The following is a 56,614-nucleotide window of genomic DNA, read 5'->3' as shown; positions in this document are numbered from 1 at the left end:
CGAGCGCGCGTTCGAGCTGATCGAGCCGCGAACGGTGCCGCAGGTCGAGCAGGCGCCGGACCAGGCTTTCATCCACACCGATGCGGCGGGCCAACGCGGACTTGCTGATATCCTGTGCCCGCATGGCGTCATGAAGGGCGAGTTTCGCCGCGACCAGCGGCGGCAGGTCCACCATCACCTGACCGGGCCGGGGTGCCGACGGCATGGGGATCGGGTCACCACGCCCGATCCAGACCTCGATCCCTGCCACCAGAGCATCCGCCACATTGCGGAGCGCGTCCGCCATGTCGTGCCCCCAGGTGGTGACACCGGGAACATCCGGCGCCTGGGCGGTGACGGCACTGCCGTCGGCTTCCGGGGTGAGATCGATGGGATAGGCGTAATGCATGGCGATGCTCCCCCGGATCAGATCATGTGAGGCGGAAACCAGGTGCCGGCAACCAAGAGCCGCAGATCGCCGCAGCCGGGTTCATCTTGCAGGCCCCGGGCGGCGGCACCATCCTCTCTCTGCCGGGCGGCTGAGGCGCCGACGCCCTCGGTAGGTCGCACGGTACGGGCGGGTCCGGTCGGCCGGATCCGCCCTCGCCCTTGCGTGTGCGGAAGAACCGGTGATGCGGGAGCGGAACGGTCAGGCTTCGCCACGGATCAGGGCCGTGATGTCGAGAGCTTCGCGGCGGACGGATGCGGTGGCGCGCATCGGGTCGCGATGTTCCACGGCCGCGGTAAGCGACAGGCGCTCCAGGGCCAGAATGTGGATGATCCGGACAGGGGTGGTGCCGGCCTCGATGTCGATGATGGTGCGGCGGCCCATGCCCAGGGCTTCCGCAAGCTGCGCCTGGGTGTAGCCCAATGCCTTACGAAGGGCTGAGAATTCTGAGGGGGTCATATTATGGGCACCTTCGGATCGTGAGATATTGCCGGGAGATAGAGCTTGAAGCTCATGGTGTCCCTCTTGGGCCTGAGTGTCAGACACCCCAAGAATGTCCGTAAATCGCATTTTATTAAATAATCAAAGTGCGGTTTCTGTATTTGCTTCTGGGCGGGTCTATCCCCGCCCGTGCGGGGGAACCCAAGTCCAAGACCGGGGGCTTCTTAGGCCGCAGGGTCTATCCCCGCCCACGCGGGGGAACCGATGAATTCCGCGACATCGCGGAAGATATCAAGGGTCTATCCCCGCCCACGCGGGGGAACCGGCGTCGACGGGCAAGGCATGGGCCGCCCGCTGGGTCTATCCCCGCCCACGCGGGGGAACCGCCATCGAGCCCGGCGCCTATGGAGACTGTTGGGGTCTATCCCCGCCCACGCGGGGGAACCAAACGGCGGGTCAGTGCCACTTCTCGCGATTTAGGTCTATCCCCGCCCACGCGGGGGAACCAAATCCTCGGCCGGGACGCCGGCCGTGCGATCGGGTCTATCCCCGCCCACGCGGGGGAACCACGCTGACCGCGCGCGTCCGTGCGCTCGCGCGGGGTCTATCCCCGCCCACGCGGGGGAACCGACATGCCGAGCGCCAGAGACTGCCCGATATCGGGTCTATCCCCGCCCACGCGGGGGAACCCTGATCCCATGAACACCACCAGCGCCCTGATCGGGTCTATCCCCGCCCACGCGGGGGAACCGAGTGAAAGATGGCTCAGGTCAAGAGCTTTAAGGGTCTATCCCCGCCCACGCGGGGGAACCGATAGCGCTACCGCGTCGACCTCGCGCCGGCCGGGTCTATCCCCGCCCACGCGGGGGAACCCGCCAAGCGCTGCGGGGCCGCTGCGTAGTACAGGGTCTATCCCCGCCCACGCGGGGGAACCAGGTACGCCACGCAGCTTGCCAGTCAAAATCGGGGTCTATCCCCGCCCACGCGGGGGAACCGAGGTGCCTTCCGAGGCGCTCGACGGCCATCAGGGTCTATCCCCGCCCACGCGGGGGAACCGCCGTGGCCTGCGCGCATCGAGACGGCTCATGGGGTCTATCCCCGCCCACGCGGGGGAACCGAGGCTGATGGCGATGCTGTAAAACGGGACGCGGGTCTATCCCCGCCCACGCGGGGGAACCGCCTTGTCGTCGCGGGCTGCCGCTTCGCCCGCGGGTCTATCCCCGCCCACGCGGGGGAACCCCTTACCTTCAACTCATTGAAATTACTTGAACTCACCCCAAAGAACAAGCTGGTCCCTGCAGTGCATGCATCTCATGGTATTCGATCAGAACCTTGACGGCCTCAGTCTACCAGAATTCATCCGATCGACACCGGCCCTTCGGACGGAGATTTTAAGACAGGTCGCGCTCCCATGCCCGTCACTATCCTTCCGCCCATCATATGGCTGCGCAACAGCCTGCCCCGCCCCCGATGCCGTCGCCTGCTGCGCATGGAGATAGTCGATCGCCCGTGCCGCAAAACGCGCGGCCTGGAAGATCGCAGGCTTGTCTGCCCTGAGCACATCGAGCCAGCGGGCGAGATAGGCGGCATGGTCCTCGCGCGGCGTGAGTGCAACGCCCGGATCCGCGCACAGGAAGGCCGCGCCAGGCTCGGCAACCGGCTCTTCACGGGCGTAAGCCTGATCGGCGAAGCGCCGGCCGGGTCTCTGCGTCCTCGCCCGTCTCCGGATCGACATCGGTACGGGTGAGGGCAGAGCTGTAGACGACCGTGGTCCCGCTCTCCCCCCCCTCGACGAACCGTGCCGCCTTCCGCCCCATATCCATTAAGAATCCGGCCCGCCGGAAGGTGATCCAGGTCGGCGCATGATAGCCGCGCATGAGGCTCGGCTCCCACAGAATGGGGGTGTTGATCCCACGATAGGACGCATCCAGGGCCGCACACCCGTCTCAAGCTGCGCCACGATCCGGGCGGTCACCTCGGCGTGAAGATCCTGCTTCATGGTCTCCTCCGTCTTGATGTGTCGGTCGATTTCATCGACCGACACCGACCAGGTGGCGAACGAAGGAGGGGAAGCGGCGCTTGCCCCTTGCGCCGCGGGGAACCTGGGTTCCTCTATCTTATAAGTAGATCGATACACTCACAGTATATGATTACACTATATCCTTGATATTCCCAAAATAATCATGATATAATATATTAATGAAGTACGTTTGCCTTGATCTATTGCTGATAAATAAAATCTAGAGATAGACTTTAACATGGAATGTTCGGAAAATTTATCTGTTCTTCTTTTTAATCCGAAGGCTGCGAACAGCTTTCGTGTACCAAACAGCCTTCTGCATCTCGCTGCAGCCATCGAGAACATCGCAGATGTCGTGTTTGTGGACGGCAACCGGGAAACCGACCCGTGGTCTGTCATTCACGAATTCCTGGCGACCGGCCGATTCCAGATCTTCGGCTGCACTGTTATGCCCGGCCCGCAATTGCAGCAGGCCGTACCGATCACCCGCAAGGTGCGGGAGACGTTTCCGGATGTTGCCACGGTGTGGGGCGGATATTTTCCGTCCAATCAGCCAGCCGTCGTGATCCGTTCCCCCTGGGTGGATTACGTGATCGACGGCCCGGGAGAGGTGGCGATGCCCGCCCTGCTGCAGGCGCTGACCCGGGGAACACCAATCGACGAGGTTCCCGGGCTGATCTTCGAGCGGGACGGCAGCATGGTTCGCACGCCCAAGGCGCCGATCCCCGACCAGGATACCCGTGCCCCCCTGCCCCTGCGCCGTCTGGCAGAGCGCTATCCCATCGCCGGCTACCTGCCCCGCACCTTCCTGGGCCGGCGCACCCATGCCATGCACACCAGCATGGGCTGCCCGTTTACCTGTTCCTTCTGCGCAGTTGTGCCGATCTACCAGGGCCGCTGGAAGGCACGTTCGGCAGATCTCGTCGCCGACGAGGTTCTGGCGATGCGCGATGCCCATGGCATCGATGCCGTGGAGTTCACCGACAACAATTTCTTCGTCGCCGAGAAACGGGTCGCAGCCTTCGCCCGCCGGATGGTGGGACAGGGCATCACCTGGTGGGGCGAAGGGCGTATCGACACCATCGACCAGTATGCCGATGCAACCCTGGCCCTGATGCGGGATGCCGGCTGCCGGATGATCTTCTTCGGGGCCGAGAGCGGTGATGACGAGATGCTCGCCAGCATGGACAAGGGCGGCCGCCAGTCCGGCGCCCAGATCCTGCAGTTTGCACAACGTCTGCTGTCGTTTGGCATCATCCCGGAATATTCTTTCGTACTGGGCTTCCCCCGCCCGACGGAGGCAGAGGTATGGGCACAGATCCATCGTGATATCGCCTTCATCCGACAGCTGAAAGAGCAGAGCCCCGAGACCGAGGTCATCCTCTATATCTACAGCCCGGTGCCGACCGAAGGCAGCGACCTGCATGACAGGATTCTGGCGGCAGGTTTCACCTTTCCAGAGACGCTGGAAGACTGGCTGAGCCCGGCCTGGGAGAATTTCGACCTGCACCGCAATCCGCTCACGCCCTGGCTGACACCGGAGATGATCCGGCACATCCATGATTTCGAGACGGTGCTGAATGCCCGTTATCCGACCCGTACCGATTTCACCATCGGCAACTGGGGACGGCGGATGATGCAGATGGCCGCAGCGCCACGCTATCGTGCCGGCCTCTACCGCTTGCCGCTGGAACTGAAGCTGCTGCAGCGGCTGCGCCGCTATACGCGGCCCGAGGTGGAGGGGTTCCGTGCCGAGGCCAACTGATATCCGGCGGACAATCCCCCTCACCACCATGCGCCGGCTTGATCGTTATCTGGGCGCGCCGCTCTGCGCGATCGTCAGCCTGTTGCGCCCGCTGCTGGATCTGGCGGCGCGAGGCCGGCACGGGGCGCAGCCACGGCGGATCCTGTTCATCGAACTCTCGGAAATGGGCAGCACCGTGCTCGCCGACCCGGCGATCCGTCTGGCGCAAGCGCGCCATGACGCCGAAGCATGGTTCGTGATTTTCGCCAGCAACGCTGCAAGCCTGGATCTGACCGGCACGATCCCGCCGGAACGGGTGTTCACCATCCGTACAGGCAATCTGATTGAGCTGGCGGGCGACACCCTGCGTTTCCTGGTCTGGGCACGACGCAACAGCATCGACACGGTGATCGATCTGGAGTTGTTCTCGCGCTTTACCGCCCTGCTCACGGGCCTGTCGGGGGCACGACACCGGGTAGGTTTCCACCGGTTCACCGGCGAAGGCCTCTATCGCGGCAACTTCCTGACCCATCGCGTGGCTTATAACCCGCATCTACATGTCGCCAAAAGCTTCGTCGCCCTGGTTGATGCGCTGAGCCGGCCGGCCGGAGAGCAGCCGATGACCAAACGGATGATCGCCGATGATGAGGTCCGGCTGGTCCCTCGTGCGGAAGATCCGGCAGCCATGGCGACACTTCGCAGCCATATCGACGGGCTGTTGCCCGCCAGCCTGCCGGCCGGGGCGCCTCTGCTGCTGATCAATCCCCATGCGTCGGACCTGCTGCCCCAGCGCCGCTGGCCACTCGACCATTTCGACCGGCTGATCCGGCAGGTGCTGGAGCTGCGGCCGGAGCTGGCCGTTCTGATCACCGGTGCCGCCGCGGATGCCGCCATTGCCGGCCGGCTCTGCCGGATGATCGAGGATCCGCGGGTGATCGACCTTTCAGGGCGAATAGAGATCACCGGGCTGCCAACGCTCTATCGTCTGGCCTGCGCCATGGTCACCAATGATTCCGGCCCGGCTCATTTCGCGGCCGTCGCCGGGCTGCCGACGGTGGTGCTCTACGGCCCTGAAACTCCCGTGCTCTATGCACCACTCGGACCAGGCATCTCACTCACCGCCGGCCTTGCCTGCAGTCCGTGCGTGTCGGCCGCCAACCACCGCAACACCCCCTGCACGGACCCTGTCTGCATGCGCGAGATCGCACCCGCCCGCGTCCTCAAGGCCCTGATGCAGCTGCTCGACGGCGCCGGATCGAGGGGCAGATCGCATCATCCGGACAGAGAGGTGGAGGCATGAGGGACGGCATCATCACCGGTGATGTCCGGACGATCGCCCCGACAGCGACCGAATCTGCCGTGCTCCGGACACTGGCCTATCACCAGGTCTTCGGGCACCCGCTGGCAGCGGGCGAGGTCTGGGATGCGCTGGACAGCGCCGGGATTTCCTTCGAGGCGACGGTCGCGGCCCTCACGGCCCTGGTCGGCCGTGGCATCGTCGAAACCCGCCCCGGCCTGGACCGGTATTGGATCGCCGGGCTGAACGCCGGCACCGACCTTCCTGCGCGCCGCATGGCAGCCAATAGCCGGGCAGCAGATCATCTGCCACGGGCACAGGCCATCGGGCGACGGTTGATGCGCTTCCCCTTCATCGACGCCGTGGCGATCTCAGGATCGCTGTCGAAAGGGGTTCTGGCGGAAGACGGAGATTACGACTTCTTTGTGGTCACCCGCACCGGGCGGCTATGGATCGCACGCAGCCTGATGATGGTCTATGCCCGGTGCCTGCCCAGTCGGGAATGGCTGTGCACCAATTACGTGGTGGACCGATCGGCGCTGGTCTTTGCACGCCAGGATCTGTTCACGGCAACCGAGCTGGCGACACTTGTCCCGGTGGGCGGCCATCACATTCTGGCTGAGATGCAGCAGGCCAACGGCTGGGCTGCCGATCATCGCCCGAACATGACGCTGCTGCCTGCGGTCGACGGCCCGCCGCGATCGCCGTTGCGCCGCCTGGGTGAAGCCCTTTTTGCCGGACCGGCGGGCAACCTGGCAGACAGGGCCCTGCTGGCGCTGACCCGATTGCACCTGCGTCGCCGCATCCCTGATGCGAGGGCGATCGAAGCCAATGGCAGTCTCGTCCTCGATCGCCATGTGTTCAAAGGCCACACGACCGAGTGGAAATACCGGACGCTGCAGCTCCATCAGGCCGGGCTGGATGCGGTGGAAGCACGGATCGGCGCCCCGATCGACCGCCGGACCGACCCTGATCACGTGTTGTTCGCCTCCGCCTATTTCTATCGCTTCGACCCCAAGCAGTGGCAGACCGGCCAACCCTATCCGCCGCTCGGCACGCTCTATGCCGCCGCGGTTGCACGTGAGGCCGGCTTCGCCGTATCGCTCTTCGATGCCGGCCTTGCCCTGAGCGAATACGATCTGCTCACCCGGCTGGAGGTCGACCGGCCGGCCGTGGTCGTGATCCACGAAGATGGCTTCAACTATCTGACCAAGATGTGCCTCACCCGGATGCGCGAGGCAGCCTTGCGCATGGCAGGCCTGGCCCGCGCCTTCGGCGCCCGGGTGGCCGTGGCGAGTTCCGATGCCACCGACAATGCCGCCCTCTATCTGGATGCCGGCGCCGATGCGGTGATCCGCGGCGAAAGCGAAGCCACGCTGCGCGAGGTGCTGGAGGCGTGGCGGGCAGAGCGCCCGCTCGATGGTATCGCAGGCGTCACCCACCGTCCCCGGACCGGAAACAGCGAACCCGTGATCGAGCCGCCGCGCAGGGTAACCCGCGACCTGGACGAACTGCCCGACCCGGCCTGGGATCTGGTCGATCTGGCCCCTTACCGCGAGATCTGGATGGGCCGCCACGGGCGGTTCTCGCTCAACCTCGCAACCACACGCGGCTGCCCCTATTCGTGCAACTGGTGCGCCAAGCCGATCTATGGCAACCGGTACAATTCCCGCTCGCCTGAACGGGTGGTCGACGAGATCGCCCGGCTGATCCGGTCGGCCGGTGTCGACCATTTCTGGATCACCGACGACATTTTCGGGCTGAAGCCCGGCTGGGTGCAGCGCTTTGACGAACTGATCAAGGCGCAGGGCCTGCGGTTCCGCTACACGATCCAATCGCGCGCCGATCTGCTGCTGCGTGACGGCACCACCCTTGATGCACTGGCTTCCTCGGGGCTTGAAACCGCCTGGATCGGTGCCGAGAGCGGGTCGCAGACCATTCTCGATGCCATGGACAAGGGGATCACCCGCGGGCAGATCGACCGGGTGGTGCCAGCGCTGCGCGCCCGCGGCATCCGCAGTGCCCTGTTTCTGCAATTCGGCTATCTGGGTGAAACCCGAGAGGATATCGGCCGGACCATCGCCATGGTCGAAGAACTTCTGCCCGATCAGATCGGAATCTCGGTGTCCTACCCCCTGCCGGGGACGGTATTCCATGACCGCGTGCGTGCGGCCCTCGGCCCCAAGACCAACTGGACCGACAGCGACGATCTCGACCTGATGTTTCCCGGGACCTATTCCCCGGAATATTATCGGCAGCTGCATCGCTACCTGCATCACCGCTACGGTACCGCCCGCGCACGGGCAGTGCTGCAGGGCCGCCTGGCGGAGCCCCGACGGGGCGGCCGGCTGCGCGGACTGGGCGGGCTTGCCCGCAATCTGCCGCGGATGGTGATCGACGGGATCCGGCTGAGGCGGCTGGAACGGCCGCGGACCGATGCGCCATCGGCGCCACATCCGGCCGAGGAGGGCGGAACATGACGGCTGCCGCCTTCGATCCGGCCGCAGCGGATTATGACCGGGACTTCACCCAAAGCCTGACGGGCGCCGCCCAACGCCGTCTGGTCCGGGACCATCTGGACCGCCGGCTGGCGGAACCCGGACGGCCATTGCAGGTGCTGGAGCTGACCTGCGGCACGGGTGAGGATGCCATCCACATGGCCGGCCTTGGCCATCAGGTGCTGGCGACGGACCTGTCCGGCGCCATGCTGGCCCGAATCAAGGCAAAACTGGCCGACGCAAAACTGGCCGGGACCGTGCGCACGGGCGCTGTGCGGACGCAGCAGCTGGCCGTCGAGGCCCTGGCTGCAGGCGAGCCGCTCGATGCGGTGAACGAGGCCGAGGGTTTCGATCTGGTCTTCTCGGATTTCGGCGGGCTGAACTGTATCGGCCCCGAGGTAATGGCTACCCTGGCGCGCCGGCTGGCCGGGCTGGTCCGCCCGGGAGGCCGGGTGATCCTGGTGGTGATGCCGCATCTCTGCCTGTGGGAAGCGGGATGGAATCTCGTCCGTCTGCGGCCCCGGGCCGCCTTCCGTCGGCTGAGCCGCGGACCGGTCCCGGCCCGGATCGGCGATCAGCCGCTCAGCATCTGGTATCATGGCGCCGCGGCACTCAGGCAGGCCTTCGCGGGAAATTTTGCCTGCGACACCATCCGTCCGATCGGGCTGGCCGTGCCGCCCTCGGCGCTGGAACCGGTCTTCGCACGCCGGCCGGGCCTGATTGCCAGGCTTGAGGCGGTGGATCGCCGGCTTGCTCGATGCGGCTGGCTTGCAGGCTGCGCCGATCATCTGCTGATCGATCTCCGGAGGGTCGCATGAACCTGCCTCCTGCACATGCCGGCGGCCCCCTGGTCCTGACCCATGGATATTTCCTGGCCGATGATCCGGTGGAACAGCGGATCATGCGGCCCTATCCACCGCTCGGTCTGCTGTCCATCTCGGCCTGGCTCGACCGCCGGGGCCTCGATCATGACGTGATTGATACCACCTTCCGCACCGTCGACGACGTCGTTGCAGAACTGACGCGACTCCGCCCGCGGATGATCGCCTTCTATGTGACGCTGATGACCCGGCGCACCATTCTCGGCCTCGTCCGGCGGCTGCGCGCCGATCCGAAGCATGCCGGGCTGACCGTGGTGCTGGGCGGCCCGGATGCCCGTTACAATGCCGGCGATTACCTGGATCACGGCATCGACATCCTGGTGGTTGGCGAGGGCGAGGAGACCATGGCGGCCCTGGCGGAACTGGATCCGGCCGCCTGCCGTGATCCCGCGGTTCTGGCGGGGATCGCAGGGCTCGTGCATCGTGGTGCCGATGGCCGGCCGGCAACCACGCCGGCCCGGGCCCATCTGCCGCGGCTCGACGATCTGCCGCGTCCGGCCCGCCATCGCATCGATCTTGCCCCCTATTTCAACGCCTGGCGTCGGGCCCATGGCGAGACCTCGCTCAATGTCAGCACCCAGCGCGGTTGCCCCTATACCTGCAACTGGTGCAGCCGGGCGGTTTACGGCAAGAGCTATCGCCGTCGTTCGGCGGAGCTTGTGGTGGCGGAACTGGCAGAACTGTCGGCACGCTATGCGCCCGACATGTACTGGTTCGTCGACGACGTGTTCACGGTCAATCATCGCTGGCTGACGGATTTCGCGACCGCCCTGGATACAGCAGGACTTTCCATCCGCTATGAGTGCATCACGCGCGCCGACCGGATGACCGACGAGGTGGTGGCTTTGCTTGCCCGCACCGGCTGCAAACGGGTCTGGATCGGTGCTGAGAGCGGATCCCAGCGCATCCTGGATGCCATGGACCGGCGGGTCACCGTGGAACAGGTAACCGCGATGATCCGGGCAGCGGCCGCCGCCGGCATCGAGACCGGCACCTTCCTGATGCTGGGCTATCCCGGCGAAACCGAAGCCGACATCCTTGCCACGCGGCGCTATCTCCGGGCGGCCAGGCCCGACAGGTTCACGGTCACCCTCGCCTATCCGATCCGGGGCACCGAGTTTCACGACGCGGTGGCGGACCATGTGACAGGCCCTGCCTTCGATGACGGCAGCGACCGCGACAACCGGTTTCCGCGCAGCTATGGCGATCGCTATTACACCCAGGCCCTGCGCTACCTGAACCATGCAGCCGCCGTCGATCAGGCAGGGGCCATCTGGCATCCACGGGCCTTGCGCCACCATCTCGCCGCCGGACTCGCCCGGACGGGGATGTGGTGGCATCGCAGGTTCAGCCCACCCGGTCGGGTGTCGCCTGAGGGAACGGCTGAACATGGCTGAAGGCGGCGTCGGTTTCCGTCATCTTCTGCCGGCGATGCTGCTGCCACTGGCGGTCCTGGCTGCAATGCGCTGGATCTGGGGGTTCGACGGCCTCTATGGCCAGGACGCTCATGAATATGCCCGCTTCGCCACTGCCCTTCAGGGTTGGATGACACAGGGTATTTCGCCGGGATGGCACGCCTGGCCGGTAGGGTTCACGCTGCTGGGGGCGCTTGGTGGCTGGATCACCGGTGACGTGATCCTGGCGCTGCAGCTGATCGCAGCCCTGTCCCTGGCGGCCACAGTGCCCGCCATCTCGCGGATCATCGACGGGCTCCGCAGCCCATCGGAGCTGCCGGATGACCGGCCCGCATTGCGGGGCCTGTGGCTGTTCCTCGCCATCGCAGCCAGCCCCGCCCTGCTTCAGGCCGGGGTTCTGGTGATGTCGGACATGACCGCCATGGCCTTCGGCTGCTGGGCGATCGTCTTTCAGGCCGGTTTCACCCGCCGTCCATCGACATCGGCACTGATCGGATTCGCGGCCACAGCAGTTGCCGCCGTCGGCACGCGCTACGGCATGGCGGTGCTTCTGCTGCTGCCCGGGCTGCAGGTCGCAGCCGTGGCGATCCGCCATCGGGCCTGGGCGGGGCTTGGCGGTGCGGTGACGATCCTGGCAGCAGGCGTGGCCCTGCACACAGCCGTGAAGCAGGCGGAGGCCGGCGACCTGTTTCAGCACTATTCCCTGACCCTGTGGTCGGTGTCGAACTGGTTCACACGCGACGTCTCCACCGCCGACGGCATTCAGCACTATCCGCTGCCGACCCTGGTCTATGTGGTCACGGCGCTGGCGCGGCCATCGCATCTGCCGCTGCTGCTGGTGCTGCCCTTCCTGCGCCTGCGTGACCTGTGTGGCCGTCAGGCGTTGTTGCTGTCGGCTGCGGGGGGGCTCTATGCATTGTTCCTGGCCGGCATCCCCTTTCAGAATCCGCGCTTTCAGCTGCCGCTGCATCCGCTTGCCGCTTCCCTGCTCTATCCGGCCTGGTTAAGGGCCGCAGGATGGATACATCGCCGCCTTCGACCTCTTGTTCTGACGGTTCCCGTTCTCATGCTGGCGGTGCAGATGGCCCAGTCCGGCCGCGGGCTCACGCCACTGATCGACCGCAATCGGTTCGAACGCCATCTCGCGGGCCTGCTGCGCCCCCTGGGGCCGGGGCTGCTCTACACTTTCGACGTCGATCCCGCCCTCGGCAATCGCAGCATCCCGCAGCACATGATCAATCTCTGGTCCCGGCGGATTGAAGATTTTGAGCCCGGTGCCCTGATCCTGTTTGCCCCCGATGCCATGGCCACGCAATGGGCCGGCCGCAATCCGATGCTCAACTGGCAGCGGGCCGAGCGGACGCACGTGCTGGAACCTGTTGCCGACGCCGGCCGTGGCTGGCGGCTGGTCCGGGTCGGCCCCCCACGGCCGGATACCGCGGGGGACGGCGGATGAGCCTGAACCATCTTGCCATCCTGACCCCCGGTTTTGCCGATGGTGAAGACGACACGACCTGCATCCCCGTGCTGCAAGATTTCATTCTGGGGCTGCGGCGCCGACGGCCGGGGCTTCGGATCAGCATCTTCGCCCAGCGCTATCCCGGCCATCGCCGCCCCTATCTCTGGCACGACATGTGGGTCCACCCTGCCGGCGGCGGTACGGCCCGTCTGCCAGCCAGCCTGGCCGGGGGGCTGCGCACACTTGCCGCCATGCATCGGGCTGCGGGTCGCCACGGGCCGATCGACGTGGTTCATGCTTTCTGGCTTGGCGAATGCGCAGCACTAGCCCGGCTTTACGGTCGACTGACCGGTGCTCGCCAGGTGGTGACCCTGATGGGCCAGGAGGTGCGGCACCGCGATCGCTATCGCCGCCTGCTCGGCCGCCCCGGGATGGTCTCGGTTGCAGTCAGCCCCTGGCAGCGGGCCCGGCTCCGCGAGACCGGCGGGCCGGATGCCGATCTGGTCATTCCCTGGGGCGTCACCCCCTGGGTGGCACCGGCCACAGCCGCAGTGCGGGATGTCGATCTTCTGTCCGTCGGCAGCCTGACTGCGGTCAAGGATCCGCTTGCCTTCGTCCGGGTGGTGGCCGGGGTCGCCCGCCATCGGCCGGGGCTGAAAGCCCGCATGATCGGCGATGGCCCACTGCTGGCGGAGGTTCGGGCCGCGGCCGCGGCGGCCGGCATCAGCGACCGGCTGGACCTGCCGGGTGCTTTGCCGCGGCCGCTGGCGCTCGATGCCATGACCCGGGCCCGCATCCTGCTCCACACGGCCGATTTCGAAAGCTTTTGCATGGCGATGGTCGAAGCGCGGGCCCGCGGCGCCACGGTATTGTCCCGCCCGGTCGGGATCGCCGCCGATCTGTCGGATCCGGGCTTCGTCACCGGCACAGATGAGACGGAGCTGATCGCGGCTGCCTGCAGGATTCTGGAAGAGCCACCATCCGCCCCCTCTCTGCCATGCCCCTTGGAACGAACGCTCGATGACCATCTCCGGCTCTATGATGTCTGAGCGGCAGCCTCTGCGTTTCCGACACCGGCTCCGCCGTCTGGCAGGCGCAGGCGGGCTGCAACTGCTGACACCGGTTCTGGGGGTTGCAAGTTCGATCATCGTCACCCGGGGGATTGGTGGTGCCGGCTGGGGGAGCGTGGTGCACGAGATGCTGGTGATCGGCCTCGCTGCCCATCTGGTCGGGTGGGGGGCGCGAGATTTCGTGCTGCGCGAAACAGCCGCCAGCCCCATGAATGCCCGGCTGATCTGGCGACGCAATACGTTGAGCCGGCTGACCTTTCTATTGCCGCCGGCACTGGCGGCCGTAGCTCTGGCGGCCCCCGATCCGGCCGCGGGGCCTGCCGGCCGGCTTTTGCCGATGCTCTGGTGTGTCGCCATGGTGTGGTGCCGCAGCTTCGATGCGCCGATGGTGCAGGATGGCCGCTATGGGCAGGTGCTGGCCGTCGATCTCCTTGCCGCAGGGCTGTCGGCGGCAGGGCTGGTCACCGTGATCCGCTCAGGGACAGCCGACAGCACGACGGCACCGCTGGTGGGCGTGCTGGCGGGGGCTGAGATACTGCGTGCCCTGGGGCGGACCGTGATCTTTCGCCACCTGTTCACAGCCCCCGGCGATGGCTGGCGCCCCATGCTCTCGGACCTTCGGGCGGGGCGGGGATTCTTCCTGCTCGGGTTTTCAGGGCTCCTTGCCAGCCGGGCGGATTCCTATGCCGTCGGCCTGACCCTCCCGCCGGAAACACTGGGCCACTATCAGATCGTCACGACTTTCGTCATTCATCTCCAGACGCTGGGGGCCGTCTGGCTGATGACGGCAACGCCGGATCTGCTGCGCCTGCCACGCCCGGCGGTGCTGCGCTTCACCGGCCGCAATTTCATGGCCGGGATCGCCCTTATGGCGACAGCCGCCATGGTCCTGCCGGTTCTGGTTCCAGCCCTGTTCGGCTTTACGCCGGCCACGGCACTCGTGCTGGCCGCCGCGGCGGGCGGAACGCTGACCTTCCTTTACGGCCCTCTGTTGCTGCTGGCCCAACGCCAGGGCCGGGAACTTCAAGTCGCCGCGTCCGGCTTTGCCGCTGGCGGCCTTACCTTCACCGGTGGGCTGCTGCTCGCCCCGTCTTACGGCCCGGCCGGTGTCCAGACGGCACTCGCCACCGGGCATCTGTTGCAACTCGCCATCGCCTGGCAGGGCGGAAGGAGGGCCTTGTGATGACTGCCCGAAACGATCTGTGGGATCTGCCGCGCCATGGCCGGCTTGTCCGGTTCCTGCGCGGCCCCGTGCGCCGCCGGCTCTCACCCGTCCTGCAGCGGCGTTTTCACCGCCGCTACGCCGTCGTCCAGCGCTGGCGCTGGCGCGGACTCGACATCGTCATCCAGCCCGGCATCTTTCCACCCGGGCCGACGATCAGCACCACCGTCCTGCTCGATCATCTGTCGGCCCGTGGAGATGCCCTTCGGGGGGTGCAGGCTTTTGATCTCGGGAGCGGGACAGGCATCGTTGCCCTCGCCCTTGCCCAGGCCGGGGCGATTGTCACAGCTTCCGACATAAATCCGCGGGCAGCGGCAAATGTCATCGAGAATGCCGCTCTCAATCGCCTGCAGATCAGCGTGGTGGTGGCCGATCAACTGAAGGGCATCGACGGGTCAGGTCTGGACCTGATCACCATCACCCCGCCCTATTACCCCGCCGATCCTGCCACGGCGGCTGAACGCGCCTGGTTCTGCGGGCGGGATTTCGACTATTTCCGCCGGCTTTTCCCGCAGCTCGCCGCCCTCGATCTTCATCGGACCGAGGTGCTGATGATGCTGTCGGAGGATTGTGCCCTGGAGCATATCGCGGCCATCGCCGGCGGGCACGGTCTCGGCCTCGACCTCGTCCATGCCCGCCGGCGCTGGCTGGAATGGACGTTTCTGTTCAGGGTGGTGGCGCGGGAGGGGGCCACATGACCATTCGCGCGCTCCTGCGTACCGCCAATGAGCGGTTCCGGCCTGGGCATCTGCGCTTCGCCCCGGAATGGATCATCCTCGGCGTCAACAATTTCTGCAATCTTCGCTGCCGGATGTGCGATGTCCGCACGGGCGACGGCCAGACCAATTTCGGCGGCAATCTCACCGGTGCCGCCAGCCGGTCGATGCCTCCCGACCTTTTTGCCCTGATCCTGAACCAGATGGCGGCGCATGCGCCAGACGCGCGTCTGGGTTTCGCCTATACCGAGCCGCTGGCCTGGCCGCATCTGGGGGCAGCGCTCGATCTTGCCCGCGGCCACGGCGTGACCACCACGGTCACCACCAACGGGCTGTTGCTGCCCAGGCAGGCTGACATGCTTGCCCGAATCAGGGATCTCGATCCTGCATGTCTCCATCGACGGCCCCCGCGACGTTCATGACCGGATTCGGGGCCGTGCAGGCAGTCATGACCGGGCCATGGAAGGGATCGCCGCAGTGACGGCCGTCCCCGGGGCGCCACCGGTCGGGGTGGTTTGCACCATCACTGAGTGGAATGTCGGGCATCTGACGGATTTCGCGGAAGGCCTCGCCCATCGGCATCGCGCCAGCGCCCGGATCGCCAGCCTGGTGATCACCCATAACAACTTCATCGACGAGGCCACGGCAGTTCGCCATAACGCCCGTCATCGTGCTCCGTTGACGGCCACCGCCTCCAACGTCTTCGCCGCCGATCCTGCGAAGATCGACCTCGACCACCTCTCCCGCGACCTCACCCGTCTGGCCAGGCTCGACCTGCCATTCACCCTGCATCTCCAGCCACGCATCGTGGATCCGGTCGGACTTGCCACCTATTATCGCAACCCGGCACGGCCGGTCGGCCGGCGCTGTCGCGATGTTTTCCGCATCCTGATGATCGACGCCGATGGCGCTGCGATCCCGGCACATGGCCGCTGTTTCCGCATGGATCTCGGCAATATCCGCGAGACCAGCCTCGACCGGCTCTGGCGCGCACCGGCACTCGACGGGCTGCGCCGGAACCTGGTCGCGGCCGGCGGGCTGATGCCGGCCTGTACCCGCTGCTGCAGCGCAATGTCCTGATCGACCCTGGCTTCAGGCCGTATCAGACGAAGATCCGCTCCACCTCATCCAGCGTCACCTCATCCGGCCGCCGGTCATAAAGCCGGGTAGTGCGGGTAGAGGCATGGTTGGCCATGGTCGCCGCCTTTTCCAGCGTGCCACCGTTCTTGAGATAGGCGGTGATCCCCGTGGCCCGGAAGCTGTGATTGCCGATCGGCGTCTCGATCCCGGCCGCCGCGGCCCGGCGCCGGATCATCGCATAGGCATCGGCCTGCTGCATCGCCCGGTGGCTCAGCCGGCCGGTGCCGCGGGCGATGGTCCGGAACAGGGCACGCCGCCGGTCACCTGCCAAAGCGCCCCCCGCCAGAGCACAGCCCTCCATATAGTCGTGCAGCCAGGCATCGAGATTGTGGTGACGGGGCATGTCGTGACGCTTGCCCCCCTTCTCGTGCAGCCGCACCCAGAGGCGCCGGTTCTGGACATAGACGTCCTCCACCCGCATGGCCAGGGCCGCACCGATCCGGGCGAAGCTGTAGACCATCAGCCCGATCAGGGCGCGGTCGCGCAGCCCGATCGGGGTTGAGACGTCGATCGCCTCCAGGATCCGCCGCGCCTCGGCCGCCTCCAGAACCGGGGTCTTGCCCCGTTTGACCCGATGCACCGGGCCGCGCACCGCCGCAGCCGGGTTGGCGGGCAGGATCTGGCCGGTCACCAGCCAGTCGAACAGATGCTTCAGCCCGGCCAGGCGCTGCTTGACGGTCGGCGCGGCGAAGTGCCGCCCCTGAAGCTCGACCCAGGCCGCGACATGCAGCGGCTGAACCTGACCGATCGCGGTCAGCCCGACGCCGCTGCACCAGGTGAGGAAGTCTTCGGCCGCCCGGCCATAGGCACGCCGGGTGTGCGGGTTGCGGATCCGGGCGACGAAGAATTCGAGGAAGCGCAGTTGGGCCGGATCGCCGGCGGCGGCGATGAGGGGTGGAGTGGTGGGCAGAGCTGGGGTGACGGGCAGGCCGGGTGGTGTGGCGGGGATCAGGCTTGCGCTCGCCATGCCCGGCGCCGGTCAACGTCGCCACCTCCAACTCCATCAGCCGCTCGGTGGCAAAACCGATCATCTCGCGCAGCAGATCGGCATCAGCGCTCTTTATCCAGCAGGCCACGAAGGCTGATCATTTCATCGGTCATCGTCTTGATCCTTGGTTCGGTTGGGGGTCGCAACCAAACCCTACCGAAGATCGACGATCACCACCCCGATTTCGGGGACGCCATCATCCCCAGGCAAACGCTGTTACACCACTCGGCGGGACGTGACCCAGATCGGCGGGACGTGACCCAGAGACCTATATGCGAGTTTCAATCCACGCACCCGCAAGGGTGCGACTTGACGACATCAAGGAGGGGGAGCTGTCCACGACCGTTTCAATCCACGCACCCGCAAGGGTGCGACCCGAGACCTGGTCGCATTCGTCGATCACGAGGGCGTTTCAATCCACGCACCCGCAAGGGTGCGACAGCCCGCAGACCTTCTCGAAATGCTCAAGGCCCCGTTTCAATCCACGCACCCGCAAGGGTGCGACTACCTATGCCAAGATCGCCTCTGAGGCGCGGGCGGTTTCAATCCACGCACCCGCAAGGGTGCGACACGCGCGCGTGGTGTCGTCGCCCGCGCCGACCACGTTTCAATCCACGCACCCGCAAGGGTGCGACCAGCGGCGCCACTTACGTGGCGGAGCTGCTCGCGGTTTCAATCCACGCACCCGCAAGGGTGCGACTTCGCGCTCTATGCGGCGCGGAGCCAGCGCGAGGTTTCAATCCACGCACCCGCAAGGGTGCGACGATAGTGCGCTAGTTAAACTTAACCGTGCTATTGTTTCAATCCACGCACCCGCAAGGGTGCGACAACCGACGGCGCAGGCCTGGCGGCCTGGCGCCAGTTTCAATCCACGCACCCGCAAGGGTGCGACTATTTTTCTCTTATCTGATTTTTCGGATTATCGGAGTTTCAATCCACGCACCCGCAAGGGTGCGACGCGCCGATCGGCGCGTGCCGCCGACCGCGCGGAGGTTTCAATCCACGCACCCGCAAGGGTGCGACCCACCCTCTCTTAATACCCTGAATCCGGTCCGTAAAAAAGGCAGGTCGCGCGAACCTCCGGTGAGATCATGCGTGGGTATGGGTGTCGTGTCGCTGAAAAATGCAGGTGCTTGAAAAATAAGGCGGAGTCCGGCCGCGAACCTCCCGGGGTTTTTACGGGAGCTTGAGGTTCGCGGCAGGCGGTGTGGTGTCGGTGAGGCGGTCGGCGAACCAGGTTTTCAGGCGCGGGACGGCGAAATCGATGAAGGCGCGGACCTTGGGGACCGGCAGGCGGCCGTCCGGGGTGAGCAGGTGGACGGGGAGCGGTGGCGGGGTAAAGTCGGGCAGCAGGAGGGTGAGGCGGCCGGCGCGGATCTCGTCGGCGACGTGGTAGGAGAAGACGCGCGCGATACCGTGGCCCGCCACGGCCGAGGCCACCGCCGCGCGGACGCTGTTGACCGTCAGCCGCGGCGTGATGCCGATGGCGCGGGAGGTGGCGGCGCCCGGCCCGGCGGGGAAGCTCCAGGCCTCCTCGCCGGATCGGGCGAGGGCAATGATGCGGTGGCCGGCCAGATCGGCCGGCAGTTCGGGCACACCACGGGTCGCCAGATAGGCGGGTGCGGCCACCACCACCCGCCGGACCTCGCCGAGCCTGAGCGCAATCAGGGTGGAATCGGGCAGATGCGCGATGCGCAGCGCCACGTCGATGCCCTCGTCGATCAGGCTGACCGGCCGGTCGAGCAGATGCAGCCGCGCCGACACCGCCGGGTATTCATCCAGAAAGGCATCGAGCACCGGGCGAAGAGCCGCCTCCCCGCTCGGCACCGGGGCGGTGAGGGTCAGCAGGCCGCGCGGAGCCGCGCTTTCACCCGCGGCGGCCAGATCGGCCTCTTCCAGATCGGCCAGCACGCGGCGGCAGGCGGCTGCATAGCCTTCGCCCACCTCACTCAACCGCAGGCTGCGGGTGGTGCGGTGGAGCAGCTGGGCGCCGATATGGGCCTCCAGAAAGGCGATCGCCCGGCTGACGGCGGCGGGAGAACGACCCAGCCGCCGGCCCGCCCCGGCCAGGCTGCCTTCATCGAGGGCGGCGATGAAAATCTTCATCGCGTCGATCCGGTCCATCAGTCTTCCGTTTTCTGAAAGAGTGCCTGCCGATCTTCGGGCATTCCGCCGAAAGCTGCAACGGCATAGAACCAGGGCATCGCAGGTGGAATGCCTGCTCCATAACCCGGAAGGCCCCGTACATGACCGCCAGCACGCATGCCATCACCCATCGCAGCATCGATCTCGGCCCGGTGACGGTGTTCTACCGCGAGGCCGGCGACCCGGGGAACCCGACCCTGCTGCTGCTGCACGGCTTCCCGACGTCGTCGCACATGTTTCGCGATCTGATCCCGCTGCTCGCCGACCGCTTCCATCTGGTCGCCCCGGACCTGCCCGGTTTCGGCTTCACCACCGCCCCCGACCGCGGCGCCTTCGACTACGGTTTCGACGGCCTGGCCCGGGTGATGACTGCCTTCACCGAGGCGCTGGGGCTCGCACGTTTCGCGCTTTACGTGTTCGATTACGGCGCGCCGGTCGGCTTCCGCCTGGCCCTGGCACAGCCTGAACGGGTCACGGCGCTGATCTCGCAGAACGGCAATGCCTATGAGGCGGGGCTGGGGGAGGACTGGGCGGCCACCCGCCGCTACTGGCAGGAACCGACCGCGGAAAACCGTGCGGCCCTGCGCCCCATGCTCAGCCTCGACGGGATCCGCCGGCAGTACACCCACGGCGTCGCCGACCAGAGCCGGCTGGCCCCCGAGGCCTGGTGGCTGGATTACGCCCTGGTGCAGCGCCCGGGCAATGACGAGATCCAGCTGGACCTGTTCGGCGACTATGCCAGCAACATCCGGCGCTATCTGGACTTCCAGGCCTGGCTGCGCCACGCCCGGCCCCCGGTGCTGCTGACCTGGGGCCGCCACGACCCCTTCTTCATCCCCGCCGGCGCCGAAGCCTTCCGCGCAGACGTTCCGGATGTCGAAATTCATATGCTCGACACCGGCCATTTCGCGCTGGAAACCCATGCGGAGGACATCGCCGGGCTGATCGCGGATTTCATGACCCGGCGGGTGGTGGGGTAAGGCAGGCTCCGTCGGCGCCGGGTATGACATGCCCGGCGCCGGCCAGGGAGATTACCGCCCTGACAGGGATGCGACGGACCGACCGGTATCGGGGGATGGTGATGGGGCCGTTTCAATCCACGCACCCGCAAGGGGTGCGACCTGCCGGCGTACGAAGGGTATGCGTCGACAGATGTTTCAATCCACGCACCCGCAAGGGGTGCGACGGTCTGCGCGGTGTAGGTATTGTGCGCCGACAGGTTTCAATCCACGCACCCGCAAGGGGTGCGACGCGTCGTGGCTACCAAGCAGGCGGCCGGTACCGTGTTTCAATCCACGCACCCGCAAGGGGTGCGACGAAAGTTTGCCCGGAATCGTTTGTCGCTGATGGTGTTTCAATCCACGCACCCGCAAGGGGTGCGACAAATCGGCCAGTCGTCGCCCGGGTCGTCGGCCAGGTTTCAATCCACGCACCCGCAAGGGGTGCGACCCCTCAGCGACCACGCGGCGGATCCGGCCAAGATGTTTCAATCCACGCACCCGCAAGGGGTGCGACGCCTTAATGCGTGTCTGGAGATCGCGCAGATCCTGTTTCAATCCACGCACCCGCAAGGGGTGCGACGCTGTTCCAGGTAGGATACCAGCGCCTCAATAACCGTTTCAATCCACGCACCCGCAAGGGGTGCGACCCACCCCCATTTACTACCCTGATTCGGCACTGGAAAAAAGCCGATTTGCGCGAACCTCCAGGGCCACCATGCCAATGCATGTGTGCAGCGTCATGGAAAATTCTTATCTGTATGGAAAATAAAGGGAAAGCTTCTGCGCGAACCTCCCGGGAATTTTACGGGAGCTTGGGGTTCGCGTAAAGGGCCGGTTTGGGACGAGTCAGTCTGGCATTTGATGACAAACTGATCATCCTGGATGGCGGATTATCGATCTGGTGAGACAGGATCATCCTACCGGCCGAGATGTCCTTCCGCTCCGGAGTTCGCTATGCCTCCCGCCTTGTTTGCGCTAACGATTGCAGCTTATGCGATCGGGACCACTGAATTCGTCATCGTTGGGTTGTTGTCGACGGTGGCGCAGGATCTGGGGATCAGCCTGCCGACCGCCGGGTTGATCGTCAGTGTTTATGCCCTGGGCGTCACCTTCGGCGCGCCGGTTCTGACCGCGCTCACCGGCCGGGCGGCGCGCAAGCCCCTGATGTTGGGGTTGATGGCACTGTTCATCGCCGGCAATGGGCTGGCCGCGCTGGCGCCGGGATATGAGGTGCTGCTGGTTGCGCGCGTGCTCTCGGCTTTTGCCCATGGCGTGTTCTTTTCGGTCGGCGCCACCATCGCCGCCGATCTGGTGCCGGAAAACCGGCGGGCCTCGGCGATTGCGATGATGTTTGCCGGGCTGACGGTGGCGATCGTCACCGGCGTGCCGCTCGGCACCTGGATCGGGCAGCATTTCGGCTGGCGCGCGACCTTCCAGGCCGTGGCGTTGATCGGTGCGGTGGCGCTGATCGGCATCGCCGCCCTGCTGCCGCGCGATCTGCCGCGCGGTGAACCCGCCCGGCTGGCCGATCAGGCGCGCGTGCTGGGTTCCGGCCGGCTGCTGCTGGTCTTTGCGATGACGGCGGCCGGCTATGGCGGCACCTTCGTCACCTTCACCTTCCTGGCGCCGGTTCTGGAGCAGCTGACCGGCCTGGCCGAGGCCGCGGTCAGCCTGGTGCTGGTGCTCTATGGCGTGGCGATCGCCATCGGCAACATCGCCGGCGGCCGGCTGGCCGACCGCAACCCGGTCAAGGCGCTGGCCTGGCTGTTCGCCGCCCAGGCGGTGGTTCTGTTCGCCTTCAGCTTCACGCTGCTGTCTGCGATACCGGCGTTGATCACGCTGGCGGCGCTGGGGTTCCTGCAATTCGCCAATGTGCCGGGGCTGCAGCTCTACGTGGTGCAGCTGGCCCGCATCCATCGGCCGGCGGGGGTGGAGGTCGCCTCGGCGCTGAACATCGCCGCCTTCAATCTGGGCATCGCGGCGGGCGCCTGGGTCGGCGGTCGGGTGGTCGCCTCGGGCCTGGGCCTTGCCGCCACCCCCTGGGTCGGGGCGCTGATCACCCTCGTCGCCCTGGCCCTGACGCTCTGGAGCGGCGCACTGGACCGGCGCGCCGGCTACCCCGCCAGCTCCACCAGCAAGGCCGCCAGAACCCGGGCGCCGGCGTGAAGGTGCCCGGGTTCCGCCCGCTCGGTCGGGTGGTGGCTGATGCCCTGGTGGCAGGGGATGAAGATCATCGCCGCGGGTGCGATCGCGTGCAGGTGCCGCGCGTCGTGCCCTGCCGCCGAGGGCAGGTCCATGGCCGGATGGCCCAGCACCGCGGCGATGTCGCAGATCCGCTCGCGCAGCGCTTCGGGGAACACCAGCGAGGGCGCGTCGACCAGCGGTTCAACCACCACCGTGCAGCCGCCGGCCAGTTCGGCACAAAGATCGGGAATCGCCGCGCCGAAGCCCTGCATCAGCCCGGTGTCGAAATGGCGCAGATCGATCGAGAACACCACCTTGGCCGGCACCACCGAGGGTGCGTTGGGCGAAACGGTGAAGCGGCCGAAGGTCAGCATCAGATCCTCGGCCGTGCTGCGCGCGATGGCATGAAGCCGCTGCACCATGGCACTGGCCGCGATCAGCGCATCCCGCCGCTCGGCCATCGGCTTCGTGCCGGCATGGGCCTCTTCCCCCGTCACCGTCACGCGAAAGGTCTGCTTGCCCTGAATGCCGGTCACGGCGCCGACCACCCTGCCCTCGGCCTCCAGCACCGGGCCCTGTTCGATATGCGCCTCGACATAGGCCTCGATCGGCTGGCCCAGCTCGCGCAGCGGCACATCGGGAAAGGCGGCGTTGACGGTGGCCAGCGCTGCTGCGACGGTGACACCATCGGCATCGCGCACGCCCAGAATCTCGTCCAGCGGCCGCACGCCCGCGAAGGCTTCAGACCCCATCATGCCCGGCGCGAAGCGCGAGCCTTCCTCGTTCATCCAGGCCACGGCCTCGATGCTGCGCCGGGGCACATGTCCCGCGTCGCGGATCGCTTCCAGCACCTCGACGGCAGCCAGCACGCCATAGATGCCGTCGAAACGGCCGCCGGTCGGCTGGCTGTCCATATGCGAGCCCGACAGCACCGGCGGCAGATGCGGCTCCCGGCCCTGCAACCGAAAGAAAAGATTACCGGCCGGATCGGTTGCAACACCGAAGCCGCGGGCGCGGGCGATGCCGATCAGATGGGCGCGGGCCGCGATCTCTTCGGCCGACAGCGCCTGGCGGTTCACCCCGCCATCGCTGCGGGCCCCGAACCGGGCCAGCTCCATATGCCGTTGCCACAACCGGTCGCGGTTTACATACCCCACGATGCGTTCTGCCTCGGGCGTGATCTCGCGACCGCTCGGCATGTATCCCTCTCCCGTTTCCTTGCGCCAGTCGGTGCGGCGGCGCCAGCTTTCCGCCGGTGCCGCCCCGCCCGCCCCCATCAATCCGCCCGTCTCCGTCAATCCGCCGCCATCACCGGACATGGGCTTACGAGGTCTTCATGATCTGCGCCGGCTCGGCGCGCGGATCGCGGACCGTCCAGCGCCCGGCCTCGACCATGGCGATGAACTCGGCCAGCAGCTGGTTGAACAGCGCCGGCTCTTCCAGGTTCAGGGTGTGGCCGGTCTTGGGCAGCACCGCCAGCCCGGCGGCCGGCAGGGTCTTCTTCATGAAAATGCCCGGCTGCAGGCAGTGGTCGTCTTCGTCGCCGACCACGATCAGCGCCGGCACGGTGCAGGCGCGGATCCGGTCTTCCAGATCGTAGATCGAGGGCCGGCGCGCCTGAACGCCGCTCATGGTGTTGGCGGCGCCGGTGTCGGAATGCTCGGCCAGGCGGTCGGCGAATGCCTGCCAGCCGCGCGGATCCTTGTTCTGGAACTGCACCCGGCTGGCGCCCAGCGCATAGGTCTTTGCGAATTCTTTGGCCCCCAGCGTCCGGAAGCGCTCGGCCACTTCCAGCGACACGCCGCGGAAATAGTCCTCGAACTGCTTCTCCGCGCCATAGCCGGCCCCGGCGATGGTCAGCGACAGGGCGCGTTCGGGGGCCATCAGGCCGAAATGCAGGGTCGCGAACCCGCCCATCGACAGGCCGACGATATGCGCGCGGTCAATGCCCAGATGGTCGAGCACGGCCAGCGCATCGGTGACGGCAATCTCCTGCGAATAGGCCGCCACATCCGCCGGAATATCCGAAGGCGCATAGCCGCGGGCGGAATAGGTGATGCAGCGATGGCGGCGCGCGAAGAACTGCATCTGCGGTTCCCAGGCGCGATAATCGCCGCCGAATTCATGGATGAACAGGATCGGGGTGCCGGTCCCCGCCTCTTCATAATAAAGGCGGGTGCCATCGGCGGCTGTGGCATAAGGCATCGGTCTGGCCCTTCCGGTCAGAACAGCGGCGGAATCTCGGTCCGGGTCTTCGCCCGTTCCGCCATCTCGGGCAGCAGGGCGCAGAAGGCGTCGACCCAGGCGGTCGGCACGGTGGTCGACACCTTGATGAAGCGGTCGCCGAAGCGGGGCGTGTGATAGGTGCCCTGGCGGATCATGATGCCCGCGGTCTGGAACTCGGCCACCAGCGCCTCGGGCCGCACCCCGGCCTCGATGCACTCCACCACCACGAAATTGCCGTGCGAGGGGTAGACCGGCATGGCGAAGCCCGGCAGAGCGTCGACCGCCTGTTTGATCAGGGCCTGGTTGTGGCGCTGGATCTGCTGCACCCCGGCCATCCATTCGTCCTTGACCCCAAGCCCGGCCAGCGCCGCCGCCTGGGCGATCACGCTGGCGCCGAGCGGCGCGGTCGAAAACGGCGCGATCCTGTCCATCAGCGCGGGGTAGGCGACCAGCGCCCCCACGCGCATGCCCGCCAGCCCCAGCCATTTGGAGAAGCTGACCACCGTCACCGCCCCTTCGGGGTAGATCATGCTGGCGGGCGTGTGGCCTTCGGCGAAGTCGCGATAGGTGCTGTCATGGATCAGGATCGCACCCACCTCACGCGCGATCGCGGCGAAGGCGCCGATTTCCTCGGCGGTATAGGTGATGCCCAGCGGGTTGTTCGGGTCGACCAGATAGATGATCGCGGTCCGCTCATCCACCACCTCCGCCAGCCGTTCGGGGCTGAGGCGGAACGTCCATTCGGGGCCGTAGATCGGGATTTCGATCACCTCGGCGCCGTTCTGGGCGGCGAATTGCAGGGGCCATTTCCAGCCCGGATCGGTGGTGACGAAGGTCGTGCCCGGCCTGGCGAAGGCCCGGCAGATCAGCGCCAGCGCCGCCACCGCACCATCGGTCACCAGCGCCTGGGCGCCGGGCAGGCGCAGATCGGCGACGATGGCCGCCCGCAGCGCCTCCATGCCGGCGGGCGGCGCATAGGCGTGGAAATTCTCGGCATCCACGGCGGCATGCATGGCGGCGGCAACCGCCGGATGCTGGGGCACGTGATTGGTGTTCTGGCCCAGCCATTTCAGGTCGGGGTCGGAAAACAGCCGGTCGAAATAGGCGTTCTTGGTATCGAGCAGGCTCACGCATCGATCTCCTGAAAAGCGGGCTCCTGAAAGGCGGGGGCCTGAAAGGCGGGGGCCGCGACCGACTTCCGGCCGCCATCCTTGATGATCGACCCGCGCGAGGCGATGCCGCCATCGATGGTCACGATCGTGCCGCTGACATAGCCGGCGCGCGGCGAGGACAGGAACACCATCAGATCGGCCACCTCTTCGGCCGTGGCCGGGCGGCCGCCGGGATAGCGGTCGAACAGCTCGCGCCAGCGGGTTTCGTCGCCGAACATGTCGACCGCGCGCCGCTTCATCAGCCGCACCATGCGGTCGGTTTCCACCGGCCCCGGGTTCACGCCCAGCACCCGCACGCCGTAATCCATGCTCACCCCGCCGAGTGCGCGGGTGAAGGCCATCAGCGCCGCATTGCCGGTGGAGCCGGCGATGTAATTGGCGTCCCAGTTCTCGCCCGAATTGCCGATATCGTTGACGATCACGCCCATACCCCGCGCCTGCATGCGGGCATATACCGCCCGGGTCAGCGAGATATAGCCGAAGACCTTCAGGTCGAACCCCCGGCGCCACGAGGCATCGTCCACCGCATCGATCGGGCCCGAGGGGATGTTGCCGGCATTGTTGACCAGAATGTCGACATCGCCCGCGGCATCGGCCAGCGCCACCATCTGCGCATCGTTCGACAGATCCATGGCATGGATCGTCACCGCCACACCGCATTCCGCCTCGATCGCGGCCTTCGCCGCGACCAGGGCCTCTTCCGAGCGGGCGGCCAGGTGCAGATCGGCACCCTCGCGGGCAAAGCTCCAGGCGGCGGCCAGGCCGATACCCTTCGATGCGCCGGTGATCAGAACCTTCTTGCCTTCAAGACCCAGCTTCACCGCTCAAGATCCTCGTTTTGGTACGCATGATATGCGTTTGTGAATGCAATAATGCCATTATTGTATACGAACACCTGCGAGTCAAGAACCGTCGACCCACCCCATGCACCGCCCGTCCCCCGCAAGCCCCAGCCGTGGCAAAGGAAGGTGGATCCCCGCGAAGGCGGGGATCCAGGTCCGTTCCCCCACAAAGAACGCCGCCCACCCGGGTCCGCCATCGATGGCCGACATGACCGTCCACACCTCCGACCGCCCGTTCATTCTCGCGGAAACCAACCTGGATCCCCGCCTTCGCGGGGATGACGGTGGTGGGGGCAGGGTGGACCTGGGCGAGGGTGGCGCCTGACATGACCGGCCGACGGTGGTGGGGTCGGGGCGAAAACCGCGAGGCCTGCGCCTGACATGACCGCCCGATGGCGGTGGAAGCGGGGGAAAACCGCGGGGCCCGCGCCCCTGACATGACCGCCCGATGGTGGTGGAAGCGGGGGAAAACCGCGGGGCCGGCACCTGCCATGACCGCCCGATCGCACACGCCGCCCCTGTCCGGTCCCCCCTCCGCCCACCTCCGCACACCCTCTCTACCGTCATCCCCGCGAAGGCGGGGATCCAGGTCCGCCCCCCCCACAAAGAACGCCGCATACCCGGGTCCGCGGTCGATGGCCGACATGACGTCCACACCTCCGGCCGCCCGTTCATTCTCGCGGAAACCAACCTGGATCCCCGCCTTCGCGGGGATGACGGTGGTGGGGGCAGGGTGGACCTGGGCGAGGGTGGCGCCTGACATGACCGGCCGACGGTGGTGGGGTCGGGGCGAAAACCGCGGGGCCCGCGCCTGACATGACCACCCGATCGCACCCGGCGCCCCTGTCCGATCCCCCCTTCGCCCACCTCCGCACACCCTCTCTACCGTCATCCCCGCGAAGGCGGGGATCCAGGTCCGTCCCCCCACAAAGAACGCCGCATACCCGGGTCCGCGGTCGATGGCCGACATGACGTCCACACCTCCGGCCGCCCGTTCATTCTCGCGGAAACCAACCTGGATCCCCGCCTTCGCGGGGATGACGGTGGTGGGGGCAGGGTGGACCTGGGCGAGGGTGGCGCCTGACATGACCGGCCGACGGTGGTGGGGTCGGGGCGAAAACCGCGGGGCCTGCGCCTGACATGACCGCCCGATCGCACCCGGCGCCCCTGTCCGATCCCCCCTTCGCCCACCTCCGCACACCCTCTCTACCGTCATCCCCGCGAAGGCGGGGATCCAGGTCCGTTCCCCCACAAAGAACGCCGCCCACCCGGGTCCGCCATCGATGGCCAACATGACCGTCCACACCTCCGACCGCCCGTTCATTCTCGCGGAAACCAACCTGGATCCCCGCCTTCGCGGGGATGACGGTGGTGGGGGCAGGGTGGACCTGGGCGAGGGTGGCGCCTGACATGACCGGCCGACGGTGGTGGGGTCGGGGCGAAAACCGCGGGGCCCGCGCCCCTGACATGACCGCCCGATCGCACCCGGCGCCCCTGTCCGATCCCCCCTTCGCCCACCTCCGCACACCCTCTCTACCGTCATCCCCGCGAAGGCGGGGATCCAGGTTCATCTCCGCGTGAAGATCGCCGCCCGCCGGCCCCGCTGCCGGCAACCGCGGGGCGGCCCGACCAGGTGTTTCAACCTCGTCGGGCCGCGGTGCATACAAGCCTCCGCCTCAGAGCATTTTGTCCGCAGCCGGCACCTTGTCCCAGAAGCTCTCGTCGAAGGCGGCTTTCAGGTCGACCGGCTCTTTCAGGGCGCCGAAGCCGACCAGATCGGTCTGCACCTTCTCGATCGAGGCCATGTCGAGCGCGCCGAGGCCCTCACCGGCCGCCCGGCCGGCGACCATCAGCCGTTCGATCTCGTCCAGCATGGCCTCCTGATGCTTGCGATCCAGGCCCTCCGCCGCGGCCATGACGATGTCGATCGCCTCTGACTTGTGCTCAAAGGCATATTTCCAACCTTTGAGAGTAGCGTTCAGGAAGCCCTGAACCAGTTCGGGCTTCTCGGTCGCGATCTTTTCCGAGGTGATGAAGCTGTCCTGCTGGGTGGTCACGCCGTAATCATCGGGGGTGAAGACCGTCAGATCGGTGATCCCCTGCTCTTTCAGCGTGTTCAACTCGTTGTAAAAGGTGACGGTGGCGACGTCGAACTCACCCTCGACGAAGGGCGCCATGGAGACCGGCTGCGGAATGATGGTCAGTTCCGACTGCTTGATCTTGGCCGCCGCCAGCACCGAATACAGCGTGTATTGCGGACCGGTGAACCAGGTCGCCACCTTCTTGCCCTTGAAATCCTCGATCGTCTTGATGCCGCTCTTCTCCCGCGCCACGAAGGCGAAGGGGGTCTTCTGCTGCGACATGCCGATGCAGATCAGCGGCAGGCCCTTGGCGCGGGCATGCAGCACCGCCTCCGTCCCGCTGCCCAGACCGAAAGTGTCGGCGCCCGAAGCCACCAGCGCCTCGGCATTCAGGTTCGGGCCGCCCGGGTTGATGGTCATGTCCAGACCCTCGGCTTCATAGAAGCCCTTGGCCTTGGCGACGTAGAAGCCGGCGAACTGGGCCTGGGGCAGCCATTTCAGCCGCACCGACACCGCCTCTGCCGCATCGGCCGTGGCGGCGCCCCCCACGGGGCCGAACACCGCGGCGGCCGCCAGAGCAAGGGCCACCGCCCCCCGTTTCGCAATGCGCATATACATGGATCGAAGCCTTCCGGAGCAGTTTTTTATGGGCAAGGCGGGGGCTGTACGCACATGCCGGTCATTGGCCGTGCACGCATACCCACGCAATATGCATGCCACCTGTCTCTGCACCGGAATTCCGCATATCCCGCATGCCTCATCGGCACTCATCCGCCCATTTTATGAGCAGTGACGATTTTTGAGCACGAAACAGGCATTCTTGTATAATGATGACATGCCCGCGCCCACAGATCCCATCAGAGGAGCCGCACCGGAATGTCGTCGACCCTGCACAGATTGAGCCTGGTCCGCCTGGCGGAAGAGATCCGCCGCGGTGCGGTATCGCCGGTGGATGCGGTCCGCTGCATGATGGACCGGATCGCCGCCCATGACGGCGCGCTGCATGCCTTCGCCCATCGGAACGATGCGGCGCTGGATCAGGCCCGGCGCGCCGCGGCGGAAATCGCCGCCGGACTGGTGCGCGGCCCCCTGCACGGCGTGCCGCTGGCGGCCAAGGATCTGTTCGACACGGCCGACATGCCGACGGAATTCGGCAGCCCGGTGCTGCGCGGCCGGCGGCCCGGGCGGGATGCGACCGTCATCGCCCGGCTGCGGGCCGCAGGCGCGATCATCCTGGGCAAGACCACGCTCACCGAAGGCGCCTATGCCGACCATCACCCCGAGGTGGTGCCGCCGGTCAACCCCTGGGGGGCTGCGCACTGGACCGGCACCTCGTCCAGCGGATCGGGCGTGGCGGTGGCGGCCGGGCTGATCTGGGGGGCGCTGGGGACCGATACCGGCGGCTCGATCCGCCTGCCCTCCTCCTGCTGCGGCGTGACCGGGATCAAGCCGACATGGGGGCGGGTCAGCCGGGCCGGCGCGCTCGCCCTCGCCCCCTCGCTCGACCATATGGGGCCGATGGCGCGCAGCGTCGCCGATGCGGTTACCATGCTGGGGGTCATGGCCGGCCCCGACCCGCGCGACCCCACCGCATCACAACTTCCCGTACCTGACTATATGGCAGAACTCGCCAAACCGGTGCGGGGCCTGACCATCGGCATCGACCGCGGGCTGTTGAAGGCGCGGGCCGATGATCAGGTTCTGGCCTCGATCGAGCATGTGATCGAGGTGATGACCGGGCTCGGCGCCCGCTTCGTCGACGTCACCCTGCCGCCGATCGAACCGGCGCTGACCGGCTGGGCGGTGCAATGTGCGGTCGAGGCCGCCATCGTTCATCGCGACCACTGGTCGACGCGTTCGGCCGAATACGGCCCGCGCCTCGCCGCGCTGATCGACCGCGGCCACCGCCACACCGCCTTCGAGCTGGCCAAAGCGCAGGAACACCGCCGCGATTTCGCGGGCGCGATGGAGGCGATCTACGCCGCCTGCGACGTGCTGCTGATCCCCGGCCTGCCGGTCGCGGGCCCCACACTCGATTACATGTCCGGCCTGGGTGAAGACCCGGCGGCGATCCTGGCGATCGGCCCGTTCACGGCCCCCTTCGACGTCTCGGGCCAGCCGACGATCACGGTGCCCTGCGGCATCAGCGAGAAGACCCGTGACGGCGGGGGCATCCCCCTCGGCTGCCAGTTCGCCGGCCCCCGCTTCGCCGAGGCCCTGATCGCCCGCGCCGCCCACGCCTTCCAGACGGCGACCGACTGGCATACACACCGGCCGGAAGGGTATGCATAACCGACTTCTTCTTCCGGCCTCCTGGTCCCTGTGACGCAGAGCCATGCATCTCTGACCAAAGCTTGCCACTTTGCAGGCGAACTGGAATCGGAAATACTATCGATCTGCGTTCATGCCGGGGGTGAGGAGCAGACGAGATGGCTTCGGGCAGGGGCCCCAAAAAAACTGATCCGCTGAACCGCGGCAGCAATATCCGCTGGATGATCGAAAACCGGGACCCCGCAGACCTTCCTCCCCGGATCCCCAAGGACGCCGCCGGGATGGCCAGGCTGGTCGGTTGCCACAAATCGACCATCTCCCGCAGCATTCGCCGGCAATCCGTTCTGGCCGACGATTATGTCCTCGCCTTCATCGAAAGCGCACGCCTGCGGGAGATCATTCCCGGCATCGCGCCGGTCTGGTTCGACGCGGAGCCGGCGGAGTTCGCCCAATATCTCAAGGATGCCGGCTTCGGCCGGTGGGGACAGGGGGCGCCCACCATCGACTGGGTCGGCAGGCTGCCGCCACTGGCAACAGCACGCTTCATGTCAGAAAGCTGGTTGCGCCCCCTGCTGCGCCCGACCACCTATCGCAGTGATTTCGGCGCACCGGCAGAAGATGCGGAATTTGTGGATGCCGCTGCGACTATCGGCGAACGCTTCGGTATCGTAATCGATCCCTTCCCCGATATGTTGCGTGCCGGCCTGCAAAGCGACGCTCTGAAGCTCGTCATCCTGCACCGCACCATCGGCCACGCGGTTTTTGACGTTCTGGAGCCAGACCCGGCGACGACCCTCCATGTTATCCCCGGCGCGGGCGCCGCAGGACGCGATCTGCTGGTTCTTGCAAAGACCGTCAAGGGACCGGTTTCCATTGCCTATGGATTTGAGGTCGGCGGCATCACAGGCCGTCGCGAACTCGCGGTGATCATCTTCGGTACGGCGACAGATCTCCCGAGAGGCTGGCGCGGCACACCGCCGGAGGCCCAGCTCGCCCCCTGGCGTCTGGCGCCTCTGGCCGAGGCAGCAGAGGTGGCCGGGCGTCGCGGCGACCTGCTGCACGGCTGCCTGATCTTCGATGCCCTGCCACCCGGCGCGCTGTCATAAGGGGAAAATGCCATGACGGCCATAGAGCATGCGCTCAAAGCCCTTGATGATGCCGAACGTGCCCTGCAAACCCGGAATGGCGGCGCATTGGAAGACGCCGTCCGGCGCGTGCTCACGGCAACCGCCTCAGCGCCTGACGACACGGCACGGATCCTGCGGGCACGAGGCTTCGAGTATGCGGCCATTCTGGCGCAGGTGAGGGGCGCCCCCGAGGCCATGGCAGCCGCGATCGACCAGATCCGGATGCTGACGGCGGTGCTGGATAACGACGAGGTCCGGCAACTGCTTCACCATACGATGGCAAACCTGCAGGCAGACCTCGCCCGATTGCGCGGCAAGGCGGGCGAGGCAGGGCAGATCGGCCTGAAGATGCTGGAAGACATCGCGGGCGGAGCCGCCATCGCCGGACTGCCGCCGGAGGCACGGCCGGCCCATATCCGCGGCCACCTGCCCCCGGCCGCAAATCTTGCGCCGGAACTGCAGGTCCGCATCGCCCATATCCTGATCGAACGCCTGGCGCAGGATGCTTTCAAGCGGGGGCGTTCAGGCGAGACCATGGCCTGGCTGGACCTTGCGGAACCCTATCTGCACGGCCTGCCGGCGGATATGGGCCTGGCCCTGATTTCCATCTGGGGAGCGACCCGGCGCGCAGAAGCCTTGCGCTGCAACGCCACGGATGAAATCAAGGCCACCCAGCCACGCGTACTGGCCCTGTTCGACAGTCTGGACCTGCCGCCGGCGGCCCGAAACAATCTCAAAGAAGCTTACGGTCTCGCGGCTGAGATAGATCTTGCACTTGCCTCCCGGGATCGGGACAGGATCGAGGCCGCCTTCCGTAACATGAATGCCTGGCGCCAGACCGAGGGTCCGGCCCTCGATATGCGCGGCGCCATGCGCTATCATCCCGGCTGGACCGATGGGCCGACGCTGCGGCGTGACAATCCGGCCTTCAATGTACAGCGTCTGCATCGGGCCGTGATGATCATGAAAGGGGATGATCCTGAAGAAGCGATCTCCGCCCAGCTGGCCCTGATGGCGGATGAAGACTTCATCTATGACCAGGATCTCGCCTTCAATGTTCCGATGATGCTGGGTGATATGCTGGCGGCGCTCCATGACCCCGGTCGCTTTCCCACCCTGCATGCTGCCACGCTGCTGCTCAAGGCCGCTGTCCGGGCCCATGAGGGCCTGCGGCTTGACGTCGCCGGAGCAGCCGCGGGTCTTCTGCACCCGATGGAGGGCACCTTCTTCCCAAAGCCCTACCAGCGTCTGCAGGACCTGCTGTTGAGCCAAGGCCGGATCGGGGAAGCGATCCGCATCGATATCCTGCGGGAACAAGATGATATGCGGCTGCCCAGGCCGGCTGCCGCCACGGCAGCGGCTGCTGCGGCCGCGCGGGTGCCGTTCACTGCGCGCGAATCACAGGTCTGGCCACAGCTTGTCGAAGGTGCACGTCTGGTGCAGGCCGGACGCACCAGGGTCGGTCCGCTGCAATGGGCCGCCGGGATCGAAAGTCTGCTTGCCGATCGGCCCGAGGACCCGGGGGATGCGGCTCTTCCAGACGAACGGCGCTGGACCTCACGTCCCGATGTCGCGATCCTGGGTTATATGCTGCGGGGCACAGAGCTGACCATCCGCTGCCGGCACGGGGATCACGCCAGCATCCGCACCGGAAGGCTCGGCACCGCCAGAGAGCTGACCGATCTGGTCTTCAATCTGGAACGTGCCCTGCGCGACCCACGCCGAGATCCGCTGCCGCCTTTGCATGCCGCGTGGCGGATGCTGATCGCGCCGGTGGCCGACCAGCTGTCGGACCCGCGGATTGCCACCCTTCTGGTGGACGCCGCCGGCCCAATCGGCCGCATCCCCTTCGCCGCCCTCCACGACGGCCGCGATTTTCTGGTGCGCCGGGCGGCGGTGGTGGTCGACGGCACCACAGACCGCCCATCTGCGACCGATGGTCGACGAGCTGCGGGCCTTGCGGTTCCGCGGACGCCGGGCATGGCCGATCTGCCCCAGGCAGCCGCAGATCTCGCGACATTCCGCAACGTCATGACAAGGCATGGCATTCCGGTGGATTGTCCCGGCACGACGGCAACCGCTGCAGATCTGGATCGGTTGCTGAGTCAACCGCCCCAGGTTCTACAGATATCGTGTCACTTCGATGCAGATCCGGCCGAGCCTGGCCGTTCGGCCTTCCTTCTGGGGGATGGCAGCCGGTTCAGTCTTGACGATTTCGCCCGCCATGATCTGTCCGGCATCGATCTGATGCTGCTGATGGGCTGCGAGACCCTCTCCCGGGCAGACGCCCCGGCCAGCCGGCGCGGTGGCCTGGACCAGACCATGCGCCGGCTGGGTGTCGGGGCGGTACTGGGCGCCCTCTGGCCGATCGACGACGAGGTGGCGGGATTCGTCCTGGACCGCATTCTCGAGAATCGCTTCGCACGGGGGCTGGATCTGGCAGCATCCCTGCGTGATGCCCAGCTCGCGATACTCGATGCCGGGGATGACAGGCTGTCGCATCCCCATTTCTGGGCCCCATATTCCCTGTCGGGAAGCTGGAGCTGATCAGATCGGCCCGGCTTCGCGTGCCTCCAGGCCAAGATGAACGACACAGAAGGCCAAGCCTACAGGATCACCAAGAAGGACTGCGGCCGCACCGGCCACCAGCGCCGCCGCCGGGATGCCGATGTCATCGGCGATGCGCGACGCTGTGGCGACATCACGGCCGGCGGCCGTGCAGACCAGCAGCCCAACCCGGCGCACGATACCAAGAGCGAGGAAGGTCATCAGGAAGGATTCACCCGGCATCATCCGCCAGCCCTCCCCCTGCCCTCGGTGACGTCCACAGCCGGTGCGTTTACGCGTCCGTGGTCGTGGACCACCAGACCGCGCGCGCCCAGAATCACTGTACCCACCACCATGCCGGCCACCAGGCCGATCGCCACCCGCAATAGCTGACTCCGCATCCGAAGGCCCCCCATGCTCCTGCCGATACCCTTGTCGGCTTCAGCAAGCATGCGTTCAGGCAGATGTGCATGACAGCCAGGACTGACTCAGTCGCGCTCAGATTCCAGCGAATCACGCAACATCACGCAACTCTGGGCAACTTCGCGCAACTGCTTTTGACCGCCCCCCCCACCCATCTGCGCCCTGCCCCGACAGAGGCTTAATCAAGCATAAGCGCCGCCGTCCAGGCGGCCGCCATCCGCAGGATGGCGGCCTCGCCGAAACGGGGGCCGATGAATTGCAGGCCGACCGGGGGCTTCGCAATCTTCGCAAACTCCACCGGCTGCGCAGGCACGGAGACCGCCGGAAGCTTCGCAAAATTCGCAAGGGCGGTGAAATCCGCCTGCGCGGCCGGAACCTTCGCATCATGAGCGAAGGCGGTCTGGGGGGCCGTGGGCAGGATCAGGGCATCGACGCCCGCCAGAGCTGCCCGGGTGGCGACGCCGATTTCGGCGATGCGGCGATATGCGCCCGCCAGCCGGGCGGCGCTTGCGTCGCGGCCATAGCGCAGTGCGGCGGCGAAGCTCTCGCTCACGCCCTCGGGCGTGGTGGCGCCGTCGGGGCCCATCAGCTCGGGATGCAGCTCCGCCGCCTCGGCCTCGGAAATCAGCAGCCCGTCGCGGCGCGCCGGGGTCGGCGCCCAGCCGGGGATGGAAACCGGCTGGATGATCGCCCCCAGATCGCGGAGGATGTCGAGCGCGCGGGCGAAGGCCTCGCGCACCGCCGGTTCGGTCGGCACACCCTCGATCTCGCGCGGCAGGCCGAGCCGCGCCCCGGCAAGGCCGCGGCCATGGGGCATCGCCGTCCAGCCGGCGGGCGCGGGCTCGGCCACCGGGTCGGCAGGGTCGAACCCGGCCATGACCTGGGTCACCAGGGCCAGATCCTCTACCGACCGCGCCACCGGCCCGATATGGTCCAGCGACCAGGCAAGCGGCACCACCCCCGCATTGGAGACGAGGCCGGTGGTTGGTTTCAGCCCCATCACGCCGCAATAGGCGGCCGGAATGCGCACGGAGCCCATGGTGTCGGTGCCCAACGCCACCGGCACGAAACCGGCGGCAACCGCGGCACCCGAGCCGCCGGACGACCCGCCCGGGGTGCAGCCCGGCACGGCGGGGTTGTTACAACGGCCAAAATGCGGATTGTCGGTTGTAGCGCCGAGTGCGCCCTCATGCATGTTGAGCGTGCCGAGGATCACCGCCCCCGCCGCCCGCAGCCGCGCCACCGCCGGCGCGTCTTCCGCCGCGATGCGGTTGCGCCAGAAGCCCACCCCCGCCGACCAGGCGAGGCCGCGCACGGCGATATTCGCCTTCACCCCCACCGGCACGCCGTCGAGGGGGCCGTGCGGCCTGCCATCGGCGAAACGTGCCGCAGACGCCGCCGCCGCCGCCCGCGCACCCTCTGCATCCAGCTCGATGAACGCCCGGATGCCGCCATCCCGCGCCCGGATCGCATCGATCAGGGCGTCGAGCACCACCCGCGGATCGGCCGTGCCGGCGCGATAGGCCTTGCCGAGACCGGTGGCGGAGAGACGGGTGACATCCGCAGACGAAGGCGTGGCATTCATGGCAGGAAAGGTCCTTCCGGACAGGGCGGCGACGGGGGAGACGGGCGGTCGGCGGCGCTTACTTGCGCGCGTCGATCAGCCGGATCGGCTTCTGGCGCACCTCGATGCCGGTGAGGGGGGCAAGCTCGCCCGGCGCCGCGAAGGTGACGCCGATCTCGACCCCCAGCCGGGTGCGCAGGATCTTCTCGTAGGCGGCCTTCATCGCGGCATCCCCGCCCCCGGTCCGGACCTCGACATGGACGGTCATCTCGTCGCGGCCGTCGATGCGGTCCACCCGGCAGATGTATTCGCCGGTCATCTCCTCGCGCTCTTCCGACAGCAGCGCACCGATGCCGGTGGGGAAGATGTTGATGCCGCGCAGCTTGACCATATTGTCGGACCGGCCCATGAACCCGCGGATCCGGCGGAAGTTGACACCGGTCGCCGACGCCCCCGACATCACCTCGGTTACGTCATGGGTGTTGAAGCGGATGATCGGGAAGACGTCGTCCTTGAACAGGCAGGTGCAGACCATGTCGCCCAGCGCGCCGTCTTCCACCGGCACACCGGTATCGGGGTCGAGCAGTTCCAGATACTGCGCGTCCTCCATCACATACATGCCGTCCTGGTCGGGGCCGTGGCCGGCGATGATGCCGGTGTCGCCGACGCCATACCAGTCATAGACCGCGGCGCCGCCCCAGGCCTCGCTCATGCTCTCGCGGCTTTCGGCGCCGATATGGCCGGTGATCATGCGGATGCGGATGTCGCGGCCGGGCTCCATGCCCTCGGCGCGGGCGACATCGGCCAGACGCTTCACATAGTCGCCGAAGCCGACCAGCACCGTGGCGCCGAATTCGCGCATCATCATGACCTGGTTGACCGACCGGGTCTCGATGCCGGTGCCGGCGCTCATGAACTGGGCGCCGACCCAGTGGCTCACCGCCTCGCGGACGTAATGGCCGCCATTGATCAGCCCATGGCCATAGACCGAATGGACCACATCCTCGCGCCGCATGCCCTGCCAGAGATAGGCCCGCGCCAGAAGACGGTTCTGCACCTCGCGGCTTTTGGCGCCATAGATCAGCGGCTGGGGCTTGCCGGTGGTGCCGCTGGTGGTCTGGAACACCACGGGCGGACGCTGGCCCGCCGGGTAGCTGTCCAGCCCATGGAAATCGCCCATGGGCGGATGGGCGGCGACCGAGGCCATCAGTTCGGTCTTGGAATAGGTCGGCAGTTTGCCGATATCGGCCAGGCCCTGAATGTCGCCGGGCTCGATGCCCTGGGCACCCCAGAGCCGCTGATAGAACGGCACCTTCCAGGCGAAGGCCAGGCATTTGCGGAACTGCGCGTCCTGGCGGGCGAACAGCTCGTCGCGGCTGAGGCTCTGCCCCAGGGCGACGAAATCATCCCCCACCGGATAGGCCTGGACGATCGTGGGGTAGTCCATCGCCTGGAAATAGTCGGGACCGGTCATGCTTTCGTCTCTTCGCAAATGTGGGGGGTGAAGGTGTGACGGTGAGGGATGCAGATCAGGGCAGGATGGCGGTGACGGCGGCGATCCGGGCCGGATCAGAGCCTTCAAGGGCCTCGATCGCCTGGATCAGTGCCCCGATCCGCTGCTCGTCCAACCCGGCCGCCCTGGCCAGCGTGCGGGTCTTGGCCACCACCGTCGCATCATCGACCGGATTTTCGGGGTCGCCCAGGGCATCCGGAACCTCGGCACGGCTGGTGGTGCCGTCGTCCCAGGTGATGGTGAGGCCGGTGCCGAAACGGCGCGGATAGGCGCCGGCATAGGGCTCGGCCACGACCGGCGTTACCATCGCACGCAGCCGGGCCACCACCGGATCGGCGATGACTTCGGGCTCGAACGCGGCCAGCGGCGGCGGCCCCCCCAGCAGGGTGACCGCCACGGCATGCTGAAGGCTGAACTTGGCCTGGATGGTGCTGGCGGGATCGGGCCGGTCGCAGAAGGTGAGCGCATCGGCGAAGGTGCGAAGCTGGATGGCGGCCGGCATGCGGCCCTGCGCTTCGGCGCGGAGGATCAGCGCGGCATCGATCGCCGCATGGGCATGGCGGCAGGCCGGCCAGGGCTTGATGCTGGTGCCCAGGATCAGCCAGGCGCCGTCATGAGGCGCCGTGATCTCCGCCGGCCGGGCATCGGGCGCCATGCCGGCGAACAGCCCCTGCGGCCCTTCCAGAATGAAGCGCGGCCCCCCCAGGCCGATGGCGGCCAGCTGCGCCGCCTCGATGCCGCCGGCGGCGGCGCGGGCGGTGTGGAACTGCTTGGTGGTCACCGGTTCATGCCGGCATTGCCACAGCCCGGCGGCGCGGGTGGCGGCGGTGCCGAGCGCGCCGGTCAGGCCCGCCTGATCCAGCCCCATCAGCGAGGTCGCGGCCGCAGCGGCCCCGAAAGCGCCGCAGGTGGCGGTGGGGTGGAACTGGCGGTAATGAGCGGGCCCCATGGCGCGACCCAGGCGCACCATCGCCTCGTAGCCGCGCACCACCGCATCGAGCAGGGCATCGGGGCCGCTGCCCAGCGCCTCGGCCATGGCCAGTGCCGCCGGGATGACCACGGGCCCCGGATGCAGCACGGCCTGGCGATCGACATCGTCCATTTCGTAGATATTGCCATAGGCGCCGTTGATGAAGGCGGCGTCGCGAACCGGGACCCGCCCCGCACCCAGCACCCGCGACGGCCCGGCCACGCCGCCCGGCACCCCTGCCCCGCCACCCGCGGCGAGCCGCGCAAAGGCCCGGCCGGTATCGGTCGCCGCCCCGATCACGGCACAGCCGGCCCAATCCAGCACCGCAAGGCGGGCACGCGCCCGCGCCGCCGCATCGACCGGACGGACGAGGCGCTGGCCGAGCTGTTCGGTCAAGCTGGTCGGGCTGGCGGAGCTGTCAGACATCGGAATTCTCGGGCATGAGGGCTATCTTCCAAATTTGTCCGGACATATACTAGCAGCCGAAACCCGGAGCGCAACCCGTTCAGTGACGGATGATGACGAGCAGCATGCCCCCCCTGCCCCTGATCGACCTCGACAGCCTGGCCCAGGCCCTGGCATCCGCCCGGCGGATCTATACCGCCGGCTGCGCGGGCGAACCCACCGGGGTCCTGTCGGCGCTGGGCGCCTGCGGGGCGCTGCGGAACAAGACACTCACCGGCGTGTTCATCCCGGGCGTGAACCGGCTGGATCTGGCGGCGCTGGATCCGACGCTGACGGTCGAGTCGGTCTTCGTGACCCCGGCACTGCGCCGGGGGTTCGAGGCCGGGCGGGTGCGGCATCTGCCGCTCGCCTATGTCGATACATACCATCACCTGCAAAGAGCAGAGATCGACGCGGGGCTGTTCACCGTGGCGCCGCCGCGCGACGGCATGGTGTCGCTCGCCATGGCCCATGATTTCACCCCGGCGGTGGCAGCCGGCCGCGCACGGCTCTATGGGGTGATCCTGCCCGACCTGCCGGAGCCGCTCGACGGCATCCGGATCCCGATCGACCGGTTTTCGGGGCTGATCGAAAGCGACGGCCTGCCCGCCGGTCTGCCGCCCGATCGCGACGACCCGGTCCAGAGCCGGATCGGCGCGCACATCGCCGGGCTGATCGACGACGGCGCCACCATCCAGACCGGCATCGGCGCCGCGCCGGCGGCGCTGCTGCGGTCGCTGAAGGATCACCGGGATCTGGGGCTGCATGCCGGGATGGTGACGGCGGCGGGGCTGGAGCTGCTGGAGGCGGGTGTGGCGAGCCGCGGCATCACCACCGGCGTGGCCCTGGGCACGCCCGATTTCCACCAGCGCATCGCCCGGGCGGAGCACGTGCGCTTCCGGCCGGTGGCCGAGACCCACGACATCGCACGGCTGGGCGCCCTGCCCCGGCTGGTGGCGGTGAACGGGGCGATCGAGGTCGATCTGTTCGGCCAGGCCTCGGCCGAGATGATCGGCGGCCGCCAGATCAGCGGCCAGGGCGGGCTGGTCGATTTCCTGCGCGGCGCGCGCCGCTCGGCCGGCGGGAAAGCGGTGGTTGCCCTTGCATCCACCGCTGCGGGCGGCGCACGATCCAGGATCGTCCCTGTTCTGGAGAGTGGAACTGTTGTATCCATCCAGCGCGCGGATATCGACATCGTCGTCACCGAATACGGCTGTGCGGATCTGCGCGGGTGCGACCTCGACATGCGGGCGGAACGCCTGATCGCCGTGGCCGCGCCCGAATTTCAAGGGGAGCTGGAACGCGCATGGAGCAGGATCAGGCGGCAGATCTGACCCGGGACCCGGCAGCCGCCACGGCGGACGGCCCGGAAATCCCCCGCTATCTTCAGGTCTTCCAGGAGATCCGCGACCGGATTTCCGAAGGTCTCTACCCGGTCGGCAGCCTGGTGCCGACCGAGGCGGAGCTGTGCGCGGAATTCGCCGTCAGCCGCTATACCGTGCGCGAGGCGCTGCGCCGCCTGGTCGAACAGGGCTATGTGGAGCGCCGGCAGGGATCGGGCACCCATGTGCTCTCGGCCGAGCCGGGCTCGATCTTCAGCCAGTCGATGCGGTCTCTGTCGGAACTGTTCCAGTATGCGCTGGATACCGATTTCCGCATTCAGCGCATGGAGATGGAACGGCTGGACGAGCCCACCGCCCGGCTGATCGGCACCGAGCCGGCCGAGCCCTGGCTGCACATCCACGGCGTCCGCTCCGCCCAGGGCGACGGCGCGCCGATCAGCTATACCGAAGTCTTCGTACCCGAACGCTTCGCCTGGCTGAAGGACGAATTCCCCAACTGCCACGGCCCCTTCTACGCCCTGATCGAACAGCGCGCCCGGGTGACGGTGATGGAAACCCTGCAAACCATCACCGCCCTGCCCATGCCCCCCGAAAGCCGCACCCTTTTCGACGACCACCGCCCCGAAGCCCACGTCCTGCGCGTCGTCCGCCGCTATCTGGACCGCAAGGGCCGGCCGCTGATCGCCTCGGTGAATGATCATCCGGCGGATCGGTATAGTTATACGATGCGGATTAAGAGGGATGGGGGGTGAGGGGTATCTCGGCCCGTATGCAATCAGCCTGACCCGCGTGTCAGCGTGAAGAACGCTTCAACGATGCCGAAGCGGAAAAACCGGCCACATTCAAACACGTATCGGCCATCAGGCTGCAAGCCGAGGTCGCTGACCGGCTTCTCTGCCCTGCCCCCCGGATGTCGGGTTAACGCTGGCCCGACCCTACCCGTTTCGGGTATATTTTGGAGGTCGAGGTGACGCGCATCCTCAAGCGGAAGAGCTTCGCCAGGTGGCAAGCCGCCGAGAAGCTGCCCGATGCCGCCCTGTGCAAGGCGATCAAGGAAATGGAAAGCGGCTTGATTGATGCCGATCTGGGCGGCCTGCTCTACAAGAAGCGCGTGCCCCGTCCTGGCGGCGGGAAGAGCGGCGGCTTTCGGACGCTTCTGGCGGCGCGGATCGGCAGTCGCTATGTATTCCTGCATGGGTTCGCGAAAAACGACAAGGCGAACATCACAGGAGACGAAAAGAAGGCGCTGCAGTTCGCCGGCAAAGTCTTCCTTGAACTGACCGGAGATGCCGTGACCAAGGCGTTACAGTCGGGTGTTCTGGTGGAGGTGCATTGTGAGCAAAATCATTGAATCGCTGCGCGAGGACCTGGCTGCGCTCCACGACGCAGGCGCCATCAATAAGGTGACGCTGCGCGAGTTCGGCCAGATCTGCCCGGCCCCGGTTCGGGAGTTCAGCCCCATGGAGATCAAGCGTCTGCGCGAAAGCCTGAAGTTCAGCCAGCCGGTGTTCGCACATCACCTGCACACCACCGCGTCGACCGTGCGCAAGTGGGAGCAGGGCGCGACCCGCCCCACCGGCCCGGCGCTCAAGCTGCTGAACGTCATTGCGGACAAGGGGTTGCAGGCCATTATCTGATGTCAGGTCCTAGGCATGATTGGTGGCAGTGTCGGCCAGCATCAGAAATCAGATGGGAGCCGATCATGGGCACGCTGCTGAGAGAAGAATGCACGATCACCGCCAACGGCCAGACCACTGTGCCCAAGAGCGTGCGGCAGGCTTTGGACGTGGACTACGGCGGACGCATCGCCTTCTTTGTGGACGATCAGCATCGGGTTTATGTCGAGAAGGTAACGGAAGAGGCAAGTGATCCGGTCGTGGACCGCTTCCTCGCATTTCTGGCGCAGGACATGCGCAAACATCCGGGCACATCCATCGCCGCACTGCCCGCCAGCCTGCGCGATCGCATGGCGGCACTTGTCGGAGACATGGACGTCAACCTTGATGCCGAGATTGATGGGGATGTCACGCTCTAAGGTCACAACCCAACCAACCTTTTGATAATGAGATCCTCATGTGATTCCAGCGGCCCATAACCGCGAGGAACACGATGTTTCAGTTTATCTGGTTGTCGGACCAACGGTGGGGGCAACTTGAGCCGCACCTGCCCAAGAACCAGCTGGGTGCCCGACGTGTGGATGACCGCCGGATGACTTCGGGAATCATCTACATGCTGCGGACCCGGTGTCGATGGTGTGACTGCCCGGCGGGATAGGGGTCCTCGACAATTATCCACAACCGCTTCCACCGGTGGTGCGGGCGTCGTTTCTGAGCGGGCCTGGCGGAGGCTTCGGCGGCATCCGGAGCCCTGACGAAATCGATAGCGATCGCCCCATGTGAGAGCCCATCGTTCAGCACATGACTTCAGGCGTGTCGCAGCCCGCTAGGATAAGCTAACGGTCAATGTCTTGTCGGCAGCGGCTCTTGCGGCCATCATCGCGTTCTGGGTGTGATTGGGTCTGGAGCCTAGCCATTTTTGCGCGCAACACATTTGAGATGGGCCTAACATGAGCACAAATCGTCAAATTTTGGTCGATAACGCAACGCTAAGTGGCGTGGAGCGCATTATCGGCGTTAGCCAAACTAAAAATCTGAATAATACTGATAATGATATTCTTTGCCTGGAGAAATTGATCACCGCAATCCTGTTCAGCGATAAACTAATCGGTGTCGATGATTACAAAGACGGATATCGCTCTCGCAGACTTAGAAATTTTGATTTTGTCTCCTTTAAGAAGATTGATGAAGCAGACTACGCTGCTCTCACGACAGATGCAGCAAATTTTGCAAAAAGCATGGCTTTTTCGTTCGAGGGGTCAAAGCCCGCGGGCGATGTCGTTAGCTTTTTTGAGGCGCTTAAGATCGATCCACAACTACGATGGGACATATGGTCTTCAAGTGAATATTTAACATTATCTTATCTTGTAAAAGATCCAGAAGACACTCGCTATGAACGCTCGGTTGATAGCGTTTTCCGAAACGAGGATGTCGATCGCAGCTTGGTTGCGAGGGGGATGGATCATGCTCCTACCGTGACTGTCGCAAACCGCGCGGACATCACAGATGTGAAGGATCTGGTGCACGCGCTATCAACCGGCAATCCAAACTATGCTGGCTTTGACTCAAGAAGCGCCCTGCAACGGATAATATTTGGCTACGGATGGGCCGCAGAGCGCTCGCATTTCTATAATGCGGTTGCACAGCAGGAAGGAGCGGACGCTTATCTTGCACCGCTCCGAGATGCCTTTTGTGAGAGCTGCTGTAGGATCGAGTACCCTTCGCAAGTGAATGCCCTATTGGAGACACTGAGGTCAAAATCACAAGAAACGCTAGCTTCAATTCTTGAACCAACTGGGCGCGCTAAATTTGCGATACGCTTGCCGTTTTTTACAGCATACTGTATATCGAAGGCTGATAATCCAAAACAGTGCATAGAGCTTGCCCTTTCCATGCGAAATGCAAGCGAATTTCGGGATTGTCGCACGATCCTTCATAATCTAGACCACCTGTCCACAGCGGATAGAGTTCAAGAAATGAATGGCATTCTGAAGTATCTGGAACAATCGTGCGCTCGGCTTATGCGAAAGTATGGCGTTTCAACTGATAACGGAGTGCAGTTCTCTTTATCGGTTGGCTTGACCGGGGTCAACGTGAGCGTCAGCTCTAAACTTAATCAACTCTTTCGCCCCTATAAGAATAGGCCTTTCTCCAGGATCTTCCGAAATATCGCGCGAGATATGGTTAATGTAGAACGGCTTGGCGGGCTGTACGATAAAGTCTGTTCATCAATCAAAGAACACCACGACGCCACATATCCTAAGATTTCAGCAACGCCGAAATTTATGGAGCAAAAGGAAAATGATCGCGGACGTCCTGCTGAAATATAACTGTGGCGTATCAAGGCAGCATCTGGGCGAGCTGCATATATGTGTGCAGAGTTGATTATCCGCTGACAGTCACACCCTCTTGTGAGGTAATCAGGTATTGTGGATGACCAAGTTCTGGTCGAGCACGACCTGCATCTCCTCGATGGTATCGAACCAGATGCGATGGCCTTCAACGCGGATGTGCTCGTCCGACAGGGTTAGCCTGCGTTCCGCGGTGCTCTTTTCCCGGCAAAGCAGGCGGTCGTGCCTGGTCAGCAGGTTGTGGCGCTGCCATACGCCTCGCACGCCGCCGGACGACACCCGGATGTTTCGCTTCGCCAGTTCCTGGGCCACCCGCAGGGAGCCGTGGCAGGGATGAGCCAGGGCATCGTCCAGCACTGCCGACTCCCCCTCCGGGGACACGCGGTTGGGATGGGGGCCGCGTGGGCCGAGCAGGCGGTCGATCAAACCGCCATCACCCCCCCATCCACAAACACCTCGTCCCCCGCCACAAAACTGCTGTCCTCCGAGGCCAGGAACAGCACCGCTTTTGCGACCTCGTCGGCGGTGCCGAGGCGGGCGAAGGGGGTCATCTGTTTCAGGGCGTCTTCCGCGCCGGGCTGGGCGGTGAGGTATCTGTCCATGGACGGGGTCAGGATCATGCCGGGGGAGACCACGTTCACGCGGATGCCGCGGGTTTTGAGGTCGGTGGTCCAGGTGCGGGCGAAGGAGCGGATGGCGGCCTTGGTGGCGCTGTAGATCGAGAGCCCCGGCAGGCCCTTGCTGCCGGCGGCCGAGCCGGCGAGGATGATGGCGCCGCCCGTCGTCATCAGCGGCAGGGCCTTTTGCACGGTGAAGACCGTGCCCTTGAGGTTGACGCCGAACAGGCGGTCGATATGGGCCGCGTCGATGGCGTCGAGGCCGGCGGATTCGGAGATCCCGGCATTGGCGAAGACGATGTCGATGCGGCCATGGTCGCGGCGGATGCGGTCGTAGAGCCGGTCCAGATCCGCCGGGTCGGCGACATCCCCCGGCACGCCGACGGCGCCATGACCGATGGCGACCACGGCCGCGTCCAGCGCCGCCGGCCGCCGCCCGGTGACGTAGACATGGGCACCTTCGGCGGCGAAATGCTGCGCCGTGGCCAGGCCGATGCCGTCACTGCCGCCGGTGATCACCACCACCTTGTTCTCAAACCGGTTCCCGAACCTGTTCTCAGATCGCTGCGCGAAGCCCATCTGTCATGCCCCATGTCATAAGTGGAGGATTGCTCCACTTAAAATATGGAGGCATCCTCCGTTTGGCAAGTGTTCCCGGAGAAGACCGTGAACGAAGACAGCATGAACCAGGAGGGCGCGCTGCGCGCCGATGCCCGGCGAAACCGCGAGCGCATCCTGGCCGCGGCCGAGGCGGTGTTTCTGGAACAGGGCGCCGGCGCCGCGCTGGAGGATGTGGCGAAGCGCGCGGGCGTGGGTATCGGCACGCTGTATCGGCGCTTCCCGACGCGAGAGGCCCTGCTGGCCGCCACCTATAATGCCCGCTTCCTGTCGCTTGCCGCGGCGAGCCGGGCGCGGGATGACGGGCGTGATCCGGCCGGCGCGCTCAGGGCCTATCTCGAAGACCTGGTGACCGGCACGACGCTCTATCGCGGGTTTGCCACCGCGATCGGCACGGTTCTGCAGAGCGGGACACCCGGCTGCCATGCCACCACCGAAGAGGGTGAGCGCCTGCTGCGCCAGGCGCAGGCATCCGGCGCCGTCCGCCCGGATGTGCGCTTCCAGGATCTGGTCTGCGTGGTGACGGCGATCTCGCTCGTCCTGGAACAGGAGGGCGCCCCGGAACAGGCAGGCGCGTCACCGCCGCGCGTCCGCCATCTGACGGACCTGTTCCTGGACGGTATCGGCCGGCGTTGAGCCGGTCACCGCCCCTTGATGACGGCCACCACCGCTGCGCCGATCTCGGCCAGCGCCTTGTTGCGCGTCGCGAAATCCGTCTCGGCGTCCGCCAGGTAGATCGCCGCGATCCAGGGCGCCCGATCGGGCGGGGTGATCAGGGCCACCAGGTTGCGGGTGGTGTCACCGGCACCGGATTTATCGGCGATCTGCCAGTCGGCCGGGGCGGATTTGCGCAGCAGGGCGCCGGTGACGCCGCCATGGCGCATCCATTCGGTCAGCTGCGCCCGGGAGGCGGGGGTCAGGCCATGGCCGAGAAGCAGGGTTTCCATCGTGGCCGCCATGGCCGCCGGGCTGGTGGTGTCGCGGGGGTCGCCGGGAGGCGCGCTGTTCAGATCGGGTTCGAGCCGGTCGAGCCGGCTGACCGGGTCGCCGATGCTGCGGAAGAACTGCGTGACCGCAGCCGGGCCGCCGAGACGGGCGATCAGAAGATTGGCGGCGGTGTTGTCGCTCTGGTCCAGGGTGGCGAAGCAGAGATCGGCGATCGACATCGCCGTGCCCGCACGCGGTTCGGTGACCGGCGCATAGGACAGCAGATCGGCCCGTCGGATGGGAAGGGTTTCGTCCAGTGAGATGCGCCCGGCATCGACCCCGGCGAGGATCGCGCCACAGATCGGCATCTTGACGGTGCTGTTCATCAGAAAGCGCTCGTCGGCGCGGTGATCCCAGCTCCAGCCGCGGCCGGTATCGTGCAGCACAAGGCCGATGCGCGCGTCGAGCTGATCTTCGATGCGGCTGACGGTGTCGGCAAGCCGGGTCTCGGCCATATGGGTCTTCGGTGTTTCGGCAAGGGCCGGCGTCGCCAGCAACAGCCCGAGGGCAAGCCCCGCCAGACGCGGCAGACGCGGCAGACGCGGAAGAGCGGTCGGCATTATGAGATCTCCTCAAGATTTTCTTATGCCGCTCTCTTAATCCGGCTTGCATCGGCCGCCCAGAAGACAAATCCTGCTGGCCGCCATAAGCTGAGGTTATGCGATGGATCGCCCGGACATCCCCCTGAACGCGCTGCGCGTCTTCGAGGTCGCCATGCGCCAGGGCAGCTTCACCAAGGCGGCGATCGAGCTGCGCGTGACCCAGGCGGCGGTCAGCCATCAGATCGCCCGGCTGGAGGATCTGTTGGGCACCACCCTATTCCAGCGCACCTCGCAAGGCCTGGTGCCGACGGATGAAGGCCGGCTTCTGGCGCCGGTGCTGGAACACAGTTTCGACGCCATCGGCCGGGTGCTGGACAGGCTGCACGGCAGGCGGGATGTCGAGGTGCTGAATGTCGGCGTGAACACCACCTTCGCCCTGGGCTGGCTGATGGCAAGGCTGGACGGATTCCGTGCGGCGCATCCCGAGATCGAGCTGCGCATCGCCACCAACAACAACCGCGTGGAAATCCTGCGCGAAGGGCTGGACATGGCCATCCGCTTCGGCACCGGCGGCTGGACCGGACATGAGACCGTGCCGCTGATGGAGGCACCGCTGGCGCCGCTTTGCGCACCGGCAGCGGCCGCGCAGCTGCGGGAGCCGGCCGATCTGGGCAAGACGATCCTGCTGCGCAGCTATCGCGCCACGGAATGGCCGCAATGGTTCGCGGCCGCCCGAACCCCCTGCCCGCCCGTGACCGGCCCGATCTTCGACAGCTCGGTGGCGCTTGCGGAACTGGCGGCCGACGGCTTCGGCGTCGCCTTGCTGCCGGTCGCCATGTTCACCCGCCAGATCCGCCAGGGGCGACTGGTCCGGCCCTTCACGATCACCGTATCGGCCGGGCGATACTTCCTGGCCTGGCCGTCGGATCGGCCGCAGACCCGGGCCATGGCGGTGTTCGCGCAGTGGATGTCCGATGCCTCGGGCGGCGGGTAAGCCCCCCGCCACCGCCGGGAGAGGCTATGGGATCAACCGGGTGCGGATCTCGTCCGGCGCCGCCTCGGCCCAGAGCAGAAGAGCATCGAGCGCCGGGCAGAGGGACTGGCCCCAACCGGTCAGACGATATTCGACGCGGGGCGGCACCTCGGCATGGACGATGCGCTCTACCACGCCGTCCGTCTCCAGCTGGCGCAATTGCTGGATCAGCATCTTCTGCGACACACCGGCTATCGAGCGTTCGAGTTCCGAGAAACGCAGGGTCTTTCCGCCGAACAACTGGAACAGGATGACCAGTTTCCAGCGCCCTTCCAGAATGCGCAGGGCGTTCTGAATGCCCTGCGCACCGCTATGCGGCGTGTAGTCGGGCCGCTTACTCATAAGTAGGTCCCTCACTTTTTTGTACGTACTTCCCTTTTCTTCAGCTTAGCGGCATATCGGAAACGGTCAATCACCTCCGAGATCCAAAGGAGACCGCCTGATGATGTCGATCGATCCGTCCGAATTCCGCGGCAAGCGCGTGGTCGTCACCGGCGGAACCAGGGGGGCCGGCGCGGCGGCATTTCAGCGATTTGCCGCGGGCGGCGCCACACTGATCACCGCGGCCCGCGCCACCCGCCCCGATTTCGTACCGCCACAGGCTTTCGTTCAGGCCGACCTGACCACGCCCGAGGGCGTCGCGGCCCTTGCCGATGCCGCCACCGACCGCCTGGGCGGGGTGGATATCATCGTCCATGTGCTCGGCGGATCGGCCTCGCCCGGCGGCGGCTTCGCGGCGCTGGACGAGGCCTGCTGGGCGGCCGAACTCAATCTCAACCTGCTCAGCGCGGTGCGTCTGGATCGCGCGCTGCTGCCCGAGATGATCGCAGGCGGCCGGGGCGTCGTCATCCACACCGCCTCGATCCAGCACCGGTTGCCGCTGCATGAGTCAACCACCGCCTATGCCGCGGCCAAGGCCGCGCTGGTCACCTACAGCAAGGCATTGTCCAAGGAGATCGGGCCACGCGGGCTGAGGGTGAATGTCGTCTCGCCCGGCTGGATCTATACCGATGCCGCCGACGCCATGGTCAAGCGGATTGCCGCCGGATCGGGCTCGACCGAGGAGGCCGCACGCCAGAGCATTCTGGACGCGCTGGGCGGCATCCCGATCGGCCGGCCCGCCCGCCCCGACGAGATCGCCGAAGTGATCGCCTTCCTGGCATCGGACCGCGCCTCGGCCATCCACGGTGCCGAGATCACCGTCGACGGCGGCACGGTGCCGACCGCATAGGATGCGCGCAGCGGACGAAGGGGGATGCCCGGCATTTTGCAGTGGTTGAGCGGATTACCGATGACCGCATATATGCGGTGACCTATGCTCTGCCTGCCCCCCTCTCCATCGGAGAACCAGGCCATGGCCACGGTCACCGCCCATCAGCCCATCGACATGGGCGACGGCTATTTCGGGTATGGGACGGTGGTCCAGGCGACCGCCTCCATAATCCAGGTGCGTAGCGGGTCGCTCAGCCAGATTTATACCGGCTCCTTCACCTACGACATGCGCCTCGGCACGATCAAGAGCGGCACCATGACCGGCACCGTGCAGCTCTTCAACGGTGCCAAGGTCTTCGAGGTGACGGGTGCCCGCCATGATGCGGTCAGGGTGGTCGGCTATATGGACCGCGGCGACGTGGCGGGGCTTTATGCCTATGTGCTGAACGGCAACGACCGGATGAACGGCTCGTCGGGCGGCGACGTCATGAAAAGCTATGCCGGCGATGATCAACTCTACGGCAATGGCGGCAATGACCGCCTGGAAGGCGGGTCGGGCAATGACCGGCTTGAGGGCGGCAGCGGCAATGATGCCATGCTGGGCGGCGCCGGCAACGATGTCTATGTCGTGGACAGCGCCGGCGACCGGGTCTTCGAGACCCTGTCGATGGCATCGGGCAGCGATGCCGGCGGCATCGACGAGGTGCAGTCGCGGGTGTCGTGGACATTGGGCAGCTTCGTCGAAAAGCTGACCCTGACCGGCACCGCGGCCATCAATGCCACCGGCAACGGGCTCGCCAACACGCTGAAGGGCAATGCCGCCGCCAATATGCTGGACGGTAAGGGCGGTGCGGATGTCATGCTGGGGATGGGCGGCAATGACATCTATATCGTCGACAATACCCGCGACCGGGTCTACGAGACCACCTCGACCACCTCGTCGACCAATGCCGGCGGCACGGACGAGGTCAGGTCGTCGGTGTCGTGGGCGCTGGGCAGTTTCGTCGAGAAGCTGAGCCTGACCGGCACCGCCGCGATCAACGGCACCGGCAACGGGCTCGGCAATACGATCACCGGCAACGGCGCCGCCAACACGCTGGACGGCGGCGCCGGCGATGATTTCCTCTACGGGCTGGGCGGCAACGACGTGCTGAAGGGCGGCACGGGCCATGATCTGCTTGCCGGCGGCGCCGGCGCGGACAGCCTGACCGGCGGCAGCGGCCGCGACATCTTCCGCTTCGACACCGCCCCCGGCAGCGGCAATCGCGACGTCATCACCGATTACGTGGTGGCGGACGACACGATCCAGCTGGAGAACGCCATCTTCACCAGGCTGACCAAGACCGGCGTACTGGCCGCGGCGAACTTCCGGATCGGCACCAAGGCCGCCGACGCCAATGATCATGTCTTCTACGACAGGGCCACCGGCGGGCTGTTCTATGATGCCGATGGCAGCGGATCAGGGGCGGCGGTGCAGATCGCCCTGCTGGGCAAGGGCCTGGCGCTCACCGCCGCCGATTTCCTGGTAACCTGACCGGCGCTGAACCCATCTCGTCTCAGCCCATCTGGCCTTATCCCATCTGGCCGGCCGGGATCGGCAGGGGCTGGCCGGGAACGCGGCCGCTCCGGGGAATTGTGCGCTTGGCGGCGCTTTGTTCGGCCAGCAATGCGGCAAGCTGCGCCTGCCGGTCGGCCCATTGCGGCTGGCCGGCCAGATTGTTCAGCTCCAGCGGGTCGGAGGTGAGTTCGTACATCTCGTATTCCTCGGCCACCGGCTGGTGCTTGACCGTGTAGTCGTAAGGCCACTGGATCGTGCCGTCGGTGTCGGGCGGCGTGCCCACCGGGCTGGTCACGATGTCTTCGACATTCACATTCGGATTGCCCGGCCGGCCCGGGGTGCTCCAGATCTGGTGCATATGGCCGTGGGCGTCGAGCAGGTCGCCATGGTCGGAGGTGAAAATCACGATGGTATCGTCCGCAAAGCGGCTCTGCATCAGCGTCTCGTAGACCGCCATCAGATCGGCATCGACCGTCTGCTGCAGCTGATAACAGAGGCGCTGGTAGAATTCCTTGTCGACGATCGGCTGCATCCACTGCCGGTAGCTCTCGGCATAGCTCGCCTGGGCGGAAGGCTTGGTCGACAGATCCTCGAAGCGCGACGCCTTGAAGCTCTCGTCGAACAGATCCCGGGGCACGTCCTCGCCCACGGGAAAGGAGAAGCCGCCACCCAGACGGGCGGCCAGGCCGTAAAGGGTGATGTCGTGCGGGTTCACGAACGAGGCGACCATCAGCCAGGGGGTATCGTCCTCGGCGGCATCCAGCGCCTTCAGCGTCGCCACCGCCTCGTCGCGACAGGCGACATCACGCCCGCGGGCATCCCTGGCGGACGAGCCGCTGTTGAGCGGATTCGACCCGTGGGGCTCCGGCCCGATCCAGGCGTCGAAACCATAGGGATCCAGCCGGTTCGCGGCCCGATAAAGCGCCATCTTCTGCGGATCGGGCGCCCCGTCGGCGGTGTAGGACGGCAGGCCGTGCCGGCTGAATGTGCAGACGCGCGGCACGAAAGGCCCTGGTCGCGGCGCTTTCATAGACCGGCGGATGGCGCATCTCGTCCACCATCAGGACCAGGAAATTCGGGCGCCGGCCGGGCACGGGCCGGGTCATGGTCTCGTCCTCTCCTGCATCGACCGGTGGTGCACCACCTCCACGTGATGTGGCGTCATGTGCCGGCCTTCGGACATTTGGGCATGGCAGACGAAATGCCGGCCAGAATTTTTCAATTGAAAATGATATTCCGTTTACCGACACACCACTGACGATATTCATCATCCACCCGTTTCGCGGCACATCCGGAAACGCGGCCGCATGGTGCAACCGTGTGGCAACATAACTTGTGATGCAGAATCTTCCGCGGCAAAATACGCTCGGCGGTGTGCTGTTGCATGTCATGCAGCATACCGCTCCACCTCCGGAGCATCCTGATTTTCCCCGGAGATCAAACCCATGGCCTATACCTGGCGCCGCAAGACGATTCTCGCCAAACTGGAGAGCGGCTACGCCCTCGACGCCGCGCCCAACGGTACCAGCGACGCGATCGAGACCGAGAATCTGGCGATCACCCCGCTTCAGCACGGCCTGGCCGAACGCAATATCGATGACGGCCGCCTGGGCAATCGCGGCGGTTTCATGGTCGGCCGCAATGTGCAGGTCACCTTCGACGTCGCCTTCGCCGGCGCGGGCGAGGCCGGTACCGTGCCCGCCTATGGCAGCCTGCTCAAGGCCTGCGGCATGTCGGAAGACATCGTCACCGACGAAAGCGTCGCCTATGCCCCGACCGACGACACGCCGCCCTCGGCCACGCTTTATGTCAATGTCGACGGCGTGCGTCATGCCGTGACCGGCGCCCGCGGCAACCTCGCGATCCGGATGACGGTCGACCAGATCCCCTATCTGTCGTTCACCTTCATCGGCCTGTTCGTGCCCGTGACCGCCGAAGCAATGCCGGCCGTGTCGCTCAACGGCTTCACCACCCCGGTGCCGGTGGGCCCGGTTGCGACGGCGGTCGCCTTCGATGCCGTTTCGCTGGGCATGCAGTCGCTGGAACTGAATATGGGCAACGACGTCCAGTACGTGGCCCTGACCGATGCCGAGAAGATCGAACGCGTCGCCCGCAGCGGCACCGCAACGATCACCGCCCAGATGCCGCAGCTGGCGACGCGCAATTTCTTCAGCGATGCCGCCGCCAACACCACCGGCGTGATCAGCATCAACCACGGCACCGAGGATGGCGCCAAGGTCGGGCTGACGCTGCGCAAGGTCCAGATCACCGACATCACCTATCAGGAGATTTCGGGCACGGTGGGCCTGCAGATGCAGCTGGCCCTGCTGCCGACGCTGGTCGCCAGCGAATTCGCCATCACCGTGCGCTGAGGACCGGTCATGCTGAAGCTCCGCATCGCCGACCGGCTGGAATTCACCGCCCGTGTCTCGGTCGAAATGCCCAATGAACGGGGCGGCTTCGACCGGGCCTCGTTCACCGCCCGCTTCGAAATGCTGCCCGATACCGAGATCGACGCGATCCGGCGCAGCGCGCAGGAAGCCGGCGAGAACGAGGACAAGGCCCTGATGCGCCGCGCCCTGATCGGCTGGGAAAGCGACCTGCAGGATGCAGAGTCGGGCGAGCCGATCCCCTTCTCGGACGACAATCGCGACCTGCTGCTCGCGCTGCTGCCGGTGCGCAATGCCGTGGCCCATGCCTATTTCGCCTCGATCTCCAACGGCATGATCCGGCGAAAAAACTGACCGACGTCGCCCGCGCCTGGGCGGCGGGCGACGATGCGGCCGAAGACGATCAGGACCAGGACCTGGCGATGCTGGGCATCACCGGCGAGCAGGCGGCGGCGCTGAAAGCGCGCCGGCGGCTGCTCGCCGGCCCGGACGGCATCGAAATCTGGCCCCAGAATCTGAAGCCCTGGTCCCTGTTCCGGCGGGTGGCGACCCAGTGGCGCACCGCCGGGCCGGCCGGCCAGCCCATCGGCCTGGACTACACGGCACTCGCCTTCGTGGCCCGTGTCGAACGCTGCCGTGTGACGCCGGATCTCCTCGACGACATCCAGGCCATGGAGGCGGCCGCCCTCGACGTCTGGCGCGCCCGGCGCCGGTGACGCGGGCGTGCCGCCTTCATCCGTTGCGGCCGGCCCATCCCCGTCTTCGCCCGCTCCCCTTCTTCGATCCGCTTCAGATGGACACCCCGATATGACCGACATCAGCTTGCGGCTCGTGCTCCAGGCGCCGGGCGCCGGAGCGGCGGCCGAGATGAAAATGGCCGGCACGGCCACGAAGAGCACCACCCGGCAGGACGACCCCGCCGCGGCCGCCGCCAGAGCGCTGGACGACGCCCGGCAGACCGTCGCCGGCGCCGCCGGCACCGTCGCCTCGGTGGCTGGCCGGCTGCTGGGCCTTGCCGATGCATGGGCGGGCGTCGAAGCCCGGATCGCCGGCGTGGCCGGCGCCACCGCCGAAGTGGCGCCGCTTCAGCAGGAAATCGCCCGCGCGGCGCAGGACAGCCAGACCTCTCTGGGCGCCATGGCCGGCATCTTCACCGGGCTTGCCCGCGACATGGACCGGTTCGGCGGCGGGCTGGACCGGGCGGTCGGCGTTTCCCGGGCCATCGCCCAGGGCATGGCGCTGTCGGGCGCCGCCGGCCGCGACCTGGACGCCGCGGCCGGCCGGCTGGCCGGATCGCTGGCCAGGGCCGCGGTGGACGGCCGCAGCTTCACCGAGACCATGACCGAAAGCCCGCGCCTGGCCGAGATGCTGGCGCAAAGCCTGGGCATCAGCACCGACAACATGATCGCGCTGGCCCGCGAAGGCCGGCTTGCCTCTGCCGATGTCTTTGCGGCACTGGAAAGCCGGGCCCCGGCGATCGCCGAGGCTTTCGACGCCCTGCCGCCACGCATCGGCGGCGCGCTTTCGGCGCTTGAGACCTCGTTCACCACGCTGGTCGGCCGGATCGACCAGACCTTCGGCATCACCGAGCGGATGGCGGCCGCCATGCTGGTCGCGGCGGACAATATCGGCCCGCTGGTGGTGGCCGGCGGCACGCTTGCCGCCATGTTGGGCGGCATCGAAACCGGCATCACCGTGGCGCGAACCGCCTTTATGGCGCTGAACGCCACACTGCTGTTCACGCCGCTCGGCGCCATCACCACCGCGGTCGTGCTGGCCGGCGCGGCACTTGTCGCCTTTGCCGACGACATCCGTCCGGTGACCGACAGCATGGTGACGCTTGCCGATCTCGCCGACGTGGTCTGGGACCAGATGAAGCTGTTTGCGGGCGACATCTGGACGAACATCACCGGCGCGATGGGCAAGGCCTTCGCCTGGATCGGCCGGGCCATCGGCAGCTTCGGCGACACGATGAAGAGCGTGTACAACACCGCGATCGGCCTGTTCGCCGCGATCGGCGGCGCCGCGATCGAGGTCGGCAACACGATCTATCATGCGGTGATCGAGCGCTTCAACAAGAGCATCGAGGCCGTGGGCAATGTGTGGGATCGCCTGATGGACGGCGATTTCAAGGGCGCCGCGCAGGCGATCGGCAAGGCCTATGAGGACGGGGCGGAGAACGCCTACGGCTTCGCGGGCCTGGGCGAGCGGCTGCAGAAGACGATCCATGCCGCGCTGACCACCGACTATATCGGCGGCATGCGAGACGCGATGGCGACACAGCTGACCGATCTGGCATCGGATCTGGGCGACATGGTCGCGCCGACGCTGGATGCCATGGTCCTGGCCGCGGAAAAGGAGAAGGAGCGCAAGAAGAAGGAGGCGGAAGCCCGGCTCAAGGCCTCCGGGACCGTGCCGCCGGGGCAGCCGTCCGCGGCCGCGCAGGTGGTGACCGGCGGCGGCACGTCGATCGCCACCATCGCCACCCAGCCGGTAGCGACCGCCATGCCCTGCCAGTG

51 protein-coding genes, 1 pseudogene and 3 CRISPR repeat arrays (2 of these 55 only partly in view) are annotated in these 56,614 nt (G+C 66.4%); of the genes and pseudogenes, 31 read left to right on the top strand and 21 right to left on the bottom strand.

The features are described 5' to 3' along the window. The 4 genes from P7L68_RS00965 to P7L68_RS00950 all read right to left on the bottom strand — a co-directional run. Window positions 1-388, bottom strand: the 5' portion of a protein-coding gene (locus P7L68_RS00965) for a type II toxin-antitoxin system HicB family antitoxin (protein WP_371999127.1). The gene continues 44 nt to the left of window position 1, outside the view; only the first 388 of its 432 coding nucleotides appear in the window; it begins with the start codon at window positions 386-388; the stop codon falls past the left edge of the window. Between the two features lie 240 nt (window positions 389-628). Further along, the gene (locus P7L68_RS00960; protein WP_371999126.1) at window positions 629-886 is read right to left on the bottom strand and encodes a helix-turn-helix transcriptional regulator; all 258 of its coding nucleotides are present in this window, start codon (window positions 884-886) and stop codon (window positions 629-631) included. A 155-nt stretch (window positions 887-1,041) separates the two neighbouring features. Next, a CRISPR array of direct repeats spans window positions 1,042-2,107; the repeat unit is 29 nt; unit sequence GGGTCTATCCCCGCCCACGCGGGGGAACC. A gap of 85 nt (window positions 2,108-2,192) precedes the next feature. After that, window positions 2,193-2,603 carry a zincin-like metallopeptidase domain-containing protein gene (locus P7L68_RS00955; protein WP_371999125.1) on the bottom strand — a complete coding sequence of 137 codons (411 nt, stop codon included), beginning with the start codon at window positions 2,601-2,603 and terminating at the stop codon, window positions 2,193-2,195. Then, the gene (locus tag P7L68_RS00950; protein ID WP_371999124.1) at window positions 2,533-2,745 is read right to left on the bottom strand and encodes an ArdC-like ssDNA-binding domain-containing protein; all 213 of its coding nucleotides are present in this window, start codon (window positions 2,743-2,745) and stop codon (window positions 2,533-2,535) included. Before P7L68_RS00950 ends, P7L68_RS00955 begins: the two co-directional genes overlap by 71 nt. A 381-nt stretch (window positions 2,746-3,126) precedes the next feature. Here P7L68_RS00950 and P7L68_RS00945 point away from each other — a divergent pair, with 381 nt between their 5' ends. From P7L68_RS00945 to P7L68_RS00895, 11 genes are read left to right on the top strand one after another with little or no spacing between them, the layout of a single operon-like run. Further along, window positions 3,127-4,653, top strand: a complete 1,527-nt coding sequence (locus tag P7L68_RS00945; RefSeq protein ID WP_371999123.1) for a radical SAM protein — start codon at window positions 3,127-3,129, stop codon at window positions 4,651-4,653. Next, window positions 4,637-5,932 (top strand): glycosyltransferase family 9 protein, encoded by a 1,296-nt coding sequence (locus P7L68_RS00940; RefSeq protein ID WP_371999122.1) that lies wholly within the window; start codon window positions 4,637-4,639, stop codon window positions 5,930-5,932. Before P7L68_RS00945 ends, P7L68_RS00940 begins: the two co-directional genes overlap by 17 nt. Continuing rightward, the gene (locus P7L68_RS00935; protein WP_371999121.1) at window positions 5,929-8,409 is read left to right on the top strand and encodes a radical SAM protein; all 2,481 of its coding nucleotides are present in this window, start codon (window positions 5,929-5,931) and stop codon (window positions 8,407-8,409) included. The genes P7L68_RS00940 and P7L68_RS00935 overlap by 4 nt, the downstream gene beginning before the upstream one ends. Then, window positions 8,406-9,245 (top strand): cyclopropane-fatty-acyl-phospholipid synthase family protein, encoded by an 840-nt coding sequence (locus P7L68_RS00930; RefSeq protein WP_371999120.1) that lies wholly within the window; start codon window positions 8,406-8,408, stop codon window positions 9,243-9,245. Before P7L68_RS00935 ends, P7L68_RS00930 begins: the two co-directional genes overlap by 4 nt. After that, on the top strand, window positions 9,242-10,705 hold the full coding sequence (locus P7L68_RS00925) for a radical SAM protein (RefSeq protein WP_371999119.1): 1,464 nt from the start codon (window positions 9,242-9,244) through the stop codon (window positions 10,703-10,705). Before P7L68_RS00930 ends, P7L68_RS00925 begins: the two co-directional genes overlap by 4 nt. Then, a complete protein-coding gene (locus P7L68_RS00920) occupies window positions 10,698-12,179 on the top strand; it encodes a hypothetical protein (protein WP_371999118.1) in 1,482 nt (493 codons plus the stop codon). Before P7L68_RS00925 ends, P7L68_RS00920 begins: the two co-directional genes overlap by 8 nt. Continuing rightward, window positions 12,176-13,231: a glycosyltransferase family 4 protein gene (locus P7L68_RS00915; RefSeq protein WP_371999117.1), complete on the top strand. Its 1,056-nt coding sequence runs from the start codon at window positions 12,176-12,178 to the stop codon at window positions 13,229-13,231. Before P7L68_RS00920 ends, P7L68_RS00915 begins: the two co-directional genes overlap by 4 nt. After that, entirely contained in the window at window positions 13,203-14,435 is a 1,233-nt protein-coding gene (locus tag P7L68_RS00910; RefSeq protein WP_371999116.1) for a lipopolysaccharide biosynthesis protein, read from the top strand. The genes P7L68_RS00915 and P7L68_RS00910 overlap by 29 nt, the downstream gene beginning before the upstream one ends. Then, a complete protein-coding gene (locus P7L68_RS00905) occupies window positions 14,435-15,172 on the top strand; it encodes a methyltransferase (RefSeq protein WP_371999115.1) in 738 nt (245 codons plus the stop codon). The genes P7L68_RS00910 and P7L68_RS00905 overlap by 1 nt, the downstream gene beginning before the upstream one ends. Further along, a complete protein-coding gene (locus P7L68_RS00900; protein WP_371999114.1) occupies window positions 15,169-15,612 on the top strand; it encodes a radical SAM protein in 444 nt (147 codons plus the stop codon). Before P7L68_RS00905 ends, P7L68_RS00900 begins: the two co-directional genes overlap by 4 nt. 37 nt (window positions 15,613-15,649) lie before the next feature. Beyond that, window positions 15,650-16,270, top strand: a complete 621-nt coding sequence (locus P7L68_RS00895) for an SPASM domain-containing protein (RefSeq protein WP_371999113.1) — start codon at window positions 15,650-15,652, stop codon at window positions 16,268-16,270. Window positions 16,271-16,292: 22 nt separating this feature from the next. Here the strand turns inward: P7L68_RS00895 and P7L68_RS00890 are convergent, their stop codons facing one another. From P7L68_RS00890 to P7L68_RS00880, 3 genes and pseudogenes are all read right to left on the bottom strand, one after another. Next, window positions 16,293-17,297 (bottom strand): tyrosine-type recombinase/integrase, encoded by a 1,005-nt coding sequence (locus tag P7L68_RS00890; RefSeq protein WP_371999112.1) that lies wholly within the window; start codon window positions 17,295-17,297, stop codon window positions 16,293-16,295. Further along, window positions 17,278-17,431, bottom strand: a pseudogene (locus tag P7L68_RS00885) (IS256 family transposase); the annotation flags it as partial. The gene P7L68_RS00890 and the pseudogene P7L68_RS00885, both read right to left, overlap by 20 nt. A 165-nt stretch (window positions 17,432-17,596) precedes the next feature. Then, a CRISPR array of direct repeats spans window positions 17,597-18,341; the repeat unit is 31 nt; unit sequence GTTTCAATCCACGCACCCGCAAGGGTGCGAC. Window positions 18,342-18,494: 153 nt separating this feature from the next. Next, window positions 18,495-19,442 (bottom strand): LysR family transcriptional regulator, encoded by a 948-nt coding sequence (locus tag P7L68_RS00880; protein ID WP_371999111.1) that lies wholly within the window; start codon window positions 19,440-19,442, stop codon window positions 18,495-18,497. Between the two features lie 122 nt (window positions 19,443-19,564). Between P7L68_RS00880 and P7L68_RS00875 the strand changes: the two genes are divergently transcribed. Next, on the top strand, window positions 19,565-20,443 hold the full coding sequence (locus P7L68_RS00875; protein ID WP_371999110.1) for an alpha/beta fold hydrolase: 879 nt from the start codon (window positions 19,565-19,567) through the stop codon (window positions 20,441-20,443). A gap of 109 nt (window positions 20,444-20,552) precedes the next feature. Further along, window positions 20,553-21,111: direct repeats of the CRISPR family, unit length 32 nt; unit sequence GTTTCAATCCACGCACCCGCAAGGGGTGCGAC. Window positions 21,112-21,418: 307 nt separating this feature from the next. Then, on the top strand, window positions 21,419-22,630 hold the full coding sequence (locus tag P7L68_RS00870) for an MFS transporter (protein ID WP_371999109.1): 1,212 nt from the start codon (window positions 21,419-21,421) through the stop codon (window positions 22,628-22,630). Here the strand turns inward: P7L68_RS00870 and P7L68_RS00865 are convergent. The 5 genes from P7L68_RS00865 to P7L68_RS00845 form a co-directional block, all read right to left on the bottom strand. Continuing rightward, entirely contained in the window at window positions 22,579-23,967 is a 1,389-nt protein-coding gene (locus tag P7L68_RS00865; RefSeq protein WP_371999108.1) for a M20 family metallo-hydrolase, read from the bottom strand. The two genes, P7L68_RS00870 and P7L68_RS00865, sit on opposite strands and share 52 nt — an antisense overlap. Window positions 23,968-23,971: 4 nt before the next feature. Beyond that, window positions 23,972-24,853: an alpha/beta fold hydrolase gene (locus P7L68_RS00860; RefSeq protein ID WP_371999107.1), complete on the bottom strand. Its 882-nt coding sequence runs from the start codon at window positions 24,851-24,853 to the stop codon at window positions 23,972-23,974. A 17-nt stretch (window positions 24,854-24,870) separates the two neighbouring features. Further along, window positions 24,871-26,004, bottom strand: a complete 1,134-nt coding sequence (locus P7L68_RS00855; RefSeq protein WP_371999106.1) for a pyridoxal phosphate-dependent aminotransferase — start codon at window positions 26,002-26,004, stop codon at window positions 24,871-24,873. Then, window positions 26,001-26,867 (bottom strand): SDR family oxidoreductase, encoded by an 867-nt coding sequence (locus tag P7L68_RS00850; protein WP_371999105.1) that lies wholly within the window; start codon window positions 26,865-26,867, stop codon window positions 26,001-26,003. The genes P7L68_RS00855 and P7L68_RS00850 overlap by 4 nt, the downstream gene beginning before the upstream one ends. Before the next feature lie 1,697 nt (window positions 26,868-28,564). Further along, window positions 28,565-29,587, bottom strand: coding sequence for an ABC transporter substrate-binding protein (locus P7L68_RS00845; RefSeq protein ID WP_371999104.1), 1,023 nt, complete (start codon window positions 29,585-29,587; stop codon window positions 28,565-28,567). A 258-nt stretch (window positions 29,588-29,845) separates the two neighbouring features. On the opposite strand from P7L68_RS00845, the gene P7L68_RS00840 reads away from it, so the two are divergent. From P7L68_RS00840 to P7L68_RS00830, 3 genes are all read left to right on the top strand, one after another. Further along, window positions 29,846-31,261, top strand: a complete 1,416-nt coding sequence (locus P7L68_RS00840) for an amidase (RefSeq protein ID WP_371999103.1) — start codon at window positions 29,846-29,848, stop codon at window positions 31,259-31,261. A 137-nt stretch (window positions 31,262-31,398) separates the two neighbouring features. After that, window positions 31,399-32,346: a hypothetical protein gene (locus P7L68_RS00835; RefSeq protein WP_371999102.1), complete on the top strand. Its 948-nt coding sequence runs from the start codon at window positions 31,399-31,401 to the stop codon at window positions 32,344-32,346. A 12-nt stretch (window positions 32,347-32,358) separates the two neighbouring features. Continuing rightward, entirely contained in the window at window positions 32,359-34,914 is a 2,556-nt protein-coding gene (locus P7L68_RS00830) for a CHAT domain-containing protein (RefSeq protein ID WP_371999101.1), read from the top strand. Here P7L68_RS00830 and P7L68_RS00825 read toward each other — a convergent pair whose 3' ends face one another. From P7L68_RS00825 to P7L68_RS00810, 4 genes are all read right to left on the bottom strand, one after another. After that, on the bottom strand, window positions 34,915-35,160 hold the full coding sequence (locus P7L68_RS00825; protein ID WP_371999100.1) for a hypothetical protein: 246 nt from the start codon (window positions 35,158-35,160) through the stop codon (window positions 34,915-34,917). 355 nt (window positions 35,161-35,515) lie between these two features. Beyond that, a complete protein-coding gene (locus P7L68_RS00820) occupies window positions 35,516-36,922 on the bottom strand; it encodes an amidase (RefSeq protein WP_371999099.1) in 1,407 nt (468 codons plus the stop codon). 58 nt (window positions 36,923-36,980) lie between these two features. After that, window positions 36,981-38,375, bottom strand: a complete 1,395-nt coding sequence (locus P7L68_RS00815) for a phenylacetate--CoA ligase family protein (RefSeq protein WP_371999098.1) — start codon at window positions 38,373-38,375, stop codon at window positions 36,981-36,983. 55 nt (window positions 38,376-38,430) lie between these two features. Then, on the bottom strand, window positions 38,431-39,810 hold the full coding sequence (locus P7L68_RS00810; protein ID WP_371999097.1) for an MmgE/PrpD family protein: 1,380 nt from the start codon (window positions 39,808-39,810) through the stop codon (window positions 38,431-38,433). Window positions 39,811-39,914: 104 nt separating this feature from the next. Between P7L68_RS00810 and P7L68_RS00805 the strand changes: the two genes are divergently transcribed. The 7 genes from P7L68_RS00805 (at window position 39,915) to P7L68_RS00775 (ending at window position 45,117) form a co-directional block, all read left to right on the top strand. Further along, entirely contained in the window at window positions 39,915-41,162 is a 1,248-nt protein-coding gene (locus P7L68_RS00805; RefSeq protein WP_371999096.1) for an acetyl-CoA hydrolase/transferase family protein, read from the top strand. Continuing rightward, window positions 41,135-41,923, top strand: coding sequence for a GntR family transcriptional regulator (locus P7L68_RS00800; protein ID WP_371999095.1), 789 nt, complete (start codon window positions 41,135-41,137; stop codon window positions 41,921-41,923). The genes P7L68_RS00805 and P7L68_RS00800 overlap by 28 nt, the downstream gene beginning before the upstream one ends. A gap of 215 nt (window positions 41,924-42,138) precedes the next feature. Then, complete coding sequence (locus P7L68_RS00795) at window positions 42,139-42,522, top strand: type II toxin-antitoxin system RelE/ParE family toxin (protein ID WP_371999094.1); 384 nt, start codon at window positions 42,139-42,141, stop codon at window positions 42,520-42,522. Then, on the top strand, window positions 42,506-42,808 hold the full coding sequence (locus tag P7L68_RS00790; RefSeq protein WP_371999093.1) for a helix-turn-helix domain-containing protein: 303 nt from the start codon (window positions 42,506-42,508) through the stop codon (window positions 42,806-42,808). Before P7L68_RS00795 ends, P7L68_RS00790 begins: the two co-directional genes overlap by 17 nt. Window positions 42,809-42,873: 65 nt before the next feature. After that, the gene (locus P7L68_RS00785) at window positions 42,874-43,206 is read left to right on the top strand and encodes a type II toxin-antitoxin system PrlF family antitoxin (protein ID WP_371999092.1); all 333 of its coding nucleotides are present in this window, start codon (window positions 42,874-42,876) and stop codon (window positions 43,204-43,206) included. A gap of 74 nt (window positions 43,207-43,280) precedes the next feature. Continuing rightward, a complete protein-coding gene (locus P7L68_RS00780) occupies window positions 43,281-43,445 on the top strand; it encodes a transposase (protein ID WP_371999091.1) in 165 nt (54 codons plus the stop codon). A 292-nt stretch (window positions 43,446-43,737) separates the two neighbouring features. Continuing rightward, the gene (locus P7L68_RS00775) at window positions 43,738-45,117 is read left to right on the top strand and encodes a hypothetical protein (protein WP_371999090.1); all 1,380 of its coding nucleotides are present in this window, start codon (window positions 43,738-43,740) and stop codon (window positions 45,115-45,117) included. A gap of 90 nt (window positions 45,118-45,207) precedes the next feature. On the opposite strand, the gene P7L68_RS00770 is transcribed toward P7L68_RS00775, so the two are convergent. Continuing rightward, complete coding sequence (locus P7L68_RS00770) at window positions 45,208-45,564, bottom strand: hypothetical protein (protein ID WP_371999089.1); 357 nt, start codon at window positions 45,562-45,564, stop codon at window positions 45,208-45,210. Next, window positions 45,561-46,334, bottom strand: a complete 774-nt coding sequence (locus P7L68_RS00765; protein ID WP_371999088.1) for an SDR family NAD(P)-dependent oxidoreductase — start codon at window positions 46,332-46,334, stop codon at window positions 45,561-45,563. Before P7L68_RS00765 ends, P7L68_RS00770 begins: the two co-directional genes overlap by 4 nt. Window positions 46,335-46,436: 102 nt before the next feature. On the opposite strand from P7L68_RS00765, the gene P7L68_RS00760 reads away from it, so the two are divergent. After that, entirely contained in the window at window positions 46,437-47,009 is a 573-nt protein-coding gene (locus tag P7L68_RS00760; protein ID WP_371999254.1) for a TetR/AcrR family transcriptional regulator, read from the top strand. A 5-nt stretch (window positions 47,010-47,014) separates the two neighbouring features. Here the strand turns inward: P7L68_RS00760 and bla are convergent, their stop codons facing one another. Continuing rightward, window positions 47,015-47,920 carry a class A beta-lactamase gene (gene bla / locus P7L68_RS00755; RefSeq protein ID WP_371999087.1) on the bottom strand — a complete coding sequence of 302 codons (906 nt, stop codon included), beginning with the start codon at window positions 47,918-47,920 and terminating at the stop codon, window positions 47,015-47,017. A 103-nt stretch (window positions 47,921-48,023) separates the two neighbouring features. Here bla and P7L68_RS00750 point away from each other — a divergent pair, with 103 nt between their 5' ends. Then, window positions 48,024-48,896 carry a LysR family transcriptional regulator gene (locus P7L68_RS00750; protein ID WP_371999086.1) on the top strand — a complete coding sequence of 291 codons (873 nt, stop codon included), beginning with the start codon at window positions 48,024-48,026 and terminating at the stop codon, window positions 48,894-48,896. A 24-nt stretch (window positions 48,897-48,920) separates the two neighbouring features. Here P7L68_RS00750 and P7L68_RS00745 read toward each other — a convergent pair whose 3' ends face one another. Next, complete coding sequence (locus tag P7L68_RS00745) at window positions 48,921-49,277, bottom strand: winged helix-turn-helix transcriptional regulator (protein ID WP_371999085.1); 357 nt, start codon at window positions 49,275-49,277, stop codon at window positions 48,921-48,923. Between the two features lie 103 nt (window positions 49,278-49,380). Here P7L68_RS00745 and P7L68_RS00740 point away from each other — a divergent pair, with 103 nt between their 5' ends. Both P7L68_RS00740 and P7L68_RS00735 read left to right on the top strand, forming a co-directional pair. After that, window positions 49,381-50,166 (top strand): SDR family oxidoreductase, encoded by a 786-nt coding sequence (locus tag P7L68_RS00740; RefSeq protein WP_371999253.1) that lies wholly within the window; start codon window positions 49,381-49,383, stop codon window positions 50,164-50,166. Window positions 50,167-50,289: 123 nt separating this feature from the next. Beyond that, window positions 50,290-51,681 carry a calcium-binding protein gene (locus tag P7L68_RS00735; RefSeq protein ID WP_371999084.1) on the top strand — a complete coding sequence of 464 codons (1,392 nt, stop codon included), beginning with the start codon at window positions 50,290-50,292 and terminating at the stop codon, window positions 51,679-51,681. A 37-nt stretch (window positions 51,682-51,718) separates the two neighbouring features. On the opposite strand, the gene P7L68_RS00730 is transcribed toward P7L68_RS00735, so the two are convergent. After that, window positions 51,719-52,708 carry a sulfatase-like hydrolase/transferase gene (locus tag P7L68_RS00730; protein WP_371999083.1) on the bottom strand — a complete coding sequence of 330 codons (990 nt, stop codon included), beginning with the start codon at window positions 52,706-52,708 and terminating at the stop codon, window positions 51,719-51,721. A gap of 442 nt (window positions 52,709-53,150) precedes the next feature. Between P7L68_RS00730 and P7L68_RS00725 the strand changes: the two genes are divergently transcribed. The 4 genes from P7L68_RS00725 to P7L68_RS00710 all read left to right on the top strand — a co-directional run. Next, on the top strand, window positions 53,151-54,077 hold the full coding sequence (locus P7L68_RS00725; protein ID WP_371999082.1) for a phage tail tube protein: 927 nt from the start codon (window positions 53,151-53,153) through the stop codon (window positions 54,075-54,077). 9 nt (window positions 54,078-54,086) lie between these two features. Beyond that, window positions 54,087-54,449 carry a hypothetical protein gene (locus tag P7L68_RS00720; protein WP_371999081.1) on the top strand — a complete coding sequence of 121 codons (363 nt, stop codon included), beginning with the start codon at window positions 54,087-54,089 and terminating at the stop codon, window positions 54,447-54,449. A gap of 68 nt (window positions 54,450-54,517) precedes the next feature. Beyond that, entirely contained in the window at window positions 54,518-54,811 is a 294-nt protein-coding gene (locus P7L68_RS00715; RefSeq protein ID WP_062762623.1) for a DUF1799 domain-containing protein, read from the top strand. A gap of 91 nt (window positions 54,812-54,902) precedes the next feature. Then, on the top strand, window positions 54,903-56,614 hold the beginning of the coding sequence (locus P7L68_RS00710; RefSeq protein ID WP_371999080.1) for a tape measure protein. Its footprint extends 2,596 nt past the window's final position; only the first 1,712 of its 4,308 coding nucleotides appear in the window; the start codon lies at window positions 54,903-54,905; its stop codon lies beyond the right edge, outside the window.

Source organism: Tistrella mobilis (assembly GCF_041468085.1).
Lineage (GTDB): Bacteria > Pseudomonadota > Alphaproteobacteria > Tistrellales > Tistrellaceae > Tistrella > Tistrella mobilis_A.
This window is presented reverse-complemented; position numbering and strand designations above follow the sequence as displayed.

What these genes read in the sequence shown, in the direction of transcription:
- P7L68_RS00810 (WP_371999097.1), bottom strand. Translation starts at nt 39,810, where the DNA reads ATGTCTGACAGCTCCGCCAGCCCGACCAGCTTGACCGAACAGCTCGGC.
- P7L68_RS00765 (WP_371999088.1), bottom strand. Translation starts at nt 46,334, where the DNA reads ATGGGCTTCGCGCAGCGATCTGAGAACAGGTTCGGGAACCGGTTTGAG.
- P7L68_RS00820 (WP_371999099.1), bottom strand. Translation starts at nt 36,922, where the DNA reads ATGAATGCCACGCCTTCGTCTGCGGATGTCACCCGTCTCTCCGCCACC.
- P7L68_RS00910 (WP_371999116.1), top strand. Translation starts at nt 13,203, where the DNA reads ATGACCATCTCCGGCTCTATGATGTCTGAGCGGCAGCCTCTGCGTTTC.
- P7L68_RS00760 (WP_371999254.1), top strand. Translation starts at nt 46,437, where the DNA reads ATGAACCAGGAGGGCGCGCTGCGCGCCGATGCCCGGCGAAACCGCGAG.
- P7L68_RS00825 (WP_371999100.1), bottom strand. Translation starts at nt 35,160, where the DNA reads ATGATGCCGGGTGAATCCTTCCTGATGACCTTCCTCGCTCTTGGTATC.
- P7L68_RS00830 (WP_371999101.1), top strand. Translation starts at nt 32,359, where the DNA reads ATGACGGCCATAGAGCATGCGCTCAAAGCCCTTGATGATGCCGAACGT.
- P7L68_RS00735 (WP_371999084.1), top strand. Translation starts at nt 50,290, where the DNA reads ATGGCCACGGTCACCGCCCATCAGCCCATCGACATGGGCGACGGCTAT.
- P7L68_RS00750 (WP_371999086.1), top strand. Translation starts at nt 48,024, where the DNA reads ATGGATCGCCCGGACATCCCCCTGAACGCGCTGCGCGTCTTCGAGGTC.
- P7L68_RS00780 (WP_371999091.1), top strand. Translation starts at nt 43,281, where the DNA reads ATGTTTCAGTTTATCTGGTTGTCGGACCAACGGTGGGGGCAACTTGAG.
- P7L68_RS00875 (WP_371999110.1), top strand. Translation starts at nt 19,565, where the DNA reads ATGACCGCCAGCACGCATGCCATCACCCATCGCAGCATCGATCTCGGC.
- P7L68_RS00920 (WP_371999118.1), top strand. Translation starts at nt 10,698, where the DNA reads ATGGCTGAAGGCGGCGTCGGTTTCCGTCATCTTCTGCCGGCGATGCTG.
- P7L68_RS00865 (WP_371999108.1), bottom strand. Translation starts at nt 23,967, where the DNA reads ATGTCCGGTGATGGCGGCGGATTGACGGAGACGGGCGGATTGATGGGG.
- P7L68_RS00870 (WP_371999109.1), top strand. Translation starts at nt 21,419, where the DNA reads ATGCCTCCCGCCTTGTTTGCGCTAACGATTGCAGCTTATGCGATCGGG.
- P7L68_RS00930 (WP_371999120.1), top strand. Translation starts at nt 8,406, where the DNA reads ATGACGGCTGCCGCCTTCGATCCGGCCGCAGCGGATTATGACCGGGAC.
- P7L68_RS00890 (WP_371999112.1), bottom strand. Translation starts at nt 17,297, where the DNA reads ATGGCGAGCGCAAGCCTGATCCCCGCCACACCACCCGGCCTGCCCGTC.
- P7L68_RS00745 (WP_371999085.1), bottom strand. Translation starts at nt 49,277, where the DNA reads ATGAGTAAGCGGCCCGACTACACGCCGCATAGCGGTGCGCAGGGCATT.
- P7L68_RS00725 (WP_371999082.1), top strand. Translation starts at nt 53,151, where the DNA reads ATGGCCTATACCTGGCGCCGCAAGACGATTCTCGCCAAACTGGAGAGC.
- P7L68_RS00950 (WP_371999124.1), bottom strand. Translation starts at nt 2,745, where the DNA reads ATGCGCGGCTATCATGCGCCGACCTGGATCACCTTCCGGCGGGCCGGA.
- P7L68_RS00945 (WP_371999123.1), top strand. Translation starts at nt 3,127, where the DNA reads ATGGAATGTTCGGAAAATTTATCTGTTCTTCTTTTTAATCCGAAGGCT.
- P7L68_RS00840 (WP_371999103.1), top strand. Translation starts at nt 29,846, where the DNA reads ATGTCGTCGACCCTGCACAGATTGAGCCTGGTCCGCCTGGCGGAAGAG.
- P7L68_RS00775 (WP_371999090.1), top strand. Translation starts at nt 43,738, where the DNA reads ATGAGCACAAATCGTCAAATTTTGGTCGATAACGCAACGCTAAGTGGC.
- bla (WP_371999087.1), bottom strand. Translation starts at nt 47,920, where the DNA reads ATGCCGACCGCTCTTCCGCGTCTGCCGCGTCTGCCGCGTCTGGCGGGG.
- P7L68_RS00935 (WP_371999121.1), top strand. Translation starts at nt 5,929, where the DNA reads ATGAGGGACGGCATCATCACCGGTGATGTCCGGACGATCGCCCCGACA.
- P7L68_RS00815 (WP_371999098.1), bottom strand. Translation starts at nt 38,375, where the DNA reads ATGACCGGTCCCGACTATTTCCAGGCGATGGACTACCCCACGATCGTC.
- P7L68_RS00805 (WP_371999096.1), top strand. Translation starts at nt 39,915, where the DNA reads ATGCCCCCCCTGCCCCTGATCGACCTCGACAGCCTGGCCCAGGCCCTG.
- P7L68_RS00905 (WP_371999115.1), top strand. Translation starts at nt 14,435, where the DNA reads ATGACTGCCCGAAACGATCTGTGGGATCTGCCGCGCCATGGCCGGCTT.
- P7L68_RS00955 (WP_371999125.1), bottom strand. Translation starts at nt 2,603, where the DNA reads ATGTCGATCCGGAGACGGGCGAGGACGCAGAGACCCGGCCGGCGCTTC.
- P7L68_RS00900 (WP_371999114.1), top strand. Translation starts at nt 15,169, where the DNA reads ATGACCATTCGCGCGCTCCTGCGTACCGCCAATGAGCGGTTCCGGCCT.
- P7L68_RS00915 (WP_371999117.1), top strand. Translation starts at nt 12,176, where the DNA reads ATGAGCCTGAACCATCTTGCCATCCTGACCCCCGGTTTTGCCGATGGT.
- P7L68_RS00860 (WP_371999107.1), bottom strand. Translation starts at nt 24,853, where the DNA reads ATGCCTTATGCCACAGCCGCCGATGGCACCCGCCTTTATTATGAAGAG.
- P7L68_RS00800 (WP_371999095.1), top strand. Translation starts at nt 41,135, where the DNA reads ATGGAGCAGGATCAGGCGGCAGATCTGACCCGGGACCCGGCAGCCGCC.
- P7L68_RS00715 (WP_062762623.1), top strand. Translation starts at nt 54,518, where the DNA reads ATGCTGGGCATCACCGGCGAGCAGGCGGCGGCGCTGAAAGCGCGCCGG.
- P7L68_RS00960 (WP_371999126.1), bottom strand. Translation starts at nt 886, where the DNA reads ATGACCCCCTCAGAATTCTCAGCCCTTCGTAAGGCATTGGGCTACACC.
- P7L68_RS00740 (WP_371999253.1), top strand. Translation starts at nt 49,381, where the DNA reads ATGTCGATCGATCCGTCCGAATTCCGCGGCAAGCGCGTGGTCGTCACC.
- P7L68_RS00785 (WP_371999092.1), top strand. Translation starts at nt 42,874, where the DNA reads ATGGGCACGCTGCTGAGAGAAGAATGCACGATCACCGCCAACGGCCAG.
- P7L68_RS00720 (WP_371999081.1), top strand. Translation starts at nt 54,087, where the DNA reads ATGCTGAAGCTCCGCATCGCCGACCGGCTGGAATTCACCGCCCGTGTC.
- P7L68_RS00845 (WP_371999104.1), bottom strand. Translation starts at nt 29,587, where the DNA reads ATGTATATGCGCATTGCGAAACGGGGGGCGGTGGCCCTTGCTCTGGCG.
- P7L68_RS00835 (WP_371999102.1), top strand. Translation starts at nt 31,399, where the DNA reads ATGGCTTCGGGCAGGGGCCCCAAAAAAACTGATCCGCTGAACCGCGGC.
- P7L68_RS00895 (WP_371999113.1), top strand. Translation starts at nt 15,650, where the DNA reads ATGGAAGGGATCGCCGCAGTGACGGCCGTCCCCGGGGCGCCACCGGTC.
- P7L68_RS00880 (WP_371999111.1), bottom strand. Translation starts at nt 19,442, where the DNA reads ATGGACCGGATCGACGCGATGAAGATTTTCATCGCCGCCCTCGATGAA.
- P7L68_RS00925 (WP_371999119.1), top strand. Translation starts at nt 9,242, where the DNA reads ATGAACCTGCCTCCTGCACATGCCGGCGGCCCCCTGGTCCTGACCCAT.